The sequence below is a fragment of the Streptomyces shinuiensis genome, from assembly GCF_043660855.1.
GTDB lineage: Bacteria > Actinomycetota > Actinomycetes > Streptomycetales > Streptomycetaceae > Streptomyces.
The window spans coordinates 3618973-3676643 of sequence record NZ_JBIHML010000001.1; the positions used below are offsets into that span (position 1 = coordinate 3618973).

Here is a 57671-nt window from a genome sequence, read left to right on the forward strand (position 1 = left end):
CCAACTTCCGGCTGGGCAGGACCGTCTTCGACCTGGAGGACGTGGCCGTACAGGCCGGGCCCAAGGTGCTGCTCAAGCACCTGACCTGGCAGCTCGGCCCCGGCGACCGGATCGGCCTGGTCGGCGTCAACGGTGCCGGCAAGACCTCGCTGCTGCGGGCGCTGGCGGACGCGGCCTCCAGCGGAGGCGAGAAGCAGCCGGCCGCCGGCCGGATCAGGGTCGGCCGGACGGTGCGGCTGGCGTACCTCTCCCAGGAGGTCGCCGAACTCGACCCGGCCTGGCGCGTGCTGGAGGCCGTGGAGCGGGTGCGCTCGCGCGTGGACCTGGGCAAGGGGCGCGAGATGAGCGCCTCCCAGCTGTGCGACCGCTTCGGCTTCGGCAAGGAGAAGCAGTGGACGCCCGTCGGAGACCTCTCCGGTGGCGAGCGCCGCAGGCTCCAGATCCTGAGGCTGCTGATGGACGAGCCGAACGTGCTGTTCCTGGACGAGCCGACCAACGACCTCGACATCGAGACCCTGACCCAGTTGGAGGACCTGCTCGACGGCTGGCCCGGCTCGCTGGTCGTCATCTCCCACGACCGCTACTTCGTCGAGCGGACCACGGACCGGGTGCACGCGCTGCTGGGCGACGGCACGCTGCGGATGCTGCCGCGCGGACTGGACGAGTACCTGGAGCGCCGCGAGCGGCTGCGGCAGGCGACCACCGCGCCCGGCGCCCCGGCCCGGGGGACGGCCGCCGCGACCGCCGGCGTCCCGGCGCAGCAGGCCGGTTCCGCCGGTCCCGCCAAGCCCGCGGCCCTCTCGCGGGCGGCGCAGAAGGAGTTGCAGCGCATCGAGCGCAGGCTGGAGCGGATCGAGGAGCGCCAGGCGGCGCTGCACACCGAGATGGCCGAGCACGCCACCGACTTCGAGAAGGTCGCCGGGCTCGATGCCGAGCTGCGTCAACTCACCGGTGAGCGGGACGAGTTGGAGACGCGCTGGCTGGAACTGGCCGAGGAGGGCTGACCGGCAGCGGCGGAGGCCGGCGAGGACCGGTGGGGCGTGGCCTCGCCGGACGGGCGAGGACCAGGTCGCGGGCCGGTCTCACCTGATGGCCCGGAGCGGGAACCGGAGGCGGCTTCCCGGGTGTCCGGTGATAGAAAGAATTCCCTTCCGACCGCCGGCGCCAAGGGCCGGCAACAGCCGAGAAGTGGCGGGCCATGTCCGATTCGCTCTGCCCCACGGGGGGCGAGGGGCTGGGCAGCCGGTCCGCGCGTGAATGAGGAAACCCATGTCGCAGCCGCCTCCGCCACCAAGTCAGCCGCCGTCCGGCGGCTTCGGCCCGCCTCCGGAGCAGCCGGACGACCGACCGGAGCAGCCGGAGGGAGCGGAGCAGCAGGAGAAGCAGGCGCAGCCGGAGGAGCCGGAGCAGGAACAGGAACAGCCTCCGCGGGTTCCGCTGTCCAAGTCGCCGCAGCCCCCGGCGGATCAGCCGGATCAGTCGCCGCAGACACCTCCGGGCCCGCCGTCGTACGGCTATCCGCAGCAGCCCGGTCAGCCCGGTCAGCCCGGTCAGTTCGGTCAGTTCGGTCAGGCGCCGCAGTTCCCGCACACCCAGCCTCCGCCGTACGGCTATCCGCAGCAGCCCGGTCAGATGCCCCAGGCGCCGTACGGCCAGGCCCCCGCGTACGGGCAGCCTCCGGCGTACGGGCAGCAGCCCGGATACGGCCCGTACCCGACGCAGCCCATGTACGGCGGCGGCGTGCAGCCGCCCGGCGGTGGCAACAAGAACGCCAAGATCCTGGCCGTCGTCGCCGCGGTCGTCGTGGTCCTGCTCGTCGCGGGCGGCTGTGTCTGGTTCCTGACCGGGGACGACGGCGGCGCCGAGGCGAAGAAGGGCGACAAGGGCACCGCCCAGGGCGCCGACGGAGGCTCCGGCGACTCCGGTGGTTCCGGCGGCGAGAAGGGCCTGATCGACGCCGAACTCGCCTGGACGGTCGACCCGCCCAAGGTGGACAAGCAGGACATCATCGCGGAAGCGCCCGGCACATGGTTCGTGGGCGACAACATCGTCAAGGCCACGACGAGTTCCACCACGGCCTACGACATGAAGACCGGCAAGGTGGCGTGGTCCATCGACATGCCCCGCCCCAAGGACTGCACCGCCGCCTTCGAGATGTCCGAGAACAGGACCGTGGTCCAGTACGGCCGGCGCTGCGAGTTCGTCATGGGCATCGACCTGGTCGCGGGCAAGGAGCTGTGGAGCAAGGAACTGCCCTCCAAGCGCGACAGCTCCTCGGAGTTCAGCTACACGGAGATGGCCGTCAGCGGTGACATCGCCGCGGCGGCCTGGATCGGCAACGCGGTCGGTTACGACCTGTCGACCGGCAAGGAGCTGTGGCAGCAGGAGGAGGGGGCCGAATGCAAGGACCGCGGCTACTCCGGCGGCAGCCAGCTCGTCGCCAAGCTGGAGTGCGGCTTCGGCGGCTCGCAGAAGGTCCAGGGGGTGGGCCCGGGCGGCAAGAAGGAGTGGCAGTGGGACGTCCCCGACGGCATCGAGGTCCTCAAGGTCCTGTCCACCGATCCGCTGGTCCTCGGGGTCAACGCCGGCGGTGAGTCGAGCATCGACATCACGGACCTGATGATCCTCTCGGACAGCGGCAAGCTCCGGGAGAAGATCTCCGTCAACAAGGACCGCCACGAGCTGGGCTGCCGGGGCATCACGCTCAGCAACTGCCCCGGCACGGTGGTGGAGGGCGACACCCTCTATACCTCCTCGAAGCCCCACCAGGGCGGCGGGTACGGGCAGACCAGCGAGATCATCGCCTTCGACCTCACCACGGGGAAGTCGAAGTGGCTGGGGGAGCCGACCACGGGCGGCAGGATCGTCCCGGTCACCGTGGAGAACGGCGCGCTGCTCGCCTACGAACTGCCCGGCTACGACAAGCCGGGGCAGGTCGTCACGCTCGCCCCGAAGACCGGCAAGCCGTCCCCGCGGATGAAGCTGCCGGCCGGCGGTGTGAAGAAGGAGTACGACATGGCCACCGGCTCCGATGTGCACCCGTTCTGGAAGGACGGCCACTTCTTCCTGGTGAACCACAGATTCTACGCCTCCGCCGGTCTGAGCGACCTGGCGATAGCCGCCTACAACTGAGGTTCCGCGGACGCCGCCGGTCTCCCGCGGCGGTCCGCCGCCACCGCCCCGCGGCCCCGCGCCCCTTCCTGTGGAGGGACGCGGGGCCGCTCGCTTGGGCCCGGGGGAGTTCCCGCCGGTTCTTGCCGGAAGGGACGCGGGATGCCGGGGGAGCGTGTAGCTTCCGGGGGCAAGACGGAGCCGGGCGGCTCGGAGGGCCGTACGGGGGCACGGCCCGGCCCCGGAGACCGGGGCCGACGGAACGACAGGGGTGTGGATGACCGTGCGGCTCATGGTGGTCGACGACCACCGTCTGCACGCCGAGGCGCTCGCCTCGGCGCTGAAGTTGCGCGGGCACCGGGTGCTCGCCGCCGCCGCGCCGGCCGCGGGGGCGGCGGAACTGGTGGTCAGCAGGGCCCCCGAGGTGTGTCTGTGGGGCACGGCGTCGCCCGCCGAACCCGGGGCGTTCGACCCCGTGGCGAGGATCAGGCGGGAGCGGCCGCAGACCGCCGTGGTGGTGCTGGGACCGGTGCCCAGCTCGCGGGGGATCGCGGCGGCGTTCGCGGCGGGGGCGTCGGGTTACATACGGCACGACGAGCGGATCGAGGGCGTCGAGCGCGGCATGGTCAGGGCGCGGGCGGGGGAGGCGGCGGTGACCCCGCAACTGCTGCGGGGCGCCTTCGCGGAACTGCTCAACCCGAGGGCCGAGCCGGACGACGAGGGCGTCAGGCTGCTGCGGATGCTCACCCCGCGCGAGGCCGAGGTGCTGGTGCGGGTGGCGGAGGGGGAGGACACCCGGGCGGTCGCGGTGGGCATGGGGATCGCGCCCAGCACGGCCCGTACCCATGTGCAGCGGGTGCTGATGAAGCTCGGGGTCGGCTCGCGGCTGGAGGCGGCGGCGCTGGCGGCCCGCACCGGGCTGCTGGAACGGGTGGCCGGCGGGCACGGCGGCGCGGACCGGGGCGCGGGGCCGGGCTGACGCGCCGGCCCGCGCCCGTACCCGTCGCGTGCTCCGGCCCGCACGGCGGCGGAGTGCGCGCGGGTCACTCCCCGGCGGGCGGCGCGGCACCGGCGCCACCGTCGCCGGCCTCCCGCCGGGACGGCGGTGGAACCGTCGGGCTCAGCCGCAGCCAGAGCAGGAACAGCAGTCCCAGCACCAGCATCGACAGCCCGGCCCAGAGGTTGATGTTGACGTCCTGGGCCTTGGCCAGGTCGGCGTCGGAGACGAAGAACCCGGCGGCGGTGACCAGGAGGCCGTAGATCACGAACAGCACGCCGATGACACGGCGGATGTCGAACAGCCGGGCGGCACTGGCCGGCCGCCCCTCCAGGTCGCGCTCCTCCTCCCGCCAGTCCGGCTCCGGACCGCCCTTGCCGGCTCCGGGGTCTGCGGGGTCGGAGGGGTCGGAAGGGTCGGAAGGGGTGTGGGAGTCGGAGGAGCCGCGGTACTCGTGGGCGCCGTGCGGACCGCCCGCACCGTTGCCGCGGTCGCCGTCGTCGCCGCTGTTGCCGTCGTTCGTCACGGTGGAACACATCCTTCGCAGTGCGGTGCGCGGGGCGCTCAGAAGGAGAAGGGGATGTAGCAGAGGGCTGCGAGGACGATCGCGCCCCAGCCCAGCAGCGCGGGCCTGCGGTACCAGGCCTCGTCGCCCGCGGCCGGGGGCTCGGCCAGACCGGGGGACCGGGTGCCGTACACCAGGCCGGCCAGCCGCTCGACGGGCCTGGGCCTGGTGAGGGGGGTGAGAACCACGACGACGAGTGTGCCCACGACGAAGGCGACGATGGCGGAGACGAAGTTGGCGCCCAGCGGGTTGTCCGAACCGATGCCGGTCCCGCCCCAGGCGGAGACGAAGTTCTCGCCCTGTGAGGCGGTGAGCGAGTCGCTCAGCCCGCTCCAGCCGCCCACGCGGACCAGGGCGAGGACGGTCAGCGGGATCAGCCCGGCCAGGATCACGAAGAACTGCACGACCTCGTTGTAGATGGCCGAGGACAGGCCGCCCAGGGTGATGTAGAGCAGCACGAACAGGCCCGAGACCACGATGGACACCCACTGCGGCCAGCCCAGCAGCGCCTCCAGCACGATGGCCAGCGCGTAGAGGTTGACGCCCGCGATCAGCACCGAGGCGGCCGAGAAGAGGACGCCGCTGAGCAGGTGGGACGAGGGCCCGAAGCGGTGCAGCAGGAACTCGGGGACCGATCGCACCCGGGACCCGTAGTAGAAGGGCATCATCACCAGGCCGAGGAAGACCATCGCCGGGATGGCGCCCACCCAGTACCAGTGCACGGTGTAGACGCCGTACTGCGCGCCGTTGGCCGCCATGCCCAGGATCTCCAGCGCGCCGAGGTTCGCCGCGATGAAGGCGAGGCCGGTGACCCAGGCGGGCAGCGAGCGGCCGGAGAGGAAGAAGTCCAGGCTGGTCTTGATGCTGCGCCGGGCGGCGAACCCGACTCCGAGGACGACGAGGAAGTAGATGGCCAGGATCATGTAGTCCAGGGCGTTCGTGGGGAGCCGGAGATCCTGGGCCAACCGGTACGACGGCACGAGCAGGTCGCCTCCGTGGCGTGACGGGGCCGCTGCCGGGGGGAGACCCCTTGACGTCAATGTTCGCTCATGGTTTTTTATGTTCGATTGTGTTTGGGTCGCAGTATAGGGAGACCCCAGGTGAAAAAGACCCCGACCCGCCTCGCCGACGGCCGTGAACTCGTGTACTACGACGTTCGCGGCGGCCACGGCGCGACGGAACGCGAGGCCGTGGACCGGCGCCCCCTGGACGCCGTCGCCACGGCCTCGGAGATCCGCCACGACCCCCTGCTCGGCGAGTGGGTCGCGGTCACGGCGCACCGCCAGGCCCGCACGTACCACCCGCCGGCCGACGAGTGCCCGCTCTGCCCGTCCCGCGACGGCCGTCCGACGGAGATTCCGGCCGGGGACTACGAGGTGGCCGTCTTCGAGAACCGCTTCCCCTCCCTGACCGGCCCCCCGGGTCCGGCGGAGGCCGAGGACGGGAGCGGCCTCTCCCTGCGGGCCCCGGGCGCCGGGCGCTGCGAGGTGGTGTGCTTCACCTCCGACCACGACGCCTCCTTCGCCGACCTCACCGAGGAGCGGGCCGCTCTGGTCCTGGACGTCTGGACCGACCGCACCGCGGAGCTGTCGGCGCTGCCGGGCGTGCGCCAGGTGTTCTGCTTCGAGAACAGGGGCCGGGAGATCGGCGTCACCCTCGGCCACCCCCACGGCCAGATCTACGCCTATCCCTTCGTCACCCCGCGTACCGGGCGGATGCTGCGCTCGGCCGCCGCCCACCGGGAGCGCACCGGCGGCAACCTCTTCGACGACGTCGTGGCCGCCGAGCGCGCCGACGGACGGCGCGTGGTGCTGGAGACCGGCCACTGGACCGCCTTCGTGCCGCACGCCGCGCGCTGGCCTTACGAGGTGCACCTGTACCCCGGGCGGCGGGCGGCGGACCTGACGGAGCTCGGTGAGGACGCCCGCGCCGAGTTCCCGGGCGTCTACCTGGAGCTGCTGCGGCGCTTCGACCGGATCTTCGGCCCCGGCGAGCCGCCCACGCCCTACATCTCCGGCTGGCACCAGGCGCCGCTGGGCCCGGACGGGGGGAAGGACTGGGCCGGACGGGCGGACTTCGCCCTCCACCTGGAACTCTTCACGATCCGCCGCACGTCCGGGAAGCTGAAGTACCTGGCGGGCTCGGAGTCCGGCATGGGGGTCTTCATCAACGACGTGCCGCCCGAGACCGCGGCGCAGCGACTGCGGGAGGTGGCGAGCCGGTGAGCGGCACGTATCTGGTGACCGGCGGGGCCGGCTACGTCGGGAGCGTCGTCGCGGCGCACCTGCTGGAGGCGGGGCACCGGGTGACGGTGGTGGACGACCTGTCCACCGGTTTCCGCGCGGGTGTGCCGGCGGGAGCGGACTTCTTCCAGGGGCGCCTCCAGGACGCCGCCGACTGGCTGGTCCCTTCCCCCGCCTCCGGCAGGGACAGCCCTCCGTACGACGCGGTGCTGCACTTCGCGGCCAGCTCCCAGGTCGGCGAGTCCGTCGTCCACCCCGAGAAGTACTGGCACAACAACGTCGGCGGCACGATGGCGCTGCTGGACGCGATGCGCGGGGCCGGTGTGCGCACCCTGGTCTTCTCCTCCACCGCCGCCACCTACGGCGAGCCCGAGGAGATCCCCGTCCGCGAGGACGCCCCCACCGCCCCCACCAACCCCTACGGCGCCTCCAAGCTCGCCGTCGACCACATGATCGCCGGCGAGTGCGCCGCCCACGGCCTGGCCGCCGTCTCGCTGCGCTACTTCAACGTGGCCGGCGCGTACCGCAGCGTGCACGGCGCCCTCGGCGAGCGGCACGACCCCGAGTCGCACCTCATCCCGCTGGTGCTCCAGGTCGCGCTCGGGCAGCGGGAGGCGATCTCGGTCTACGGCGACGACTACCCCACCCCGGACGGCACCTGCGTACGCGACTACATCCACGTCGCCGACCTCGCCGAGGCCCATCTGCTGGCGCTGGACGCCGCGGTGTCCGGGGAGCACCTGGTGTGCAACCTGGGCAACGGCAGCGGCTTCTCCGTCCGGGAGGTGATCCGCACGGTCCGCGAGGTCACCGGCCACCCCGTCCCCGAGAAGACGGCGCCGCGCCGCGGCGGCGACCCGGCGTTCCTGGTCGCCTCGGCGGAGCGGGCCAGGCGGCGGCTGGGCTGGCGGCCCTCGCGCACCGACCTGAAGGACATCGTCGCCGACGCCTGGGCCTTCGCCCGGGGCAGGGCGCTGGACGCCGCCGCCGTCGGCGGCGAGGGGAGCGGAACGTGAACGGGCCCCTGGACCCCGAGGCCGGGACCGAGGCGGAGGCGGAGGCGCTGAACGCGGCGCAGACGGCGGAGGCCGCCGACGGCTTCCGCGCGGTCCACGGCGGCGAGCCCGCAGGGATCTGGGCCGCGCCGGGCCGCGTCAACCTCATCGGCGAGCACACCGACTACAACGACGGCTTCGTCATGCCGTTCGCCCTGCCGCACACCATCCGGGTGGCGGCGGCCCGCCGCGACGACGGCGCGCTCGGCCTCCACTCGGCCGACGTGTCGGGCGGCACGGTGCGCCTGCGGGCCGAGAAGCTCGCCCCCGGTACGGCCGACGGCTGGGCCGCGTACCCGGCCGGCGTGGTGTGGGCGCTGCGCGAGGCCGGTCTGCTGTCCGGCCGGGAGGGGGGCGCCGACCTCTACATCCGCAGCGATGTGCCCACCGGCGCGGGCCTGTCCTCCTCGGCCGCCCTGGAGGTCGCCACGGCGGTGGCCCTGAACGACCTGTACGGCCTGGAACTGGCCCCCGGGCGGATCGCCCGGCTCTGCCGGCGGGCCGAGAACGAGTTCGTCGGCGTCCCCTGCGGGATCATGGACCAGATGGCGTCGGCCTGCTGCACGGCCGGGCACGCCCTCCACCTCGACACCCGTGACCTGGCCGCCCGCCAGGTCCCCTTCGACCCGGCCGTCGCGGGCCTGCGGCTGCTGGTGGTGGACACCCGCGTCGAGCACGCGCTGGGCGACGGCGAGTACGCCCGGCGCCGGGCGGGCTGCGAGGAGGCCGCGGCGGCCCTGGGGGTCGCGGCCCTGCGCGACGTTCCGTACGGGGAACTGGACGCGGCGCTGTCCGGGCTGGCCGATCCGGCGCTGCGGCCCCTGGTGCGCCATGTGGTCACCGAGAACCGGCGGGTGGAGGAGGTCGTCGGCCTCCTCGACACGGGCGACCCCCGTGCGATCGGCCCGGTCCTGACCGCCGGGCACGCCTCGCTGCGCGACGACTTCGCCGTCTCCTGCCCCGAGCTGGATCTGGTGGTGGAGACGGCGAACGCGGCGGGCGCACTGGGCGCCCGGATGACCGGCGGCGGCTTCGGCGGCTCCGCGGTCGTCCTGGTGGAGGCGGCGGGGGCGGAGGAGGTCGGCGCGGCGGTCGCCGACGCCTTCGACGCCGCGGGCCACCCGGCCCCGCGGCTGTTCGAGGCGGTGCCCTCGGCGGGAGCGCGCCGGCTGGACGGCTGAGGCGCCGGCCCGCGCCCGGCTCCGCGCCCGGGCGTGTGCGGTGGGGTGTGCCGTGCGGCGGCCGGTGCGGTGGTCGCAATGCGTCGGAAGCGGTCGGACCGCGCGGCGCCGGCCGCCGCCGACCGTGCACGTCCGGCCGCCGCGGACCGTGTGGGCGGTCGGTTTTCGCCAATCGGCCTCTTCGGCCCTGCCCCGGCCGTACGCTGATGGACGGCACCGGCCGCCGGGGGCCGGTGCGCATCAGGGGGCGGCACACGCTGGATGCGGCGCACGGGGGCCGGGTACGAGCGGGGCACGGCGGCGGGCGTGCGGCCCGTCCGGCCCCCGCACCGGGCGCCGCGCCCGAACGCGGGTGGGCCTTTCGGCGGCAGGGGGTGTGCGTGCAACGTATCCGGGTTCTCGTGGTGGACGACCACCGCATATTCGCCGAGTCCCTCGCCGCGGCGCTCGCGGTGGAGCAGGACGTGGAGGTGGCCGCGGCCGGCAGCGGTCCCGCGGCGCTGCGCACCCTGGAACGGGCCGCGGCCGACGGCCGCCGCTTCGACATCCTGCTGATCGACGCCGATCTGGGGGGTGCTCCGCCGGAGGCCGGCGAGGTGCCGACGCCCGGCCCGGCCGCCGCCGACGCGCCGGCCGCGGCCGGCGGCATCGCCCTGGTCCCACGGGTCCACACCGGTCACCCCGAGGTCCGCACCGTGGTGCTCGCCGAGCGCGACGACCCGCGCCGCGCGGCCGCCGCACTCCAGGCGGGGGCGTCGGGCTGGGTCGCCAAGGACTGTTCGCTCTCCCGGCTGCTCCAGGTGGTCCGGGGGGTGCTGCGCGGTGAGACGCATCTGCCGCCCGCCCTGCTGACCGGGGTGCTGCGTGAGCTGACCGCGACGCGCAGGCACCGTACCGAGAGCGAGCGGCTGGTGGAGTCGCTGACCCCGCGCGAGCACGAGGTGCTGCGCTGCATGGTGGCCGGGCTGGGCCGCAAGGCGGTCGCCGAACGGCTGTACCTCTCCCCGCACACCGTCCGCACCCATATGCAGAACGTGCTGGGCAAGCTGGGGGTGCACTCCACCCTGGCCGCGGTGGCGCTGGCCCGCAAGGCCGGTATCGGCCCGGTGGACCTGGAGCATCTGACGTCCTCCTCCTGAAGGACGGGGTTCCCGGCTCACGCCGGCGGGGACCGGCGGTCCACCGGCGCTTGCACGATCAGCACCGGCCGGGCCGGGACCAGCCGCGCAAGCCTCGTCGGGGCGGCCCGTACCGACCGGCGGTCCCCCGACTCCGGGACCGCCCGCCTGCCCGGGGTCGCGCTCGGCCCGCGGCGGCACGCGTACGGCCGCCCGCCCGTGTCACGGACCCGTCAGGGGACGTTGTCGAACGGTGCGGTGAGCTGCCGCAGCAGCCCGGCCAGCTCCGCCCGCCGGCTCGACGGGAGCTCGGCGAGGATGGCCCGCTCCTGCTCCAGCAGCCCGGCCAGGGCCCGGTCGGCCCGGTCGCGTCCGGCCTCGGTCAGCCGGACCAGGACGCCGCGCCGGTCGCTGGGGTCGGGCAGTCGCTCCACCAGCCCCTTCTTCGCCAGCCGGTCGATGCGGTTGGTCATGGTGCCGGAGGTGACCAGGGTCTGGGTCAGGAGCTGGCCGGGGGAGAGCTGGTAGGGGGCGCCCGCCCGGCGCAGCGCGGTCAGCACGTCGAACTCCCAGGGCTCCAGCCCGTGCTCGGCGAAGGCGATGCGGCGGGCCCGGTCGAGATGGCGGGCGAGCCTGCTGACCCGGCTGAGCACCTCCAGGGGCTCCACATCGAGATCGGGGCGCTCGCGGCGCCACGCTGCCACCAGTCGGTCGACCTCGTCCTCCATATGGACAGTGTAGTAGTTCTGTCGACATGAAGTCTCTTGACATCGAGATATATCCGGCGGACCCTGCTGCCATGGAATCCGCCGACCCGCTCCGGCGTACCGGCGTCCCGGTGTGGGATCCCGCGCAGTACCGCCGCCATGCCGGCCACCGCCTGCGTCCGCTCCGCGACCTGCTGGCCCGCCTCCCCCCTCTGCCCTCGCCCCGGCCCCGCATCGCAGACCTGGGCTGCGGCCCCGGCGAGCCGACCGCTGTGCTGGCCGAACGCTGGCCCACGGCCGAGATCACCGGCTACGACCTGTCGGAGGCCATGCTCGCCGAGGCCCGCGCGCACGCCGGGCCCACACCCGGGGGCGGCACCGTGGACTTCGCCCGCGCAGACCTGGCCGCCTGGCGCCCCGGGAGGCCGCACGACCTGATCATCTCCAACGCGGCGCTGCACTGGTGCCCCGGGCACATCGCCCGTCTCCCCGTCTGGACCGCGGCGCTGCGCCCCGGAGGCGTCCTGGCCTTCCAGGTCCCCGGCAACTTCGCCGCCCCCGCGCACACCCTGCTGGCGGACCTGTGCGCCTCCCCGCGCTGGCGCGACCGACTCGGCGCCGCGCCCCGCCGTGCCCCCGTGGCCGAGCCAGTCGAGTACACCGGGGCGCTGGCGGCCCTCGGCTGCGGGACGGACGTGTGGGAGACGACGTACGTGCACGTCCTCACCGGCGAGGACCCGGTGCTGGAGTGGGCCAAGGGCACCGCCCTGCGTCCCGTCCTCACCGCACTCGACTCCGACCCGGCCGCACGTGAGGCGTTCCTCGCCGAGTACCGCGACCTGCTGCGCGAGGCCTACCCGCCGGGCCCGCACGGCACCCTCTTCCCGTTCCGCCGGATCTTCGCCGTCGCACGCGGGCACACCTGACGGCGCGAGCACCCCGCGAACCCGGCCGGGCGGCCACCGGACAGGCCGCCCGGGACGGAACGCCCGGCACGCCCGGCACACCCGGTACGCACAAGCAACGCTCCGCCGCGGCCGCTCAGCTGCGGCGGTGGCCTATCAGACGCGGCTTGGGCTCCAGGCCGTCCAGCCCGTGCCAGGCGAGGTTCACCAGATGGGCGGCCACCTCGGGCTTGTCGGGCCTGCGGGCGTTCAGCCACCACTGGCCCGTCAGGGCCACCATGCCCACCAGGGCCTGCGCGTACAGCGGGGCCAGCTTCGGGTCGAAGCCGCGCGCCTTGAACTCCAGGCCCAGGATGTCCTCCACCTGGGTGGCGATGTCGCTGATCAGCGAGGCGAAGTTGCCCGTCGACTGGGCCACCGGCGAGTCCCGCACCAGGATGCGGAACCCGTCGGTGTACTGCTCGATGTAGTCCAGCAGCGCGAACGCCGCCTGCTCCAGCAGCTCACGCGGATGACCGCCGGTCAGAGCCCCCGTCACCATGTCCAGCAGCCGCCGCATCTCCCGGTCGACCACGACCGCGTACAGCCCCTCCTTGCCGCCGAAGTGCTCGTAGACCACCGGCTTGGAGACCGCGGCCTTCGCCGCGATCTCCTCCACCGACGTGCCCTCGAAGCCGCGTTCGGCGAAGAGCGCGCGACCGATGTCCAGCAGTTGCTCGCGGCGCTCCTCCCCCGTCATCCGGCGGCGGGTCCGCCGGGTGGAGCCTGAGGGCCTGCCCTTGGTGCTGCTGTCGTCGGTCGCCACTCCTCCATCATGCCGCTTCGGCGGCCTCCTCCCGGCGGCGGGCGTCGATCCGCTTCCTCGACGGCCAGCGAACGTCGTACGCCCAGCCGGCCTTCTCGAACCAGCGGATCAGCCGGGCGCTGGAGTCGATCTGACCCTTCAGGACGCCGTGCCGGGCGCAGGTCGGGTCCGCGTGGTGCAGGTTGTGCCAGGACTCCCCGCAGGACAGCACCGCCAGCCACCACACGTTGCCCGAGCGGTCACGCGACTTGAACGGGCGCTTGCCCACCGCGTGGCAGATGGAGTTGATCGACCAGGTGACGTGGTGCAGCAGCGCCACCCGCACCAGCGAGCCCCAGAAGAACGCGGTCAGCGCGCCCTGCCAGCTCATCGTGACCAGCCCGCCGACCACCGGCGGAACGCCCAGTGACACGGCCGTCCACAGCGCGAACTGGCGGGAGACGCGGCGGATGACCGGGTCCTTGACCAGATCCGGGGCGTACTTGTGCTGCGGCGTCTGCTCCTCGTCGAACATCCAGCCCACATGGGCCCACCACAGGCCCTTGAGCAGGGCGGGGACGGTCTCGCCGTAGCGCCACGGGGAGTGCGGGTCGCCCTCGGCGTCGGAGTACTTGTGGTGCTTGCGGTGGTCGGCGACCCACCGCACCAGTGGACCCTCCACGGCCATCGACCCGGCGATCGCCAGCGCGACACGCAGGGGCTTGTTCGCCTTGAAGGCGCCGTGGGTGAAGTAGCGGTGGAAACCGATGGTGATGCCGTGGCAGCCCAGGAAGTACATGCCGACCAGCAGCCCGAGGTCCAGCCAGCTCACCCCCCAGCCCCAGGCGAGCGGAACTGCGGCCACCATGGCGACGAAGGGGACGGTGATGAACAGCAGAAGGGTGATCTGCTCGACGGAACGGCGCTGTTCGCCGCCGAGCGTGGCCGAGGGGAGCGGTTCCCCGGACGCCGCGGCGGATTTCGCTGTGTCTGCCGTGTCTTGGGGGTGCGTGCGAAGCACGTCCGGACTGATCGTCATAGATCGCTCTCGTTTGAAGCTGGGGGACGGGGGGTGCGTTACTTACGGTCCCGTAACCTACGCAATCGTAAGTATGGCAGCCGTGGGTGTGGGGGCAAGAGGGCCGCATGGTGGACTGGATGATCCAGCCACTCCGGGGGCGGCCTATCCTGGGGGTCGTCGGACAACGCGGTCCGTGACCTGCCAGAAGCATCGCCGCAAGGAGCCGCACCTGTGAGCAGTGCCGACACCTCCCCGAACCCGGTTGGCAAGAACCCTTCCCCGGCCGGAGAGGTCCCCACGCCGGGCCGTCCGGGTACCCCGGACGCCCGAAACGAACCCAGCGCACCCGAAGCCCCACTGGAGGCCACCCCCGAAGCCCGTGCCGAGACCAGCGCGGCCCTGCGGGCCGACATCCGCCGGCTGGGCGATCTCCTCGGCGAGACGCTCGTCCGCCAGGAGGGCGCCGAGCTGCTGGAGCTCGTCGAGCGCGTACGCGCCCTGACCAGGACCGACGGCGAGGCCGCCGCCGCCCTGCTCAGCCGTACCGACCTCGCGACGGCCACCAAGCTCGTGAGGGCCTTCTCGACCTACTTCCACCTCGCCAACATCACCGAGCAGGTCCACCGCGGCCGTGAACTGCGCGTCCGGCGGGCCGCCGAGGGCGGAAACCTCGCCCGCACGGCGGACATGCTCAAGGACGCCGACCCCGCTCACCTGCGGGACACCGCGCGGAACCTCGGCGTGCGCCCGGTCTTCACCGCCCACCCCACCGAGGCCGCCCGCCGGTCGGTGCTCACCAAGCTCCGCAAGGTCGCCGAGCTGCTGGAGAACACCGACCCCAACGAGCGCCGCCGCACCGACCTGCGGCTCGCCGAGAACATCGATCTGATCTGGCAGACCGACGAGCTGCGCGTGGCCCGCCCCGAGCCGGCCGACGAGGCGCGCAACGCCGTCTACTACCTCGATGAACTGCACCGCGACGCCGTCGGCGACGTCCTGGAGGACCTCGCCGCCGAGCTGGAGCGCGCCGGAGCCCCGCTCCCGCCCGCCACCCGCCCGCTGACCTTCGGCACCTGGATCGGCGGCGACCGCGACGGCAACCCCAACGTCACCCCCGCCGTCACCTGGGAGGTGCTGCTGCTCCAGCACGAGCACGGCATCACCGACGCCCTGGAGCACGTCGACGAGCTGCGCGCGGCCCTGTCCAACTCCATCCGCATCAGCGGTGCCACCGAGGAGCTGCGGGATTCCCTGGAGCGCGACCTCGAACTCCTGCCGGAGATCAGCCCCCGCTACAAGCGGCTCAACGCCGAGGAGCCCTACCGGCTCAAGGTCACCTGCATCCGGCAGAAGCTGCTCAACACCCGCGAGCGCCTGGCCGAGGGCGACCCGCACGTGCCCGGCCGCGACTACCTGGGCACCGGCGAACTCCTGGCCGACCTGGAGCTGGTCCAGAACTCCCTGCGCGAGCACCGCGGCTCGCTGGTCGCCGACGGCCACCTGGAGCGCGTGATGCGCACCCTGGGCGCCTTCGGCCTCCAGCTCGCCACCATGGACGTGCGCGAGCACGCCGACGCGCACCACCACGCCCTCGGGCAGCTCTTCGACCGGCTCGGCGAGGAGTCCTGGCGCTACGCCGACATGCCGCGCGACTACCGGCGGCGGCTGCTCGCCAAGGAACTGCGCTCCCGCCGCCCGCTGGCCCCGCAGCCCGCGCCGCTGGACGCCGCCGGAGCCAAGACCTTCGGCGTCTTCGAGACCGTCCGCAGGGCGCTGGACACCTTCGGCCCCGAGGTCATCGAGTCCTACATCATCTCCATGTGCCAGGGCGCCGACGACGTCTTCGCCGTCGCCGTCCTCGCGCGCGAGGCGGGCCTGGTCGACCTGCACGCCGGCTGGGCCCGCATCGGCGTCGTGCCGCTGCTGGAGACCACCGACGAGCTGCGCATCGCCGACGAGCTGCTGGACTCGATGCTGTCCGACCCCTCCTACCGGCGCCTGGTCGCCCTGCGCGGCGATGTCCAGGAGGTCATGCTCGGCTACTCCGACTCCTCGAAGTTCGGCGGCATCACCACCTCCCAGTGGGAGATCCACCGGGCCCAGCGGCGGCTGCGCGACGTCGCCCACCGCCACGGGGTGCGGCTGCGCCTGTTCCACGGCCGCGGCGGAACCGTCGGCCGCGGCGGCGGCCCCACCCACGACGCGATCCTCGCCCAGCCCTGGGGCACCCTGGAGGGCGAGATCAAGGTCACCGAGCAGGGCGAGGTCATCTCCGACAAGTACCTCATCCCCTCCCTGGCCCGGGAGAACCTGGAGCAGACGGTGGCCGCCACCCTCCAGGCGTCCGCCCTGCACACCGCGCCCCGCCAGTCCGACGAGGCGCTGGCCCGCTGGGACGCGGCGATGGACACCGTCTCCGAGGCCGCCCACAGCGCCTACCGCGCGCTGGTGGAGGACCCGGACCTGCCCGCGTACTTCTTCGCCTCCACCCCCGTGGACCAGCTCGCCGACCTCTACCTCGGCTCCCGCCCCTCGCGCCGCCCCGACTCCGGCGCCGGCCTGGACGGGCTGCGGGCGATCCCGTGGGTGTTCGGCTGGACCCAGTCGCGGCAGATCGTGCCCGGCTGGTTCGGCGTCGGCACCGGCCTGAAGGCGGCGCGCGAGGCCGGACTCGACAGCGTGCTGGACGAGGCATACGGGCGCTGGCACTTCTTCCGCAACTTCCTGTCCAACGTCGAGATGACGCTGGCCAAGACGGATCTGCGGACCGCCCGGCACTACGTGGAGACGCTGGTGCCGCAGGAGCTGCGGCACATCTTCGCCACCATCGAGGCCGAGCACGAGCTGACGGTGCGCGAGGTGCTGCGGGTCACCGGCGAGCGGGAACTGCTGGACGCCCAGCCGGTGCTCAAGCAGACCTTCGCCATCCGCGACGCCTACCTGGACCCGATCTCCTACCTCCAGGTCACGCTGCTGGCGCGGCAGCGCGAGGCCGCCGAGCGCGGCGAGGAGCCGGACCCGCTGCTGGGCCGCGCCCTGCTGCTGACGGTCAACGGCGTCGCGGCGGGCCTGCGCAACACCGGCTGAGGCGCGCCGCGTCCGGGGGACGCGGACGGGCAGGCGAACGGCGAGGGGTCCCTCTCCCGGATGGGAGAGGGACCCCTCGTCTGGTCCGCGGCCGTACGTCGCGCCCCCGGGGATCAGCTCTGGGTGGCCTTGCGGCGGCGCATCACCAGGTACGAGCCGGCGCCCAGCAGCGCCGCGGCGGCCGCCGCGAGCGCGGCGACGGGGGCCTCGGAACCGGTCTCGGCCAGGTTGCCGCCCTCGCCGGCCGACTCGCCCGGCTCCTCGCCGCCGGCAGCGCCCTCGGTGGCCTCGCCGGTCGAGCCCTCGGCGGTGGTGCCCTCCGTGCTGCCGCCGGTGCTCTCCTCGCCGCCCGCGGCGCCCTCGGTGGTGCCCTCCGTGCTGCCGCCGGTGGTGCCCTCGGTGGTCTCACCGGTGGTGCCCTCGGTGGTCTCGCCCGTGGAGCCACCGGTGCCACCGGTGCCACCGCCGGTGGTGTCGGTGGCGGGGCAGGTGTGGGACAGGTTGAACTTGTCGTCCCTGACGCTGCCCTTGATCTCGGCCTCGATGTCGACGAGCTTCGCCCCGGGCTCGGACGCCACGTAGGCGTGCTTGTCGGACGGCGGGCCGAACTCGGTGATCGTCTGGGTGCCACCGGGCTCGAAGGTGACCGTGAGCTTGACGAACCCGGGCTTCTCCTTGCCGCCGCCCGGCAGGACGAAGTGCCAGCCGTCCTTGTCGGCCGGGACGGTGGGGCAGTCGCCCTCCTGCGGCGCCGCTCCGTCGCCCTCGGTGGCGGTGCGGGGCAGTGGCTGACGCAGCTCGGGGGAAGAGGACCCCGTCGCGAAAGCGGGGGCGGCCGGGGCCAGCGCCATGCAGGCCGCCGCGGCCACGGCTGCCGCACGCTTGGAAGTGAGAATGCGCATGAACTACCACCTTTGGTGGCGGGGGACATCTGGGACGTGTGGGGGAAGAGAGAGGGGGGTGGGCGTAGCCTTTCCCGCCGCACGGAACCGGTCAAGCGCGATACGCCGTATCTGTCCCCATGCGCCACCTCTGCCCCAGAGGGTGTCGTGTAACAATCAGATCAATATCAAGATCGAAGTGCTTGGGATCGGGAGTCCCGGGAAAGCGCAGCTCACAGCAGTGCGAACGCCGCCCCCATCAGCGCGACCCCCAGCAGTCCGGTCCCCCACGCGGTGCGCCGCATACCCAGGCCACCCCCGATCACCGGCGAGGCCAGCACCAGCGCGCCCGCCAGCGGCAGCCACGCGTACAGCGCACCGGCGGTGCCGGTGCGCACCACCTCGGCCCTGTCCGACCTGTCCGAGCCCTCCCGTCCGGGCCACAGCGCCACCGGGAGCCGCTCGCCGGCCTCGTACGACACCGGCGCCTCGACGGCGACATCCGGGCGCGCGTCCTTGTCGCCGCCCGCCGGCGCGAACGACCCCGTGCACGTCCACCCGTCGCACTCGGCGACGGTCAACGTGCCGCGCACCGCGCCGCGTTCGGCCACCGCCTGCCGTGTGCCGTCGAGGGAGGTCCACACGCCGGCCATCAGCAGCACAGCCGCGACCACGCCCATCAGCGCCGCCCTCGCCAGCAGCAGCAGGCCGTACGCGCTCTCACCGGCCCGGCGCACGGGGCCGCGCCTGGCGGAGGTGCCCAGGAACCCGGAAGACATGGCGGGATCCTGGGCCACAGGGAAGCGGACGGTCAACCTCCGCGCACCCCGGCGTGCGCCCCGGGGCCCCGCGATCCAGGCGCGGCTCAGGCGCGGCTCACGAGTTGTACGTGCCCTGCGCCCGCTCCAGGCCGTCCACCAGCAGGCACTCCACGGCGTCCGCGGCCCGGTCCACGAAATAGCCCAGTTCCTTGCGCTCGGCGGAGGAGAAGTCCTTCAGCACGAAGTCGGCCACCGGCATCCGGCCCGGAGGGCGGCCGATGCCGAAGCGCACCCGGTGGTAGCCGGGGCCGAGCGACCTGGTGAGCGACTTCAGCCCGTTGTGGCCGTTGTCGCCGCCGCCCTTCTTCAGCCGCAGCACCCCGTAGTCGATGTCCAGCTCGTCGTGGACCACGACCAGATGCTCCAGGGGCACCTTGTAGAAGTCGCGCAGTGCGGTGACGGGGCCGCCCGAGAGGTTCATGTACGACATCGGCTTGGCCAGCACCACCCGGCGGCCCCCGGTGCCCGGAGCGCCCAGCCGGCCCTCCAGCACCTGCGCCCGCGACCGGTGCGCCCTGAACTTCCCCCCGATCCGCCCGGCCAGCAGATCGGCGACCACGAACCCCACGTTGTGCCGGTTCGCCGCGTACTCCGGACCGGGGTTGCCCAGGCCCACCACCAGCCAGGGGGCGTCGGCGTCGCTCATCGTCGTCTCTCTCCTACAGCGGACCTACAGGGGAAGCGCCACGGCCGCCGGCCCGCGCCCACGGCGCGGGCCGGCGGCCGGAGAAAAGAGGGGGCGAGCCCCGCGGATCACTCCGCGGCGCCCTCACCCCCGGTGCCTTCGCCCTCAGCGGCCTCGGAGGCCTGCGCGGCCAGCACGTTGAGGACGACGGTGTCCTCCTCGACGGCCAGCGAGGAGCCCTTGGGCAGCGGGATGTCCTTGGCCAGGACGGAGTCGCCGGCGGCCAGACCCTTGATGGAGACGGTCACGGACTCCGGGATGTGGGTGGCCTCGGCCTCCACCGGCAGCGTGTTCAGCACGTGCTCCAGCAGGTACTGGCCCGGGGCCAGCTCGCCCTCGGTGTGGACCGGGATCTCTACGGTGACCTGCTCGCCCCGCTTGACGACCAGCAGGTCGATGTGGACCAGGAAGCCGCGGATGGCCTCGCGCTGCACGGCCTTGGGGATCACCAGCTCCTGGCGGCCCTCGACGTCCAGCGTGATCAGCACGTTCGAGGTCTTCAGGGCCATCATCAGGTCGTAGCCGGGAAGGGCCACGTGGACCGGCTCGGTGCCGTGCCCGTAGATGACACCGGGAACCTTGTCCTCGCGGCGGAGCCTGCGGGACGCGCCCTTGCCGAACTCCTTGCGGACCTCGGCGGAGATCTTGACGTCAGCCATGACGCACTCCTCGTCTCTCAAGTCGGTTCTGTGGCGGTTGCCAGAGCTACTCGGCCACGACTGACCTGCTGCGAAGAGCGCGTCGATAACGGATCACCGTGCCACCGCGGGCACGGCTCCCTCGCCGAGCAACTCCACGAGTCTACCGCCCCGGGAAAGCGGGGGCGGACACGGCGGGGGCGCCGCACCGGGCATCCCCCGGTGCGGCGACCCCGCCGAACCGTTACGCCTGCTCGTCGAAGAGGCTCGTCACCGAACCGTCCTCGAACACCTCGCGCACCGCGCGGGCGATCGTCGGCGCCATCGACAGCACCTTGATCTTGTCGACGTCCACCTCGCTCGGCGTCGGCAGGGTGTTGGTGAAGATGAACTCGCTCACCTTGGAGTTCTTCAGCCGGTCCGCCGCCGGACCGGACAGCACACCGTGCGTGGCCGCCACGATCACGTCCTCGGCGCCGTTGGCGAACAGCGCGTCGGCGGCCGCGCAGATCGTGCCGCCGGTGTCGACCATGTCGTCCACCAGCACACACACCCGGCCCCGCACGTCGCCGACGACCTCGTGGACGGTCACCTGGTTCGCCACGTCCGGGTCGCGGCGCTTGTGCACGATCGCCAGCGGTGCGCCCAGCCGGTCGCACCAGCGGTCGGCGACCCGCACCCGGCCCGCGTCCGGCGAGACCACTGTCAGTTTGGAACGGTCCACCTTGCCGCCCACGTAGTCCGTCAGCACCGGCAGTGCGAACAGGTGGTCGACGGGACCGTCGAAGAAGCCCTGGATCTGGTCGGTGTGCAGATCGATGGTGAGGATCCGGTCGGCGCCGGCCGTCTTGAGCAGATCGGCGATCAGCCGCGCGGAGATCGGCTCACGACCGCGGTGCTTCTTGTCCTGCCGCGCGTAGCCGTAGAACGGCACGATCACGGTGATGCTCCGGGCCGAGGCCCGCTTGAGCGCGTCCACCATGATCAGCTGCTCCATGATCCACTTGTTGATCGGAGCGGTGTGGCTCTGCATCAGGAAGCAGTCGGCGCCACGGGCGGACTCCTGGAAGCGCACGTAGATCTCGCCGTTGGCGAAGTCGAACGCCTTCGTCGGGACCACGCCGACACCGAGCTGCCCCGCGACCTCCTCCGCCAGACTGGGGTGGGCGCGGCCGGAGAAGAACATCATCTTCTTCTGGCCGGTCGTCTTGATCCCGGTCACAACACAATCTCCTTGCGAGCATCGATTCGTCGGGGCGCACCACGGTGTGCGCTTCTCACGGTACGCCCTGCCCAGCGCACTTCCGCCAGGTCATCCCTGGTTCACGGGGCCGTCGCCGCTCTCCCGGGCGGCGGCCTGGGCCGCCCGCGCGGCCGCGCTCCCGGGACGCTTGCGGGCCACCCAACCGGCGATGTTGCGCTGCTGGCCGCGTGCGACGGCCAGCGAACCGGGCGGCACGTCCTTGGTGATCACGGACCCGGCGGCGGTGTACGCCCCGTCCCCGACCGTGACAGGAGCCACAAACATGTTGTCCGACCCCGTCCGGCAGTGCGAGCCGATCGTGGTGTGGTGCTTGTTCACCCCGTCGTAGTTCACGAACACACTCGCGGCGCCGATGTTCGAGTGCTCGCCGATCGTCGCGTCGCCCACGTACGACAGATGCGGCACCTTCGTGCCCTCACCCACCTCGGCGTTCTTCATCTCCACATACGTGCCCGCCTTCGACCGCGGCCCCAGACGCGTCCCGGGCCGCAGATACGCGTACGGGCCCACCGACGCGCCGGGGCCGATCTCCGCCGAATCCGTCACCGCGTTGGACACCACCGCGCCCTCGCCGACGACGGTGTCCGTCAGCCGGCAGTTCGGCCCGACCTCGCAGCTCGCGCCCAGCCGCGTGGACCCCAGCAACTGCGTACCCGGATGCACCAGCGCGTCCGGCTCGTACGTCACCGTCACGTCCAGCCACGTCGACGCCGGATCCACCACCGTCACACCGGCCAGCATCGCCCGCCGGAGCAGCCGCTCGTTCAGCAGCCCGCGCGCCTCGGCGAGCTGCACCCGGTTGTTGATCCCGACGATCTCCCGGTGGTCGCCCGCCACGCACGCGCCCACCCGGTGCCCCTGGGCGCGCAGAATGCCCAGCACATCGGTCAGGTACTCCTCGCCCTGGCTGTTGTCCGTGCCGATCCGGCCCAGCGCCTCGGCCAGCAGCCGCCCGTCGAACGCGAAGACCCCCGAGTTGATCTCCCGGACCGCCCGCTGCTCCTCGGTGGCGTCCTTGTGCTCCACGATCGCCGTCACCGTGCCGTCCTCGGAGCGCACGATCCGCCCGTAACCGGTCGCGTCCGGCACCTCGGCCGACAGCACCGTCACCGCGTTGCCCTGCCCGGCGTGCGCCTCGGTCAGGTTCGACAGCGTCTCGCCGGTCAGCAGCGGGGTGTCGCCGCAGACGACCACCACCGTCCCCGACGGGCGCACCCCGTCGGCCGCCAGAGCCTCGAGCGCCGTGCGCACCGCGTGCCCGGTGCCCCGCCGCTCGGCCTGCACCGCCGTACGCGCCTTCGCGTCCAGCGCCGCCAGATGCCCGGTGACCTGCTCGCGGCCGTGGCCGACGACCACCACCAGCTCCTCGGGATCCAGCTCACGGGAGGCCGCCACCACATGACCCACGAGCGACCGCCCGCAGATGTCGTGCAGGACCTTGGGCCTGGCGGACTTCATGCGGGTGCCCTCACCCGCTGCGAGGACGACGACGGCTGCCGGGCGGTTGGCGCTCACGGGTGTGCCCTTCGGCTTCGGGACGGAACTTCGGACGTCTTGTGGACGGATGGCGGGACGGGCCGCCGCACCGACACGGAACCCGCCCGGAGGACCACTCCCGCACACCCGGCGGCCACCGCCGGTTCACGGGACGGACCGCGGCGAAACCGCGCGGGAAGGTGCGGTGTCATCCGCAGGATACCCGGGGGGACCCGGTCATTCCGCCGGTGCCCCCTGGCCCGGCACCGTCGCACCACCCGTGCCGCCGGGGCCGCCGGAGCCGCCCCTGGCCTCCGCGTCTTCCGTGTCTTCCGCGTCTTCCGTGACTTCCGCACCGTCCGCGGCCCCCGGGCCGCCCGGGCCGCGCCCGGTGATCGCCGCCAGACTCGCGCGCACATGCGCCATGTGCTGCCGCACCGCCTCCCGCCGCTGTTCGTGCGCCCGCACGATCCGCTCCGTCTCCCGCTCCACACGCTCCTGCCGCAGCCGTGCCCGCCCCAGCAGCTCCGCCGCCCGCTCCTCGGCCTCCGCCTGGAGCCGCCGCGCGTCCTCCTCCGCCCCGGCGGCCTCCCGCCGCGCCCGCTCCAGGGCCGCCTCGCCCCGCCCGGACAACCCGGCGACCCGCTCCGCCACCGCCGACTCGTGCGCGGCCAGCTCCGCCGCCCGCTCCTCGGCCTCCTCCGTCTGCTTCCTCTCCTGCGCCAGCAGCAGCGCCTCACAGCGCTCGGCCATCTCCCGCAGCTCGCGCCCGCCGGCCCCCCGCAACTCCTCGGCCTCCGCACGCGCCGCCGCCCGAAGCCGTCCGGCCCGCTCCCGAGCCCGCCCGAGCAGCGCCTCCGCCGCCTCGTCCGCCTCCGCACGCACCCGGGCCGCGCCCTCGCACGCCGCCTCCCGCCGCGCCCGGCCCTCCCCCTGCGCCCGCTCCAGCACCCGGCGCGCCTCCCCGTGCGCCGTCTCCCGCAGCTCCCCGGCCTCGGCCTCCGCCTCGGACAGGATCAGCCGGGCCCGCTCACCCAGCGCCTCGTACGTCTGCGGAGGCAGCGCGGCGACCACCCCCCGCAGCCGGTCCGCCTCCGCCTCCAGCTCCCCGGCCAGCACCCCCAGCCGGGTCAGGCGCTCCCGTGCCTCCTCCAGATCCCCGTAGAGCCCGCCGGTGAAGCGGTCGACCTGCTCGGGCCGGTAACCGCGGCCCCGTACGACGGCGAAGCCGTGAGGCGACCTGGACGCATACGACGCAGACATCGTGAACCCCAACCTCCACACAATCCGGCGGACATCCCACCCAGCATGCGCCATGAGACCCCATGTGCCGCAACCGACACAAACCGCGCGAACACCCACGGAAGCGTGATCCTCCCGGTACGCCCCCCGACCGGAGGAACAGCACGGGAACGGCACGGGAGCAGGGCTGGAACAGCCGTGCCCGGCCTCCGCTCAGCGGAGGCCGGGCACGCACACACCGGCAAAGGCCGGGACGCGACGGCTAAAGCAGCCCGTCCCACATCTGCTCGAGCAGCACCGACCACCAGTTCTCCGGACCGGCCGGCGCCGCCGGATCCAGACACGCCAGCATTCCCTGGAAATCCACCGTCCAGCGGCCCGCCTGCTCCGGCGTCAGCCCGTACCGCAGCCGCCACATCCGGCCCAGCAGCGCCAGACACCGCACGAACTCCGGCAGACCGCTGTTGACGAACTGCACCGCCGCCGGCCCGCCGCCCGCCGGAGCCTCCAGCGGCACCGCCACGATGTGCGCCGTGCCGTACTGCACACACAGCTGCCGCCCGTAGTCGTTGCCCATCACCAGATACGAGGCCGCGTCCGCCGCGGGCAGTACCCCGCGCTCCTGTGCCAGCTCCGCCAGCGTCGGCACCGGACGCCCCGGCTGCGCCTGCGCCCAGAAGAACGGACCGAACTCCACCGGCAGACCCGCCCACATCAGCGTCTGCGCCACCACATCCGGCACACCCTGCCGGGAGACCGCACGCTGATCGAAACGGAACACCGCCTGCGGACCGAACGCCTGCACCAGCTCCTGCGCCACACCGTCCGGCCCGACCGGCGGCGCCGGCCGGAGCAGATGCGGCGGCGGCAGCGGCACCCGCACCGGCGCCGGACGCGCCGGACCGTCGGCCACCTGGTGCAACTCGCCCTGATGCACTATCAGATGACGCACACCCTGCCGACGGGAGGCCACATCACGCCCGTACGGCGCGGTATGGCTGATCCGCACCTGCGGCCAGGACTCCCGCACCATCCGCGCGCAGTAACCACCGGGAACGTCGCAGCACTCCAGCTCCGTGTGCAGCTCCAGCACCTGCTGCGGCGGAACGTTCATCGCCCGCAGCTCGTGCAGGATCTGCCACTCCGGGTGCGGAGTGCCCGGCGCCGAACGGCGGATCAACTGCTGCTCGGAACCGTCCGGCGCGCGGTAGCGCAGCACCGCCATATAGCCGGGACCGACCATCGGCACACCGGACGGCTGCTGCGGATAGCCGTACGACGGCGCACCGGGAGGAACCCCGGGCGCACCCGGCGGCGCGGTCCCCGGACCGCCGGGGCCCGCCAGCACCGTCGCCGCGTGGTGCACCCCGCCGCCCGGGGCGGCCGGCACACCCGGCGGGGGAGTCCCGGCGTCCCCCCGGGACGCCACCTCGTCCGCGGACACCAACTGCGTCGGCGCATAGGCCGCACCACCGGACGAACCCCCCGGCGAAGCCGCCCCCGCACCCCCCGGCACACCCGGCTCACCGGGCGGCGGCGGCACGGACGACCCACCGCCGCGCCTCGGCGCACGGCCGGTGGCGACATCAACCGGCACTCCCGGAGCGCCGGGCGGCTGCGGAGCACCCGGCGGCGGCGGAGCACCCGGAGCGGCCGGCGGGGGAGTACCGGGGCCGCCGGGAGCTCCGGGGCCGACCGCCGCCGGGTCGGCCAGCACCGTCGCCGCGTGGTGCACCCCGCCCGGCGGAGCCTGCGGCGGCCGCATGTCCTGCGCCCGCGGCCGCTCGTCCCGGGCCCGCGGGGCGTCCTGCGGACCACCGACCGCCGGAGCCACCGCCGTCCTCGGCGGCGCACCGCCCTGCGGCAGCAGCGCCGTCTTCGCCTCCGCGCTCGCCCCCGGCGCCGGATCCGGCCCGCCGTCCTCGTCGTCACTCCCGCTGATCGGCGGCGCGAACACCGTCGCCGGCGGCCGCACCGACGCCACATCGCCCCCGCTGCCGCTGGTGTCCGCCGCATCCCACGGCGAACCGGAGCCGGAACCGGAAACCGGTGCCGGAGGAGGCGTGGGCGCGGAAGCGGAGGAGGAAGCGGGCGCAGGCGCCGGCGACACGGAACCCCCCGACGCCCCGTCCGAACCGGCGGCCTCACGGCCACCCGGAATCCCCAACCGGTCCGCCGCCTCCTGCAACCACTCCGGAGGCGTCAGCAGAAACGACGTCGCCTCCAGATCCACCCGCCGCGGCGCAGCCGCCGACACCGGCGCCGCCGAAGCCCCGTACTCCTCCTCGTACCGCCGGATCACCTCACCCACCGGCAACGCCGGCCACAGCGTCGACTCACCGCTGTCCCGCGCGATCACCAGCCGCTGCCGGCCACCCCCCGGCGACGGACCGTCCGCACCGGGGGTACCACCCGGGCCGCCGGGCCCAGGGGGAGCCTCGGCCCACGCCACGAAACCCAGATCGAACTCCCGCACCCGCACCTCACGGTGCTGATACGCCGGAACACCGCCGTTGACCCAGCGCTCCGCACGCTCCTGCGCCTGTGCGAACGTCACCATCGAGTCTCACCCCTCCACCGGAACGGCACGCGCGAACCCGCCGTCCACCATCAGGCCGGCCACGGTCTCCAACTCCGGCGGATTACCCGCCAGCCGCAGCAGGAAGTCGTCGAAATCAGCACCGCACGGCAGCAGAAGCCCCGCCACCCGCTCCTGCACCGTCAACCCGTCCCGGTCCCGCGCATCGTCGTACGCGCAGAACCACACCGACCCCAGCGCCTCACCGCGCACCTTCACCGCGACGATCCCGCCCTGCACGAAGGCCACACCCAGATAGTCCTTCGTCAGATGATCCCGGAGGCACTTGTTCACGTACACCAGATCATTGACCGCCGCCTCCTCACGCACCGTGAAGAACGGCTGATCCACCAGCAGCCCCGACTCCGCGTCCAGCGCCACCCCCGCCGGCGCACAACCACCCGCCGCCTTCAGGAACGACCGGTACGCCTCCGGCAGCCGGTACCCCAGGGCCTCCTCCACATCCAGCACCTGCTCCTCGGACACCGCCACACCGTGCGGCACCTCGAAGTGCACCGGACGCGTCTCCTGCAACGGCCGCGTCCCCCGCTTCCCGTGATCCACCACAGCCGTCGCCAGACCGCCGTGATGCCGCAGCAGCGCCTTCACCTCCGCCGGCACCAACTCCAGCCGGCGGCCCCCCGCCACGTGATGCCACGTCCAGCCGTGCGGAGTCGCCACCGACGGCAACTCCGCCCACAACTCATGGCCCTCCGCATGCATCGCCGCGTTCGCCGACACATGGTCCGTCAACCGCAACTCATCCGCGCCGAAACCCTCCGGCGGCTCCGCGATCTCCACCGCCGCGCGCGCGAACGACGAGAAATCCGGATAACCCCGATCATCCACCCGCACACCGTCCGGATGCCGGGCAGCCCGCACCGGATCCGGAAAACGAACGATCTGTCCGGCATAGGCCGCATTCGGCGGCGCGGACCCCTCCCCGGGACGTGAACCGGGAGAAACCCCCAACCCAGGCCTACCTGTCGTCATGGCGGTGCCCCCTGCTGGCAACTGGCTTACGGGCGCCGATGGGCGCTGACGCGCACAGCCTATGCGCTCCCCCGCCACCGGTCCCGCCCCGCCCACACCCCTCGCCGCCCGCCCCGACGACCAACCCGCCACCCCGGCGCGCCACGCTCGCAACACGGCCCCACCGGGCCGGGACACGCCCCACGACATGCCCCGAAACCGACCCCGCTTTCCCAAAAGCCCAGGCGTTTGGCACCCTGAACCAACGCCATCGGGGGGATGCGCGGGGAGGAAACCCAGCCATGCACGCCACACAACACAACACCGCCGAACACCCCTCAGACCCCCGCATCGGCTGGGGCGCGCCCGACACCACCCCCGTCCCGCGCCACCGCCGCGACGGCATCATGCCCACCGTCGCAGCCGCCCTCTCCGTACGCGGCCGGACCCTCACCTGCACCGCGGGGAAAGCCGGCAACCCCCCGGCCCTCCACCCCCTGGTCCAGGACTACCTCGACACCCTCACCACCCCCCAACGCGAACGCCACACCGGACGCTGCCCCGAAGCCGTCCTCATCTCCCGCCACCTCACCACCGCCGAAGCAGCCCGCGGCAAACGCGCCGGCCGCAAACCACTCGGCACCGGCGAAGCCCGCAAAGCCCTCAAAGGTGCGAAGATCACCACCCGCCGCATCCGCGAGGACGGCGACCCCGCACACGGCACCTACGCACCCCCCTGCCGCTCCTGCACAGCCCTCCTCGCACACTTCGGCGTACGCCCCGTCGACCCCGCAGGAGAACGGTGAACACCCCCGTCCCCCACCCCCGCGACACCACCACCCGCTTCCCCGTCCCCGTCGACGCCGCCCTCCGCGCCGCCGGCTGGACCCCCGGACGCCACCACATCGCACAGGCCGAGATCTGGGCCGACACCCTCCGGGCGCACCGCTCACCCACCGGACACCGGCACGCCGTCTTCCCCGCCGCCGTCGAGGCCTGGGCCGAATTCGGCGGACTCCACATCACCGGCACCGAAACCGGCCGCCACATCGCCCCCACCGTCGTCCGAATCGACCCCCTGCACGGCCTCCACTGGCCCCGCACCCTCAATGACCTCGGCCGCGCCCTCGACACCGCCATCGCACCCCTCGGCGAGGAGGACCACGGCAACGCCCTCCTCGCCATCGACGAACAGGGCCGCGTCTACAGCATCGACCACACCGGCGACTGGTACCTCGGCCCCACCCTCGACGACGCCCTCACCACCCTCGTCACCGGCACCAACCCCAAACGCCTCACCCCCGGTCCGGTATGACCGCCGACACCCGGAAACCCCCCGACTCCGTCGGCCCCGACACGAACCCCCCGCCCAGCGCCGCCACCCGCTCACGCATCCCCACCAGGCCGTTGCCGCCACTGGGCAGCCCCGCACCCCGCACACCCTCCGCCGGCGCCTCGTTCTCCACCAGCACCGCCACCTCACCCACACGACACGCCAACCGCACCCGCGTACGCGCACCCGCCGCATGCTTGTGCACGTTCGTCAGCGCCTCCTGAACCACCCGGTACGCCGTCCGCTCCACCCGCCGCGCATACGAACGCACCTCCCCCTCCACCGACAGCTCCACCGACATCCCCGCCGCCCGCGACTGCCCCACCAGCGCCTCCAGCTCACGCAGACACGGCCCACCGGACTCCCCCGAGCCCTCCGAGCCCTCGGCCAGGCCCTCCGCGCCCTCCACCGGGCCCCGGCCCCCGGCCGCCGCGGCCACCTCCGCGACCCGCGCCAACGGCCGCCCCGCGTCCACCGGCCCCGGCGCCACGGCCTCCGCCGAAACCTCCCCCGACGCCCGCACGGACTCCGGCACCCGCGCGGACCCCGACGGCTTCGCCTCGTGCGACCGCAGCACACCCAGCATCGTCCGCAACTCCGTCAGCGCCTGCCGCCCCATGTCCCCGATCAGCACCGCGTTCCGCGACGCCTTCTCCGGATCCTTCCGCGCCACCGCCTGCAACGCCGCCGCATGCACCACCATCAGACTCACCCGGTGCGCCACCACGTCGTGCATCTCCCGCGCGATCCGCGTCCGCTCCTCGTTGCGCGCCCACTCCGCACGCTCCTCCGCGCGATCCGCCAGCAGCGACAACTCCCGCTCCAGGCCGTCCGCACGCTCCCGCAGACTCTCCACCAGCCGCCGCCGCGCCCCCACGTACAGCCCCAGCAGCACCGGCGGCGCCGTCACCCCGACCGACATCAGCACCGACACCAGCGGAACGAACCAAACCGGCGGGTCGTAGCCGTAGTCGTCCCGCCCCACGTTCCGCCGAAGCTCCACAGTCGCGACGATCAGCGACCCCAGCCCCTGCATACCGGCCAGCAGGGCGATGATCCGCCGCGGCACATCCGACGCCGCCAGCGTGTACAGCCCCACCGTCCCCAGCACAACACCCATCTGCGCCGGCGTGACCGCGATCGCCACCAGTACCACCGCGATCGGCCACCGCCGCCGCAACACCAGAGCAAGTCCCGCCAGCGCACCCAGCACCACCGACAAGCCCACCGGAATGCCGGCCTCGCGCGCGAACGGAACCCCCTGCGCCGCGCACTCCGCACCCGACACCAGCGCGAGCCCCACATCCAGCACCGCACTCCGACGCCGCGTCCACCACAGCGGCCCCCGAGGCGCGTCACCCTGGTCACGGGCTTTGACACTTTCCCCCGTCTCGGTCATACCGCCCAGCCTACGACCGCCCGCCGGCGATTTTCGGGGCGGCTCCGCCCGCGGAAAACCGCACGTGCGCCGGTGCGGGTACCGGTGTGCGCGGTGATGAAAAACTACTTTTCACCTGAACCACTGAATCATCCGGATTTTCGAACCACACACGTTTTTGCGGGTCCAGGATGACGTCATGGTTCAAGCCAAGACGGAGACGAGGGAACGCGCCCGAGCCCTGCGCCGCGCGGGTCGCACATACGACGAGATCGTGGCGGAGCTGGGGGTGTCGAAGAACTCGGTGTCGCTTGGGTTCGGGACCTTCCGAAGCCGGCGACGCCGCCGGAGCGGCTGCACCGCATGCGGGAGGCGCGCTGGGCACCGCACCGCCGCGAGCAGGCGATCAAGCGTCAGCAGACGAAGTTGACGGCGGCCAACGAGATCCATCCCATGACGAGCCGGGAGCTGTTCATGGTCGGAGTGGGGCTCTGCTGGTCGGAGGGAGCGAAGGGCAAGCCGCACAGGCCGAAAGAGGACGTGGTGTTCGTCAACAGTGACCCCGGGATGATCAAGGTCTACCTGGCCTGGCTCTCCCTGCTCGGGGTCGAGGCGGACAGACGGCAGTTCCGGCTGATGATCCACGAGTCGGCGGACGTGGAAGCCGCCGAGCGGTTCTGGGCCGACCTTGTAGGGGTGGATGTGTCGTCATTCGACAAGACGACGTTGAAGAAGCACAACCCGAAAACTTCCCGCAAGAGCGTGGGGGAAGAGTACCGGGGGTGCCTGGTCATCCGTGTCCGGCGCGGTGCTGACCTGTACCGTCGCATCGAGGGCTGGTGGTACGGCATAGTGGTGTCCAGCGCCGAGAGGAGCGGCACCAATGAGCCCTCTTGACGAACTTTCCGCCGTAGTGTAATTGGCAGCACGGGAGCTTTTGGTGCTCTTCGGTCCGGGTTCGAGTCCTGGCGGCGGAGCTCAAAGTTCGAATGAAGGGCCCCGACCCACCGGTCGGGGCCCTTCGTCGTACCCGCAGGCGGCCCGGCGGCCCGGCGGCCCCGCGCCGGGTTGAGGTTGACGTAAGGGGAAAGGGCATCCTCGGGGTCGAGTCCCCTAGGGGGCGGTACACCCTTCCACCTACCCGCGGCTCGTCCCCTGGCAGGACGAGGGCGGGCGGATCGCTCCCTAGGCTGCTTGGTGCAGGGTGCCGCACCGGCGGGGTGGTGCCGGCCCCCGTACGGATACGGCACCGCGCACCATCGCGGTGCCGGACCCGGCGCGGCAGGCTCTTCGCGTAATCAAGACCCAGATCAGACCCAGATCAAGATCCAGTCAGTTCAGTGCCGGCCGGCGCCGAGGCTTCGGGGGAGGCCCCGGTCCGGTGCGGCCGATGACAGTCGATACAGGAGACATACCGTGACAACGGCTGTAGTGAATCCCAGGACCGGGGGCAGTGGAGGAAGTACGGCCGTTGCCGCGCGGGCGCGGCAGGTCGTCAAGGCGTACGGCACCGGTGAGACGCGGGTGGTGGCGCTGGACCGGGTGGACGTGGACATCGCGCGGGGCGCGTTCACGGCGATCATGGGCCCGTCGGGTTCGGGCAAGTCGACGCTGATGCACTGCCTTGCGGGGCTGGACGCGGTGTCGTCGGGGCAGGCGTGGATCGGGGAGACCGAGATCACGGGGTTGAAGGAGAAGAAGCTCACCCAACTGCGCCGGGACAAGATCGGTTTCATCTTCCAGGCGTTCAACCTGCTGCCGACGCTGACGGCGCTGGAGAACATCACGCTGCCGATGGACATCGCCGGCCGCAAGCCCGACCGGGAGTGGCTGGACCGGGTCGTGGAGACGGTCGGCCTGTCGGGCCGCCTGAGGCACCGCCCCAACCAGCTCTCCGGCGGCCAGCAGCAGCGCGTGGCGGTCGCCCGCGCCCTGGCCGCCCGGCCCGAGATCATCTTCGGTGACGAGCCGACCGGCAACCTCGACTCGCGTGCGGGTGCCGAGGTGCTGGGCTTCCTGCGGCGTTCGGTGGACGATCTGGGTCAGACGATCGTGATGGTGACCCACGACCCGGTGGCGGCGGGGTACGCGGATCGGGTGCTGTATCTGGCGGACGGGCGCATCGTGGACGAGATGCTGCGGCCGTCGGCGGAGGCTGTGCTGGACCGGATGAAGGCGTTCGACACGTTCGGGCGGGTGTCATGACCGTTCTGAGGACTTCGCTGCGGAATTTCGTGGCGCACAAGGGCCGGATGCTGCTGAGCGGTGTCGCGGTGGTGCTGTCGGTGGCGTTCGTGTGCGGCACGCTGGTGTTCACGGACACGATGAACACGACGTTCGACCGTCTGTTCTCGCAGACGGCGGCGGATGTGACGGTCTCGTCGAAGGACGCGGGGAGCGGCGGGAATCCGGCGACGGGGCGGCCGGCGACGGTGCCGGGTTCGCTGGTGGAGGAGCTTCGGGGGGTCGAGGGGGTCTCCTCGGCCTCGGGCAGCGCGTTCAGCACGAGTGTGACGGTGGTGGACGCCGACAACGAGAACATGGGGTCGTCGACGGGGGCGCCGACGATAGCGAGCAACTGGACCTCCATGGACGAGAGGTCGATGGAGATCACCGAGGGCCGGCTGCCGCGTGGTCCGGGTGAGGTGATGGTTGACGCGGACACGGCCGACAAGCACGGTCTGGAGCTGGGGGAGGAACTGCGGACGATCTCGGCGCTGGGTGACTTCCGGTCGCAGATCGTGGGTGTGGCGGCGTTCAGGACGACGAATCCGGGCGCGACGGTGGTGTACTTCGACACCGACACGGTGCAGGAGAGGCTGCTGGGGGACTCGGACGCCTACACGGATGTGTATGTGACGGCGGCCGGGGGTGTGAGCGACGAAGAGCTGAAGGAGCGTGTCGTCGCGGCGCTGGGTTCGGGGGAGTACAAGGTCCGGACCCAGGAGGAGTACGCGGCGGAGGGCCAGAACGAGATCGGGTCCTTCCTCGATGTGATCAAGTACGCCCTGCTCGGTTTCGCGGGGATCGCGTTGCTGGTGGGTGTGTTCCTGATCGTGAACACGTTCTCGATGCTGGTGGCGCAGCGGACGCGTGAGATCGGTCTGATGCGGGCGATCGGTTCGAGCCGTCGGCAGGTGAACCGTTCGGTGCTGGTGGAGGCCGTGCTGCTGGGCGTGCTGGGCTCGGTGGTGGGTGTGGCCGCCGGTGTGGGTCTGGCCGTGGGGCTGATGGAGCTCATGGGCCTGGTGGGCATGAATCTGAGCACGGACGATCTGACGCTGCGGTGGGTCACGCCGGTGGTCGGTGTGGTGCTGGGTGTCGTGGTGACGGTGCTGGCGGCGTATCTTCCGGCGCGGCGCGCGGGCCGGGTGTCGCCGATGGCGGCGTTGCGGGACGACGGTCTGCCGGCGGCGGGGAGCCGGGCGGGCCGGGTCCGTTCGGGTGCGGGTCTGGTGCTGACGCTGGCCGGTGCGGGTGCGCTGGTGGTGGCGGCGGGGTCGGACGACGCGGCGCGCGGGGCGTCGTTCCTGGCCGTGGGTGTGCTGCTGACGCTGGTGGGTTTCGTGCTGATCGGCCCGCTGCTGGCGGGTGGCGTGGTGCGGGCGCTGGGTGCGGTGGTGCTGCGGGTGTTCGGTCCGGTGGGGCGGATGGCGGAGCGGAACGCGCTGCGCAATCCGCGCCGTACGGGGGCGACGGGCGCGGCGCTGATGATCGGGCTGGCGCTGGTGGCGTCGTTGTCGGTGGTGGGCGCGTCGCTGGTGGCGTCGGCCAGTGATGAGCTGGACCGCTCGGTGGGCGCGGACTTCATCATGATGTCGAGCGCGGGGCAGCCGGTGGTGCCGGAGGTCGTGGAGCGGATGCGCGGTGCCGAGGGTGTGGAGCATGTCACCGAGTACCGGTGGCTGGAGGCGCGGCTGACGGGGCCGGACGGGGAGACGGTGAAGGAGTCGGTGACGGCGGCTTCCGCGACGTATGCCGAGGATCTGCGGGTGGAGACGGTGGCGGGTGAGCTGTCGGCGGCGTACGGGCCGGATTCGATGTCGGTGCCGGAGGATTTCGCGCGGGCGCACGGTGTGGAGGTCGGCGACCGGGTCGAGGTGGATTTCGCGGCCGGTGGTACGGCGGAGCTGACGGTGCGGGCGGTCACGGCGGCGGACACGAGTGTGGACCGGGGTGCGATGTATCTGAGCATCGCGACGGCCGGGCGGTATGTGCCGGAGGACCGGATGCCGTTGAACATGATGCTGTTCGCGAAGGCGGAGGAGGGGCAGGAGGACGCGGCGTACGCGGCTCTGAAGAGGGAGCTGGAGCCGTTTCCGCAGTACGAGGTCCGTGACCAGTCGGATTACAAGGAGCTGCTGGAGGACCAGGTGGGGCAGTTGCTCAACATGGTCTACGGGCTGCTGGCGCTGGCGATCGTGGTGGCGGTGCTGGGTGTGGTGAACACGCTGGCGCTGTCGGTGGTGGAGCGGACACGTGAGATCGGTCTGATGCGGGCGATCGGTCTGTCGCGGCGGCAGTTGCGGCGGATGATCCGGCTGGAGTCGGTGGTGATCGCGTTGTTCGGTGCGCTGCTGGGTCTGGGGCTGGGCCTGGGCTGGGGCGTGGCGGCGCAGCGGTTGCTGGCGCTGGAGGGGCTGAAGGTGCTCGAGGTGCCGTGGCCGACGATCGTGGGGGTGTTCTTCGGAGCCGCGGTGGTGGGTCTGGTGGCCGCTTTGGTGCCGGCGTTCCGGGCGGGCCGGATGAATGTGCTGAACGCGATCGCCACGGAGTAGTCCGCGGGGTTCGCGGGTGCTGTGGTGCGGCCCGGTCGCGGTGGGTGCGGTGTCGCGCTCGCCGGGGCCGGGCCGCGGTGCTGTGCGGGTGGCCCAGGGGCGGCTCGGGGTTGCTGGGCGGTGGTGGAAGGGCGACGGGCGGAGGTGTGGTCGTCGTAGGCTGGGGCCCCCGGCCCGCTCGGCGTGTCGGGTTGTTCGTGTTGTCCGGGGCGCCGGTGCGGGTGCCTTTGTTGTCCAGCCTCTGGGATGGAACGTCTCGATGAGTCTCACCGGTCTTCTTGATGCGGTCGTGGTGGATCCGGCGCTGGCGGAGGCGGTGCGGGCCGCTGCCGAGGGGCGTCGGCGCGAGGTGGATCTGGTGGGTCCGCCGGCTGCTCGGCCGTTCGTGGTGGCGGCGCTGGCGCGGTCGTCGGGGCGGCCTGTGCTGGCGGTGACGGCGACGGGGCGTGAGGCGGAGGATCTGGCGTCGGCGCTGCGGTCGTTGATGCCGCCCGGCCGTGAGAACGCGGTGGTGGAGTATCCGGCGTGGGAGACGCTGCCGCATGAGCGGCTCTCGCCGCGGTCGGACACGGTGGGGCGCAGGCTGGCGGTGCTGCGCCGGCTGGCGCATCCGAGTGCGGAGGATCCGGCCGCGGGGCCGGTGAGTGTGGTGGTGGCTCCGGTGCGGTCGGTGCTGCAGCCGCAGGTGAAGGGTCTTGGGGATCTGGAGCCGGTGGGTCTGCGTGCGGGGCAGCGGGTGGAGCTGGATGTCGTGGTGGACGCGCTGGGGGCGGCGGCGTACGCGCGGGTGGAGTTGGTGGAGAAGCGGGGGGAGTTCGCGGTCCGGGGCGGGATCCTGGATGTGTTCCCGCCGACGGAGGAGCATCCGCTGCGGGTGGAGTTCTGGGGGGACGAGGTCGAGGAGGTCCGTTACTTCAAGGTGGCCGATCAGCGGTCGCTGGAGGTGGCGGAGCACGGGTTGTGGGCGCCGCCGTGCCGTGAGCTTCTGCTGACGGATCAGGTGCGGGCGCGGGCGGCGGAGCTGGCCGAGGCGCATCCGGAGCTGGGCGAGCTGCTGGGGAAGATCGCCGAGGGCATCGCGGTGGAGGGGATGGAGTCGCTGGCGCCGGTGCTGGTGGACGACATGGAGCTGCTGCTGGACGTGATGCCGTCGGGGAGCATGGCGGTGGTGTGCGATCCGGAGCGGGTGCGCACCCGGGCGGCGGATCTGGTGGCGACCAGCCAGGAGTTCCTGCAGGCGTCGTGGGCGGCGTCGGCGGGCGGGGGCGAGGCGCCGATCGATGTGGGTGCGGCGTCTTTGTGGGGGATCGCGGATGTCCGGGATCGGGCGCGTGAGCTGGGGATGCCGTGGTGGTCGGTGAGTCCGTTCGCCATGGGTGCGGCGGACGGGGCGGACGCGGAGTCGGATTCGCCGGTGCTGGGAATGCGGGCTCCGGAGAGTTACCGGGGGGACACGGCGCGGGCGCTGGCGGACACCAAGGGGTGGCTGGCGGACGGCTGGCGGTGTGTGTTCCTGACGGAGGGGCACGGTCCGGCGGCGCGCACGGTGGAGGTGCTGGGGGGTGAGGGGATCGCGGCGCGGCTGGAGCCGGAGCTGGGGGAGATCGCCCCGTCGGTGGTGCATGTCTCGTGCGGGACGCTGGAGACCGGTTTCGTCGATCCGGGTCTGAGGCTGGCGGTGCTGACGGAGACGGATCTGTCGGGCCAGAAGGCGGCGAGCCGGGATCTGGGGCGGATGCCGGCGCGGCGGCGCAAGACGATCGATCCGCTGACGCTGCGGCCGGGTGACTACATCGTGCACGAGCAGCACGGTGTGGGCCGGTATGTGGAGATGGTGCAGCGCACGGTGCAGGGGGCGACGCGCGAGTACCTGCTGGTGGAATACGCGCCGGCGAAGCGGGGGCAGCCGGGGGACCGGTTGTTCGTGCCGACGGACCAGCTTGAGCAGATCACCAAGTACGTGGGTGGTGAGCAGCCGTCGCTGCACCGGCTGGGGGGTGCGGACTGGACGAAGACGAAGGCGCGGGCGAAGAAGGCGGTCAAGGAGATCGCCGCGGACCTGATCAGGCTGTACTCGGCGCGGATGGCCGCTCCGGGGCATGCTTTCGGCGCGGACAGCCCGTGGCAGCGGGAGCTGGAGGACGCGTTTCCGTACATGGAGACGCCGGATCAGCTCACCACGATCGCCGAGGTGAAGGAGGACATGGAGAAGTCGGTTCCGATGGACCGGCTGATCTGCGGCGACGTGGGCTACGGCAAGACGGAGATCGCGGTGCGGGCGGCGTTCAAGGCGGTGCATGACGGCAAGCAGGTGGCCGTGCTGGTGCCGACGACGCTGCTGGTGCAGCAGCACTTCGGAACGTTCTCGGAGCGGTACTCGCAGTTCCCGGTGAAGGTGCGGGCGCTGTCGCGGTTCCAGTCGGACGCGGAGGCGAAGGCGGTTCTGGAGGGGCTGCGGGACGGCTCGGTGGATGTGGTGATCGGCACGCACCGGCTGTTCTCGTCGGAGACGAAGTTCAAGGACCTGGGCCTGGTGATCGTCGACGAGGAGCAGCGTTTCGGTGTGGAGCACAAGGAGCAGCTGAAGAAGCTGCGGGCGAACGTGGATGTGCTGACGATGTCGGCGACGCCGATTCCGCGGACGCTGGAGATGGCGGTCACGGGCATCCGGGAGATGTCGACGATCACCACGCCGCCGGAGGAGCGGCATCCGGTGCTGACGTTCGTCGGCCCGTACGAGGAGCGGCAGATCGGTGCGGCGATCCGGCGTGAGCTGCTGCGTGAGGGCCAGGTGTTCTACATCCACAACCGGGTGGAGTCGATCGACCGGGCGGCGGCGCGGCTGCGGCAGATCGTCCCGGAGGCGCGGATCGCCACGGCGCACGGGCAGATGTCGGAGGCGGCGCTGGAGAGGGTGGTGGTGGACTTCTGGGAGAAGAGGTTCGATGTGCTGGTCTCCACGACGATCGTGGAGTCGGGTATCGACATCTCCAACGCCAACACGCTGATCGTGGAGCGGGGCGACATGTTCGGCCTGTCCCAGTTGCACCAGTTGCGGGGCCGGGTGGGGCGCGGCCGGGAGCGCGGGTACGCGTATTTCCTGTACCCGCCGGAGAGGCCGCTGACGGAGACGGCGCACGAGCGGCTGGCGACGATCGCGCAGCACACGGAGATGGGCGCGGGCATGTACGTGGCGATGAAGGATCTGGAGATCCGCGGGGCGGGCAACCTGCTGGGCGGGGAGCAGTCGGGGCACATCGCGGGGGTCGGTTTCGACCTGTATGTGCGGATGGTGGGGGAGGCGGTGGCCGACTACCGGGCGGCGCTGGAGTCCGGGAGCGAGGTGGAGGAGGCGCCGCTGGAGGTGAAGATCGAGCTTCCGGTGGACGCGCATGTGCCGCACGACTACGCGCCGGGTGAGCGGCTGCGGCTGCAGGCGTACCGGGCGATCGCGTCGGCGAACTCGGAGGAGGACGTCGCGGCGGTGCGCGAGGAGCTCGCCGACCGCTACGGTCCGCTGCCGGAGCCGGTGGAGAACCTGCTGCTGGTGGCGGGGCTGCGGATGCTGGCGCGTTCCTTCGGGGTCACCGACATCACGCTGCAGGGTTCGAACGTGCGGTTCGCTCCGGTGGAGCTGCGGGAGTCGCAGGAACTGCGGCTGAAGCGGCTGTATCCGCGGTCGGTGGTGAGGGCCGCGGCCGGGCAGGTGCTGGTGCCGCGTCCGGCGACGGCGCGGATCGGGGGCAGGCCGGTGGTGGGGCGCGAACTGCTGGCGTGGACGGGGGAGTTCCTGACCACCGTGCTGGGCTGATCCGGAAGCCGGTCATGGGAGCGTTCCCGTAGCCGGTGACCTGCGAGGACCGGCCCGGTTCGCCGGGTCGGCCGGAACGTAGGATCGGATGCCATGGAGCAGCGAGTACTGGGCAGGACGGGCCGCGAGGTGTCCGTCGTGGGACTGGGTACCTGGCAGCTGGGTGCCGACTGGGGGCAGGTGCGCGAGGAGGACGCGCTGGCGGTGCTGGACGCCGCGGTGGAGTCCGGGGTGACGTTCTTCGACACCGCCGACGTGTACGGCGACGGCCGCAGCGAGCGGCTGATCGGCCGCTTCCTGGCGGAGCGGCCGGGTGCGGACGTGTTCGTGGCGACGAAGGCGGGCCGCCGGGCGGAGCAGCTGCCCGGCAACTACAACCTGGCCAACTTCCGGGCCTGGACGGACCGGTCCCGCACGAATCTGGGTGTGGAGACCCTGGACCTGCTCCAGCTGCACTGCCCGCCCCGGGAGGTGTACTCCTCGGACGAGGTGTTCGACGCGCTGGACACCCTGGTTGCGGAGAAGCGGATCGCGGCGTACGCGGTGAGCGTGGAGACGTGCGCGCAGGCGCTGGAGGCGATCGCGCGGCCGGGCACGGCGAGTGTGCAGATCATCCTCAACCCGTTCCGGCTCAAGCCCTTGGAGGAGGTCCTTCCGGCGGCGGCCGAGGCGGGGGTGGGCGTCATCGCGCGGGTGCCGCTGGCCTCGGGGCTGCTGTCGGGCCGCTACACCCGCGAGACGGTGTTCGCGCCGGACGACCACCGCAGTTTCAACCGGCACGGCGAGGCGTTCGACCAGGGCGAGACGTTCTCGGGCGTGGACTACGAGACGGGCCTCGCGGCCGCGGCGGAGTTCGCCGAACTGGCGCCGGAGGGGATGACCCCGGCGCAGACGGCGCTGCGGTGGGTGATCCAGCAGCCGGGGGTGACCTCGGTGATCCCCGGTGCGCGCGGTGTCGGCCAGGCGCGGGCGAACGCGGCAGCGGCGGCGCTGCCGCCGCTGCCGCGGCGGACGCTGGATGCGATCGCCGGCCTGTACGACCGCAGGATCCGTGCGCAGGTGCACCACCGCTGGTAGGGGCCCGTGCCGCGGGCGGGCGGCGGGGCGGGCCGGAGTGGACGGCGGCCGGCCCCGCCGTCTTTTTCTTCGCCTCCACTCCATCCACACCTTGTCTCCCCTTTCACACCCGATGACCCCGTGTGGGTGAATGCTCACCGTTGCCCCGGGTAGCCGGAAGGACTCGTGAGGAACCCGGCACGAGGGAGTCATTCCAGTGAGTCAGGCGAACGTCTTCGTCATCGGACTGGACGAGGAGAACATAAAGACGCTGCGTGCGGTGCCGCACGCGGTGGAGTACCGCTTCCACCCCCTGCTGAGTGTCGAGGAGCTCCAGCACGGCGAGATCCCGGTGGCCGAGCTGCTGGAGAAGGCCCGCAAGGAGCTGGACGCGTTCGACGGCGGCATCGACGCCATCGTCGGCTACTGGGACTTCCCCGTCAGCACGCTGGTGCCGATCCCGGCGGAGCGCTACGGGACGCGCGCCACCAGCCTGGAGTCGGTGGTCAAGTGCGAGCACAAGTACTGGAGCCGGCTGGAGCAGCAGAAGGTCATCGACGAGCATCCGCGTTTCGCGCTGGTGGACCTGGAGGGCTAGCCCCGCCCGCCCGAGGGCCTGCGCTTCCCGATGTGGCTGAAGCCGGTGAAGTCCTACTCCTCGGAGCTGGCCTTCGGAGTGGGGGACGAGAAGGAGTTCGCGGCGGCGGTGACCGAGATCCGTGAGGGCATCACCCGCGTCGGCCGGCCCTTCGAGTACGTGATGCGGCGTCTGCAACTGCCGCCGGAGGTCGCCGAGGCCGGCGGGCAGGCCTGCCTGGCCGAGGAGTCGATCAAGGGCGTCCAGGCCGCCGTCGAGGGCTATGTGCACGACGGCGAGGTCACCGTCTACGGTGTGCTGGACTCGATCAACTACCCCGGGACCTCCAGCTTCCTGCGCCACCAGTACCCCGCCTCCCTGCCCGAGCCGGTGCAGCTTCGGCTGCGGGACGTCTCCAGGCGGGTGATCGAGCAGATCGGCATGGACTGGGCCACGTTCAGCATCGAGTACTTCTACGACGCGGCCACCGACGAGATCAGCCTGCTGGAGATCAACCCGCGGCACTCGCAGTCCCACGCCGAGCTGTTCGAGTACGTCGACGGCGTACCCAACCACCACGCCATGCTCAGCCTGGCGATGGGCCGCGACCCCGACCTGCCCTACCGCGCGGGTCCCTGCGCGGTGGCAGCCAAGTGGTACCACCGCCAGTTCGCCGACGGGCTGGTGACGCGCGTGCCGACGGCCGAGGAGGTCGAACGCGTGGAGCGCGAGGTGCCCGGTGTGCGGATCACCGTCAAGCCCGAGGAGGGGCAGCGGCTGTCGGACATGCCCGGCCAGGACAGCTACAGCTTCGAGCTGGCGCACGTCTTCGTCGGTGCCGACAGCGAGGAGGAGATGCGGGCCAAGTACGACCGCTGCCTGGCGATGCTGCCGTTCGAGTTCGCCGAGGAGAGCGGCCGCGAGTCCGAGCAGGCCGCCTGAGCCGGGCGGGGAGAGGAGGTGGTCCTGCCGTGCGTCATGTGACCAGCCTGCCGTACGCGATCAGGGAGGAGGAGCACGTGTGGATCCCGGTCTCCGACGGGACCCGCCTGGCGGCCCGGATCTGGCGGCCGGTCTCCTCCGACGGCGAGCCGGTGCCCGCGGTGCTGGAGTACATCCCGTACCGCAGGCGCGATCTGACCTCGGTGCGCGATTCGATCCACCACCCCTACATCGCGGGTCACGGCTACGCCTGTGTGCGGGTGGACATCCGCGGCACCGGTGAGTCCGGGGGGTGCTGCGCGACGAGTACCTGGAGGTGGAGCAACGGGACGCCGAGGACGTGCTGGCCTGGCTCGCCGGGCAGCCCTGGTGCGACGGGCGGACGGGGATGATGGGCATCTCCTGGGGCGCCTTCGCCGCCCGCCGAGCCTGAGGGCGATCGTCATCTCCTCCTTCACCGACGACCGGTACGCCGACGACATGCACTACATGGGCGGCTGCCTGCTGTCGGACAACCTGGCCGAGGCGGGCACGATGTTCGCCTACGGCACCTGCCCGCCGGACCCGTCGCTGGTGGGCGAGCGGTGGCGCGGGATGTGGCTGGAGCGGCTGGAGAACACCAGGCCGTGGGCGCTGGAGTGGCTGCGCCACCAGCGGCGCGACGACTACTGGCGGCACGCCTAGGTCTGCGAGGACTACTCGGCGGTCAACGTGCCGGTGCTGGCCTCCAGCGGCTGGGCGGACGGCTACTCCAACGCCGTCACGCGCCTGCTGGAGAACCTGGACGTGCCCCGCAGGGGCCTGATCGGGCCGTGGTCGCACAAGTACCCGCACCTGGGGCAGCCGGGCCCGGCCGTCGGCTACCTCCAGGAGGTGGTGCGCTGGTGGGACCACTGGCTCAAAGGCGCCGACAACGGTGTGATGGAAGGGCCGGTGCTGTGTGCCTGGATGCAGGAGAGCGTGCCGCCGTCGACCTCGTACGAGGAGCGGCCCGGCCGCTGGGTGGGCGAGCCGTCCTGGCCCTCGCCGCACATCACCCCCACCGCACTGCCGCTGGGCGCTCACCGTGTCCACCGGCCGGGGGAGGAGTCGCGGGAGGCGGAGCTGACGGTGCAGTCGCCTCTGTCGGTGGGCCGGTTCGCCGGTAAGTGGGCCTCCTGCAACGCGCCGCCGGACCTTCCCTACGACCAGCGCGAGGAGGACGGCGGGTCGATGGTCTTCGACACCGAGCCGCTGGCCGAGCGGGTGGAGGTCCTGGGCGCGCCGGGCGTGGAGCTGGAGCTGTCGGTGAGCGAGCCGGTGGCGATGGTCGCCGCGCGCCTGTCGGACGTGGCCCCCGACGGCCGCGCCACCCGCGTCACCTACGGGCTGCTCAACCTCACCCGGCTGGGCGGCCACGAGGCGGAGCCCGCGCCGCTCCGGCCCGGCCGCCGCTACCGGGCGACGGTGCAGCTCAACGGTGTGGCGCAGGTCTTCCCGCCGGGCCACCGCATCCGGCTGTCGCTGTCGACGTCGTACTGGCCGCTGGCCTGGCCGCCGCCGCGCCCGGCGCTGCTGAGCGTGTACGTGCCCGGCAGCACCCTGACGCTGCCGGTGCGCCCGGCCGCGGAGTCCGACGAGGTGGCCGGGGAACCGTTCGGCGAGCCCGAGGGCGCCGAGCCGGTCCGCACCCGCCAGGTCGAGCCGCCCGAGCAGCGCTGGGAGGTCTCCCGGAACCTGGTGGACTACGGGTCGGCGCTGGAGATCGTCAAGGACGGCGGGACGGTCCACTTCGAGGACATCGACCTGGACGTGCACCGCCGTGCCTACGAGCGCTACGGCTCGGTGGCCGACGACTTCACCTCGGTCCGCGGCGAGTCGGAGTGGACGATGGAGTTCTCGCGCGGTGACTGGAACGTGCGGACGGTGACCCGCACGGTGCTGAGCTGCACCGAGAGGGAGTTCGTGGTCAACGCCACCCTCGACGGGTACGAGGGGGAGCACCGGGTGTTCTCCCGCACCTGGAACGAGACGCTGCCCCGCGACCACATCTGACCGCGCCGCCCTCCTGCCGGGCCGGGTTTCCCGCCGGGCCGGCGGGAGGGGCGGGGGCGCCGGAGCCGGACCCGCCGTCGAGGATCTGCCCGGTCCCCGCGCCGTTCTCGCCGGCACGGGCGGAGAGGGCGACCAGGCCGCCGGAGGGCCATCCACCGGGCGTACGTCCAGAGTTCACCCGGGCGTCCCCTCTGCGGCACCCGGAGTGACCGGCGCGTCACTAGCCTGCGCCTGCGGGGCCGGCAGCCGTGGACTGCGGGCGTCCGGCCCGCCGCCCTGTCCGCAGCGTCTGGAAACCACGTGCCGAAGCTCTCAGTGATCGTCCCCTTCCACAACGTCCAGGAGTACGCGCAGGACACCCTGCGCAGCCTCGCGGCCAACGCGCGGCCGGGTACGGAGTTCGTCCTGGTCGACGACTGCTCCACGGACGCCACCGCGGAGATCCTCGACCGGGCCGTGAACGATCTGCCGCGCGCCCGGCTGGTGCGGCACGAGGAGAACCGGGGGATCGCCCAGGCCCGCAACACCGGCATCGAGGCCGCCGAGGGCGAGTACCTGACCTTCCTCGACGGCGACGACTGGTACGCGCCCGGCTATCTGCGGGACCTGCTCCGCGCCGCCGGGGAGCTGGACTGCGACTTCGTGCGCACCGACCACGTGCAGTCCACCGGCCGCGACCGCACCGTCAAGCGGGCTCCGGCGCGGCGGCGGGACGCGGTGCTGAGCACGCGGGACGCCATCGCGCCGGCCGAGATGGAGACGATGGTGGACTACCCCTTCGTCTGGGCCGGGATCTACCGGCGCGGTCTGTTCGACACCGGCGGTGACGGCCTGGGCATGCGGTTCACCACCCACCTGCGCACCGCCGAGGACCGCGTCTTCATGTGGCAGCTCCACCTGCGGGCGAAGACGTTCGCGACGGCCGGCCTGCTCGGCGTCTTCTACCGGCGCGGGGTCACCACCTCGCTGACCCAGATCCGCGACGCCCGGCAACTGGACTTCATACCGGCCCACGACCTGATCCTGGCCGAGGTCGCGGCCGACCGCGAGGCCGAGCGCTTCCTGCCCAAGATCGTGCGGACCTACTGCGCCATGATCGCCTTCCACGCGGCGAACGCCCACCGCTACGAGCCCGCCGCCGCGCGGCGGCTGAAGCACGAGTCGGCGGCGGCGCTGCGCCGGATGCCGCACGAGGCGCTGGAGCGGACCCTGACGTCGATGGACCACGGGCGCGCCAGAACGCTGCGGCGGCTGCTGGGCGGCACGGCACGGAAGGCGGCCTGACATGGCCGGCACCACGGGCGTCACCGGTACCGCGGGCACCGGCGGGAGCGGCGCCGACGCGCACACCCGCGTCCAGATCTTCGAGGTCTCCACCCTCTACGGCGCCGCCACGCTGGCCGCCGCCCTGGACGCTGGCACGTTCGGGCCGTGGCACCGGACGCTGCGGGTCCTGCTGGTCTCCAACAACGCCGAGGTGCCCGAGACCGCCTCCCGGCTGGACGGCATGCGCGGCTGGCACCGGCTGGCCGCCCGCTTCGACCGGGTGATCGACTGGAACGACGCCATCCGCCCCCACCACCCCGGCACCTGGAGCCCGGCGGGCAACGACTGTCCGCTGTGGGAGCGGATGTTCCGCGCGAGCTGGGACCTGGGCGACGGTCCGGTCGACCTCGTCGTGGAGTCCGTGCACGTCAGCCCGGCGAAGGCGCTGGCCGCGATCTTCGCGAGTGCCTCCGTCCACGTCTACGCCGACGGCCTGATGAGCTACGGCCCCACCCGCGAGAAGCTGCCGCAGGCCCTGGCCTGCCGCGTCCAGCGGCTGCTCCACCTCGATCTGGTGCCCGGTCTGACGCCGCTGCTGCTGACCGAGTACGGGGTGCCGTCCGAACTGGTGCCGAACGAGGTCTTCCGCTCGGTCCTGGACGAACTCGACGACGCGGCCGGGGACGACGGCCTGGCCGCCGAACTCGACCCGGACGGCGAGGGCCTGCCCACCGCCGTACTGCTGGGCCAGTACCTGGCGGCGCTGGGCATCCTCACCGTGGACGAGGAGGAGGCGCTGCACGAGCGGATGCTGCGCGGCGCCGCCGCGGCCGGGCACCGCGCGGTCCTCTTCAAGCCCCACCCCACCGCGCCCGCCCGCTACTCCAGGGTGCTGGACAAGGCCGCCGCGGACACCGGCGTACGGCTGGTCGTGCCGGAGCGGCCGATGCTGGCCGAGACCGTCTTCCGGCGGTGCCGCCCGGAGCTGGTCGTGGGCTGCTTCTCCACCGCGCTGCTCACCGCCTCCGCCCTGTACGGCGTGCCCGTCGCCCGGGTGGGCACCGGGCCGCTGCTGGACCGGCTGACGCCGTACCAGAACAGCAACCGCGTCCCGCTGACCCTCGTCGACGCGCTCGTACCCGATCTGGAGGCCCCGGGAGAGGGGGAGCGCCCGCGCGGCGAGGTGGTCACCGAGTCCGCGGAGGCGGTGCGGCGGGCCGAGCCGCTGGTGCGGGCCGTCGGGTACTGCATGCAGGCCGAGCGCCACCCCGCCCTGCGGGCCGGGGCCGAGGCGTGGCTGGCCGCCCGTCTGGACGACACCACGGCGCGCTACTTCAAGCGGCGCCGGCTGACGGCGCTCGGCCTGCCCGGAGGGCTCGCGCCCGGCCTGGTGCGCCGCTTGCCGGGAAGTGACCACGCGCTGCGCGCCGCGCGCCGGGTCAGGCGGGCGGCTGCCGCCCGCGCCCCCGGGAAGTGAACCCGGCCCGTGCCGGAGCCCGCCGCGGCTCCGGCACGGCCGCCGGCCGGCACAGCTAGCCCAGATACCTGCGGAGCCCCAGCCGCCCCCACAGCAGGCTCGCGCCGAACGACACCACGACCGTGGCGGCCAGCAGCACCACGAACAGCGGCCCCGCCACCGCCCCCGGCACATCCGCGGAGACCAGCGGCTCCACGATCGCCGAGATCACCATCACATGCACCATGTAGGCGCCCAGCGCCGCCCCCGCCAGCTTCGACAGCGACGGGACCCAGCGCTCCGGCACCCGCGCCCGGGTGACCATGAGCAGCACACAGCCGGTCATCACGGCGACCAGGAGATGCGCGTTGGGGATCACGTAGTGGACGCGGGTGTGGTACCAGAGCACCCCGGCCGCCGTCAGCGCCATCGGCACCGCCCACACCCACCGTCGGCCCGCCAGGCGGCCCAGGGCCCCGGCCGGCAGGGCGAACAGCATCGCGCCGCCCAGCGCGTACGCCACCTGGTAGACGCCGAAGCCCCAGCCGAAGCGCGGCAGGTCCCAGCCGGTCCACCGCTCCAGGTCGCCCGTCAGGGAGGGCGCCGACGCGAGCACCAGCAGCACCGCGCCCAGGCCCCACGGCCGCTTCCCGGCCCGCACGAGCACCACGAAGGCCAGGGCGGCGATCAGCGGGATGTAGGCGTACATGAACCACAGGTGGTACGCGGGCCGCACCGACCCGAACAGGGCTTCCACCGCCAGCCGTGACACCGGCCCGTCGTTGGTGCCCCACGCCCGGCCCCACAGCAGGTAGAGGGCCGTCCAGACGAACAGCGGCACCGAGTTGCGCACGATCCGCCGCCACATGCGGCGGCTGTCGCGCGGCGGCGCGCCGACCAGCACCGCCCACCCCGCGATGGCGAAGTACATCGGCACCGCGAACGGGTTGAGCGCCTCCACGACGTGCCCGGTCCAGTAGGCGCCGGGCCCGCCCGCCTCCTCGCGCCCGACCGCGGCGATGAACACCCCGCCGACGTGGCCCAGCATCACCGCGACCGAGCAGATCAGCCGCATCAGGTCGATGTCGTTCCGGTGCTCGCGCGGTGCGGGCCCGGGTGCGGACGCGGGCCCGGGGGCGGGGGAGGACGAGTGGACGGCGGGCGCCGGAACCCCGGGGAGGGCCGCTTCCCGCGCGAGGTCGCTCTGCCCGGAGCCCGCGCCGGCGTCGGGGCCGCGCTCCGGGGTCTGCACGGCTGTTTCGTTGGACACGGAGGCCACTCTCGGGCACCCGGGTGTACGGAGCGGTAACGACCGGCGAACACTGCCCGAGCCGCCCCCGCTCCGCCCCCCGCCCCGGGACGGACGGCGGAGCCGGACCGCGGGGCGGGGGCGGCGCATCCCTCCGGCCGCCGGCTCGTTTGCCGAAACAGTGCCGAAACGGTGGTGGGAGTCACGCCGACTGCCTAGCATCGATCATCGCCGGGACGGTATTGCACAGGTGTTCCCCAGCACCGTCCACACCATCCGTTCCACAGCCGCACTCAGGAGGCTCAATGTTCCGCCGCAGGACCTCGCTCTCCCTCTCAGCCGCGGCGGCGGTGCTCGTCGCGGCGCCGCTGCTGACCGCGTGCGGCAGCGAAGCCCACCCGGGCGCGGCGGCCGTCGTCGGCGGCGAGCGGATCACCATGGAGCAGGTGCAGTCGCAGGTGCGGGCCGTACGGGCCGCGCAGGGCGAGTCGGACCGCAGTGCCGAGCTGATCGGCAACACCGAGCAGCTCACCCGAGGCACGGTCAGCTCCCTGGTCTTCGAGCGGGTGCTGGAGCGGGCCGCCGAGGACGCCGGGGTGACGGTGAACCGCGGCGAGGTCCAGCGGGCGCGCGAGGAGGCCGAGCGCAACGTGGGCGGCCCCGGGCAGCTCGAGGCGATGATGCTCCAGCAGCGGGCCGTGGCACCCGACGAGATCGACCAGGCGGTGCGCTCCCAGCTGCTGGTCCAGAAACTGGCCGGGAAGCTGGGCGCCGACCTCCAGACGCCGCAGGGCCAGCAGGAGATCACACGGGCGCTGAAGGAGGCCTCCGAGAAGCTGGACGTGACCGTCAACCCGCGCTTCGGCGCCTGGGACGACGAGCAGATCACCCTGACCGACACCAAGGAGCCGTGGATCAGGAACGTCTCCAGCCCCGAGCCGCAGCAGCCCGCCTGACGGCCGCGCGCTCCCGGCGGGGGCCGGTCCCGCACGGGGACCGGCCCCCATCGGTTACGTTCGGGGCGTGAACCCCTCCAGCCCCGCACCAGCCCCCGCCACCGGCCGCATCGTCCTGCTCACCACCAGCCACCGCGTCGCGCCCGGACTGCTGTCCTGGCCCGCCTGGCAGGCACTGCGCACGGCCGACCGCGTCCTGTGCCCGGACCCCGGCCACCCGCAGCTCCCGTACGTCCGGGACGCGGGCGTCGAGGTGGAGGTCGCCCGGCCCACCGCCCGCGAGCTGGTGGACGCCTGCACGGGCGCGGACGGCGCCCGCGGGGCCGGCGGCGACGGCGCGGCGGGCGGCGGCCCGACGGTGGTGGTCCTCGCCGGCGCCGAGGGCGAACCGGACCTGACCGACGGGCTGGCCCGCCTGGCCGGCTCCGGCCGCGAGGCGATGCCCGAGCTGGAGCTGCTGCCCGGCTCCTACGACCTGCCCGGCGCCCGCCTGCTGGACCTGGTGCAGGTCATGGACCGCATCCGCGCCGAGTGCCCGTGGAGCGGCACCCGCACCGGCGAGGACCTGGTCAAGTACGGCATCGAGGAGGCGTACGAGCTGGTCGAGGCCATCGAGGAGGGTGACCGCGAAGCCCTGCGCGAGGAGCTGGGCGACGTGCTGCTCCAGGTGGTCTTCCACGCCCGCATCGCCCAGGACGACCCCGACGAGCCGTTCTCCGTCGACGACGTGGCGGCCACGATCGTGGAGAAGCTGGTCCACCGCCACCCCCACGTCTTCGGCGACGAGACCGCCGAGACGCCGGAGGAGGTCAAGGCCCACTGGCTGCGCACCAAGGCGGTCGAGAAGCGGCGCGAGTCGGTCACCGAGGGCATCCCGCTGGGCCAGCCCGCCCTCGCCCTGGCCGCGAAGCTGGCCGGCCGGGCCCGCACCGCGGGCATCGAGGCCCTCCCGGCCGGCGAGGGCGTCGGCTACGAGCTGCTGACCCTGGCCGCCCGCGCCGAGGCCCGGGGCACCGACCCCGAGACGGCCCTGCGGGCGGCGGCCCGTACCTACCGGGACGCCATACGGGCGGCGGAGAGCGCGCCCGGGGCGGGCACGGCCGCCCCGGGCGCCGGAGACCGGCAGGAGCCGCCCCGGGTCGAGTGACCGGGCCGCGCGGGGGTACCCGATGGCCATGAACGGCATCTACGCAGCGGATCACGTCCCACTGGCCGCTTCCGATCTGACGATCGGCATCGGCCCCTTGGTCGCGGGAATCGTGGTGGTGGGCCTGCTGGTCCTGGCCGTGGGGTACGGGCTGCGCATCCTCAAGCGCGGCGACGAGGGGATCTCCACCCCGACCGAGTGCCCGGACGAGCCGATCGTCTACGAGGACGGCGTCCGGGACGACGAGGCGCTGCCCCGCGACGGCAGGCGCCGGCTCCCGTACGAGCTCCAGGAGCACGAGGACACCCACCCCGTCGACCCCGACAAGCGCCCCACCTGGAGTCCCGGCAGCAGCGGCGGCTTCGGCTCCGGCGGCCCCGGCCACACCTGATCCGGCCGCGCCGTTGAGGCGCGCCACGGGGGCCGCCAGACTGTGCCCCCATGACCACCCCCGTGACGATCTTCGCGACGGCTCTGGAGCGCGGCACGCGCCGCACCCGCCGGGCAGCGGCCCGGCTCACCCGCCCCGACGGGCACGGCCGGGGCGCGCTGGTCGCCTTCGGCGCGCTCGCGGCGGCCGACCTGCTGGCCACCGCCCGCCGTCCGCGCGGCGCCGCCCGTGCCGGCAAGCCGCTGCTGATGCCCGCCCTCGCCGCCCACGCGCTGCGCCGACGCGAGACGGCGGACGCCCCCGTCCCCAAGGCCCTACTGGCCGCACTGGCCTGTGCCACGGCCGGTGACACCGCCCTCCTCGCCGACGGGTACGAGCCCGCCTTCCTCCTGGGCATGGCCGCCTTCCTGGGCACCCAGGTCAGCTACACGGCCGGCTACGTACGCCAGGGCGCGCTGAAGGACCTGGGACGCCGCCCCTGGATCGCGGCGGCCGGCCTGGCCGGCTGGGCCGCGGCCAACGCCGCCATCGCCCCGGGCCTGGACAAGCGGCTGCGCCTGCCGGTGGCCGGCTACAGCCTCGCCCTGACGGCCATGGTCGTCACCGCCCTGGGCACCGGTGCCCGCGCGGGCACGGGCGCGCTGGCCTTCCTCGGCTCGGACCTGCTCATCGGCCTCCGGGCCGCCGGGCACGCCTTCCCCGGCCAGGAGGTGGCGATCATGGCGGGCTACCTCTTCGGCCAGTACCTGATCACCACCGGCTGGCCCGTCACGCCGGTGTGATTCGTGGTCGTCCACGATCTCCTGTGCCCCCGGCAGGGCCGGCCGGTGTTCCGCGGGAACTCCTCCGGGGTGCCGGACTCCCGGGGTCCGGGAAGGAGATCCGGGCGGCGATGACGCCCGGCACGATGGCCGCGATGCCCAGCCCGTCGCGGGGCCGCCGCTTGTGGACGGAGTGCCCGCACGGGCGGCGCGCAGGGGGCCGGTTCAGGACAATCCCGCGCGGTGCCGGCGGAGAGTTGATCAGCGACGGAGTGCCGTACACGGGACGCGCGCACGGCCGAAACCGTCCCCGGAACCCCGCGTTCCGTCGCCTTCCGCCCACAGCTGTGGAAAAACTGCTTCCGGTGGGTCGTCACCGGGGACGATGACAGCGGGGGACCGGGCCGGAGGGGGAGTGGATGACGGCGACGGCGGGCGCTCTGCTGCGGACCGCGCTGGCCCTTGTACTGGTGGGGGGCTTCTACGCGGTGTCGTGGGCGCTGGTGCTGGGCTACGCGGCCCTGTCGGCCTTTGTGCTGTGGATACTCCTGGTCGACGGCACGCGCATGACCACACCGGCGCCCCTGTACCTGGTCGCCTTCGGCCTGCCTGCCGTACTGGCGGTGCTGCGCGGGCTGTTCTCCGGCGGTCGCGCCCCGGCCGCCCGCGAGGGCCGGGCGGTCACCCGTCGGCAGGCCCCGCAACTGTGGGAGACGGTCACCGGCCTGGCGCGTGCGGTCGGCGCGCCCGAGCCGACCGAGATCCGGCTGACGCTGGAGGCCAACGCCTCCGTCAGCGAGGACACCCGTTTCGGCGCGGGAGCGGCCGCCCGGCGCATGGAGATCGGCGTACCGCTGCTGGCGGGGCTGAGCGGGGACGAACTGCGGGCGGTCCTCTGCCACGAGCTGGGCCACTACGCGCGCCGGCACACCCGGTTCGCGGCCACCGCCCACCGGGGCTCGGCCGCCCTGCACACGGCGCGCACCGGCATCGCCAAGGCGGCGGGGGGCAACATCGTGGTGGCGTCCTACACGGATTACCAGCGCTGGGCGCTGGGGATGTACGCGTGGCTGTTCGACGCCGTCACCTTCGGTGTGCGGCGGCGCCAGGAGTTCCAGGCGGACGCGGCCGCGGCGGCCGTCGTGGGACGGGCGGCCACGGCGTCCGCCCTGACCGCCGTCCACGCCGTCGGCGCGGCCTGGGCCGACTACCGGGCCCGGCTGCTGGACCCCATGGCCGGGCGCGGGCTGACGCCCGACGACCCGCTGTGCCCCTTCACCGAGATGCTGGCCGACCCCGAGTACGCCGAGGCGCTTCAGGAGTGGCGGCGCAGGATGCCGGAGCCGCCCCGCTCCCGGCTGGACTCCCACCCGCCGCTGAGCCGCCGTCTGGCCGCCCTCGCCCGTGTCCGGGACGCGCCGGGTCCCCCGGCCTCCTCGGCGGCGGGGCGGGTGGCGGACGCGTACGTCCGGCTCCCCGACGGTGTGTGGGGCTCCCTGCTGCGCCCGCTCCTGCCGCCGTCGGGGCCGCGCAGGCTCGGGCAGCCGTGGCAGGAGTGGCTGGACGACGCGGCCGAGGCGCAGATGGTCCAGGCCGTCGAGGACCTGCGCGGGCCCCTGGCCCGGCTCTCCGGGCCTGACGTCTCGCCGGAGCCCACCGTGGACGCCGTCCTGGGGCTGCTGGAGGCCGGGCGCGGCGCGGAACTGGCCGAGGCGCTGCACGAGGCGGGCTGGGGCACGGGCCAGTGGGGTCTGCCGGGATCGCCGGAGCAGGCTCTGGAGACCCTGGTGGGCCAGGGGCTGACGGGCGCCGGGCGGGCGGGGTGGAGCCTGCGCTGGACGGCGCCCAGCGCCCTGGTCGTCTACGACGACGAGGCCCGGGAGGCGGTGGAACTGGCGCGGGCGGCGGCGGCCGACCCCGAGGCCGCGTCCCCGCTGCGCACCCGCCTCGTCCTGTGCGGCGTCAACACCGCGGCTCCGCTGGACCGCACCGGCCCGATGGCCCGACCGCCCGGCGGGGCCGCCCCCGCCGCCGGGACCGGCACCGGCGGGTCCCGCCGGCTGAACGGCGGACCGGGGATGCTGGTGGCCGCGGTGGTGGTCATGGCGGTGTTCACCTGGAACCTGTTCACCGGGGACGACGCGACGGAGCGGCCCTCCGTCCCGGGCACACCGGTCGCCCCCCTCTTCCCGCGCCCCTCCTCGCACCTGCCGTACCCGCCGCTTCCGGGCGGCCCGCCGACCCTCGCGCCCCTCCCGACCGGCCCGGCGGCGGAGTGCGGCCCGGGGGAGATCCGTCTGGCGGGCGACTGCGTGTCGATCGGCGACCTCGTCGCCACACCGAACCCCGCCGTCACACCGGACCCCGGCGCCGCGCTCCGGTCGCCGGAGTGAGCGGGCCGCGCGGGGGCGGGGGCCGGACGGGAAGAACCGGGGCCGGGCGGCCGGTGGCGGCTCCTTAGCATGGGTGCCATGGACAAGTGTCCGGACGAGGCCGAGGAGACCCAGGCGGCACCGGTGCCCGGTCCGGCCCGGGCACCGTGGCTGATCGTGCTCGCCGCGTGTGCGGGCCAGTTCCTGGTCGTCCTCGACGTCTCCGTCGTCAATGTGGCCCTGCCGTCCATGCGCGCCGGGCTGCGGATGGACGCCGAGCAGCTCCAGTGGGTGGTCAACACCTACACGCTGACCTTCGCCGGGTTCATGCTGCTCGGTGGTCGGGCCGGCGACATCTTCGGGCGCAAACGCGTGTTCCTGGCCGGGCTCGGCCTGTTCACCGCCGCCAGCCTCGCCGGCGGCCTCGTACAGGAGCCCTGGCAGCTTCTGGCCGCGCGGGCCGTGCAGGGGACGGGGGCCGCCGTCCTCGCCCCGTCCACCCTGACCCTGCTCACCACCTCCGTCCCGGAGGGCCCGGCCCGCGCCCGGGCCATCGGCACCTGGACGGCGGTGGGCGCCGGGGGTGGCGCGGCGGGCGGGTTCGTCGGCGGTGTGCTCACCGACGCGCTGTCCTGGCGCTGGGTGCTGCTGGTCAACGTGCCCATCGGCGTGCTCGTGCTGCTCGCGGTGGCGCTCCGGCTGTCGGCGGACCATCCGGCCGGTGGTGCCCGCCGACTCGACGTGCCCGGCGCGGTGCTGGTCACCGGTGGTCTCGGCGCGGTGGCTTACGGCATCGTGCAGACGGAGGCGGCCGGCTGGGCGGAGTCGGTCACGCTCGTGCCCCTGCTGGGCGGGCTGGCGCTGCTGGGGGTTTTCGTCGTGGTGGAGTCCCGGGCCGGGGCGCCGCTGATGCCGCTGGGCCTGTTCCGGCTGCCGTCGGTCTCGGCGGCCAACGCCGCGATGTTCGTCTGCGGCGCGGCGCTGGTCTCCTCCTGGTACTTCATGTCGCTGTACATGCAGAACGTGCTGCTCTACACACCTCTCCAGGCGGGTCTGGGGTTCCTGCCGCACTCGCTCAGCGTCGTCGCCGGGTCCAAGCTCGCGCCCCGGCTGATGCACTGGATCGGGGCCCGGAACACCGCGCTGACGGGTGTGGCGCTGGCGGCGTGCGGTTTCCTGTGGTTCAGCTCGGTCATGGCCGCCGACGGCGGCTACGCGGCCACGGTGATGGGACCCGGGATAACCGCGATGCTCGGCACCGGACTGCTGGCCACCCCGCTGGCCTCCCTGGCCACCTCCGGCGCCCCGCAACGGGACGCGGGCGTGGTCTCGGCGATGGTGAACACCTCCCGCACCATGGGCGGCTCCCTGGGCCTGGCGGTGCTCTCCACCGTCGCGGCCTCCCGGATCACCGGCGAAGCCCCGGACGCCCTCGCTCCCGGTTACGCCCTGGCGTTCCGCACCGGCGCGGCGGTCCTGGGGTGCTGCCTGCTGCTGGTCGCGCTGACGCTGCCGGGTGAGGGCCGCCAGGTCCGGTGAGTCTGCGGGCGGTGCGGCCCGCGCACGTCGCGCGCCCTCACCAGTACCGGTCGCGCAGGTCGTCCACGCACTCCTGGCTTTCGGAGGAGGTGTCGGCGTTCCGCATGCAGTCGCGGAAGTCGTCGACCTCGTCGGAGTTGAGGAAGGCCACCGTGGCGGCGATGACGGCGGTGGAGAGCGCCAGACCGATGAAGCCCGTGATCGCGCCGGTGAGGGCCATCCACCCGTTGGTCGCCTCGCCCCGCCTGACGCGGCGGTAGCCGACGACACCGAACACGACCGCCAGCACCCCCAGGACCACACCGAGGAGAGCGGTCCAGAACATCACCAGGGCGATCAGCCCGAGCACGAGGGCTGCGACCCCCATCCCGTCGCGGGGCCGTGCCGGGGGCTCTGGAGGCGGCGGTCCGGGCTCCGGCTCCCCGTAGTGGCCCCAGTCCTGCGGAGGAGGGTAGGAGTGCGAGGGCACTGTGTCCCCTTTCGGAGATTTTGCCGTATCCGTCCTTCCGCTGTACCCGCCCTCCGGGCCGCCATGCCGCCGCCGGTCCGGTCCGGTGCGCCGGGAGCCCGGACCCCCTCCGCCGGGCGTGCGGAGGCCGCGTTAGCGTCGGGGGCGTGGACCACGAGAACGCCGGCGACGACCGCACCCCGCCCCCGCCCGCCGCCGCTGCCTCTCCTCGCCCACCCGCTGCTGCTTCTCCTCGCCCACCCGCTGCTGCTTCTCCTCGCCCACCCGCCCTGTTCTCACAGGAATTCGCCACCGACCCCTACCCCGCGTACGCCCGGCTGCGCGAGCACGCGCCCGTGCACCGCACCGTGCTGCCCAGCGGGGTGGAGGCGTGGCTGGTGACGCGGTACGCGGACGCGCGCGAGACGCTGGCCGACCCGCGGCTGAGCAAGAACCCCGCCCACCACAGCGAGGCCGCGCACGGCAAGGGGAAGGTGGGGATTCCGGGGGAGCGCGGCGCCAACCTGATGACGCACCTGCTCAACATCGACCCGCCCGACCACACCCGGCTGCGGCGGCTGGTGTCCAAGGCGTTCACCCCGCGCCGGGTGGCGGCCTTCGAGCCGCGCGTACGGGAGCTGGCCGACCGGCTCGTCGACGGCTTCGCGGAGCGCGGGAGCGCCGACCTCATCCACGAGTTCGCGTTCCCGCTGCCGATCTACGCCATCTGCGACATGCTCGGCGTTCCGGCCGAGGACCAGGACGACTTCCGCGACTGGGCCGGCATGATGCTGCGTCACTCCGGGGGGCGGCCCGCGGGCCCCCGGGGGAGCCACGGCGGCGGCCCACGCGGCGGGGTGGGCCGGGCCGTGAAGCGGATGCGCGCATACCTGGCCGACCTGATCCACCGCAAGCGCGGCGACCTGGGCGACGACCTGATCTCCGGTCTGATCCGGGCGAGCGACCACGGTGAGCACCTGACGGAGAACGAGGCCGCGGCGATGGCGTTCATCCTGCTGTTCGCCGGCTTCGAGACCACCGTCAACCTCATCGGCAACGGCACCTACGCGCTGCTGCGCCACCCGGAGCAGCGGCGCCGGCTCCAGGGCGCGCTGGCGGCCGGCGACACCGCGCTGCTGCACACGGCGGTGGAGGAACTGCTGCGCTACGACGGGCCGGTGGAGCTGGCGACCTGGCGGTTCGCCACCGAGTCGCTGGAGATCGGCGGGCAGCGGATCGGCGCCGGCGACCCGGTGCTGGTGGTGCTGGCCGCCGCCGACCGAGACCCGGCGCGGTTCGCGGACCCGGACACCCTGGACCTCACGCGCGGTGACAATCCCCACCTCGGATACGGCCACGGCATCCACTACTGCCTGGGCGCACCGCTGGCGCGGCTGGAGGGGCGGATCGCGCTCACGGCCCTGCTGGGACGCCTTCCCGACCTGCGGCTCGCGGCGGAACCCGCCGATCTGCGCTGGCGGGGCGGCCTCATCATGCGAGGACTGCGCGAACTGCCGGTCGAGTTCGAGCCGGTGCGCGGGTGACGCACAGTCATGTATGTGATCCGTGCGTGATCTGCGAGACACTGACTTGTGATGATCGGCCCGGTGACGCTACGTTCAGCCGTCAACCGCTCAACCTTGTCGGCTGTCCACGCACGAGAGGCTCCACACATGCTTTCCGGGAACGGTAGACACCGCCGCCCCCGCCAGGCTCCCGCCATCTTCGTCACGGCCGGAGCGACCGGCGCGGGATTCGCCATCCCCCTGCTCGGGGCGACGGGCGCGCAGGCGGCAGACCTCGGCACCTGGGACCGGGTCGCGCAGTGCGAGAGCGGCGGCCTGTGGAGCGCCGACACCGGCAACGGCTACTACGGCGGCCTCCAGCTCACCCAGGAGATCTGGGAGCGGTACGGCGGTACGGCGTACGCCGGGCGCCCCGACCTCGCCAGCCGCAGCCAGCAGATCGCGGTGGCCGAGAAGATCCTCGCCGACCGGGGGCCGGACGCCTGGCCCTCCTGCGGCGTCAACGCCGGGCTGCGCCACGACACCACCGGCGAGGCCCCGGCCATCGACCCGGACAACCTCCTGCCGGAGCCGGAGGAGGGCGCGCGGGACGGCGGGAGCGGAAAGGGCGGCGGGGGCCTGCCGGACGGCCTCCTGCCGGGCGGCGACGCGGAGGAGGGAGCCCCGGCCGCCGGCGGGGGCGGGACAGGAGGCGGCGGCGCGGAGGACACCGGCGCCCAGGACGAGCGGAACGCCCCGGAGGCCGACGGCGCCGAGGGTGACGAGGCCGGTGCCGGGGACGACGCCCGCGCCGAGGCCGGGAAGGGTACCGGAAAGCACCGCGGCGAGCGCGACCCGCGCGAACTGGAGCGGGAGGCGGAGGGCCGGGCCGCGGACGGCCGGACGCCGGAGGGCCGGGAGGCTGCCGGAGACGAGCGTTCCGGGGAGGCCGCCGACCGCTCCGCCCGCGCCGAGCGACCCGCGCTGGCGGGCACCGTGAGCGGTCTGGGAGCCCTCGGGAGGGACGAGGGCTATCTGGTGCGTCCCGGGGACTCGCTGGTGACGATCGCGCAGGAGCAGGACGTTCCGGGAGGCTGGAGCGGGCTGTACGAGAGCAACAAGGACGTCGTGGGTGAGGATCCGGACCTGATCCTGCCGGGACAGGAACTCACTCTCGGGTGAGTGCGGACGGCCCTGCGGGATGACCCTCCCGGGCGATTGCGGCGTGTCGTTCCTGTCCGGCCTAACGCTCCTCACCTGACCTGCGGGTTCCAGCCGCGAGGGCGTCAGAAAGGGTGAATCGGCGGTTTCTGACATGCTTTGAGACATATGCCCCGGTGT

At 73.1% G+C, this 57671-nt stretch carries 42 protein-coding genes, 1 tRNA gene and 3 pseudogenes (1 of these 46 running past the window's edge); 29 read left to right on the forward strand and 17 right to left on the reverse strand.

What is annotated here, in order from left to right; genetic code table 11:
- The 3 genes from ACGRHY_RS16585 to ACGRHY_RS16595 all read left to right on the forward strand — a co-directional run.
- Window positions 1-1004 carry the 3' portion of an ABC-F family ATP-binding cassette domain-containing protein gene (locus ACGRHY_RS16585; protein ID WP_394636113.1) on the forward strand. It extends 844 nt beyond the left edge of the window, so the window shows 1004 of its 1848 coding nt (coding positions 845-1848); its start codon lies beyond the left edge, outside the window; its stop codon occupies window positions 1002-1004.
- Window positions 1005-1269: 265 nt separating this feature from the next.
- On the forward strand, window positions 1270-3132 hold the full coding sequence (locus ACGRHY_RS16590; protein ID WP_394636114.1) for an outer membrane protein assembly factor BamB family protein: 1863 nt from the start codon (window positions 1270-1272) through the stop codon (window positions 3130-3132).
- A 256-nt stretch (window positions 3133-3388) separates the two neighbouring features.
- On the forward strand, window positions 3389-4090 hold the full coding sequence (locus ACGRHY_RS16595; RefSeq protein WP_394636115.1) for a response regulator transcription factor: 702 nt from the start codon (window positions 3389-3391) through the stop codon (window positions 4088-4090).
- Between the two features lie 64 nt (window positions 4091-4154).
- Here ACGRHY_RS16595 and ACGRHY_RS16600 read toward each other — a convergent pair whose 3' ends face one another.
- Window positions 4155-4442, reverse strand: a complete 288-nt coding sequence (locus ACGRHY_RS16600) for a hypothetical protein (RefSeq protein ID WP_394638083.1) — start codon at window positions 4440-4442, stop codon at window positions 4155-4157.
- Window positions 4443-4672: 230 nt separating this feature from the next.
- On the reverse strand, window positions 4673-5596 hold the full coding sequence (locus ACGRHY_RS16605) for a sodium:solute symporter family transporter (RefSeq protein ID WP_394638084.1): 924 nt from the start codon (window positions 5594-5596) through the stop codon (window positions 4673-4675).
- A gap of 177 nt (window positions 5597-5773) precedes the next feature.
- Between ACGRHY_RS16605 and galT the strand changes: the two genes are divergently transcribed.
- The 4 genes from galT to ACGRHY_RS16625 all read left to right on the forward strand — a co-directional run bounded on the left by galT (window position 5774) and on the right by ACGRHY_RS16625 (window position 10291).
- On the forward strand, window positions 5774-6898 hold the full coding sequence (gene galT / locus ACGRHY_RS16610; RefSeq protein ID WP_394636116.1) for a galactose-1-phosphate uridylyltransferase: 1125 nt from the start codon (window positions 5774-5776) through the stop codon (window positions 6896-6898).
- Window positions 6895-7932 carry a UDP-glucose 4-epimerase GalE gene (galE, locus tag ACGRHY_RS16615; protein WP_394636117.1) on the forward strand — a complete coding sequence of 346 codons (1038 nt, stop codon included), beginning with the start codon at window positions 6895-6897 and terminating at the stop codon, window positions 7930-7932. Before galT ends, galE begins: the two co-directional genes overlap by 4 nt.
- Window positions 7933-7979: 47 nt before the next feature.
- Complete coding sequence (gene galK / locus ACGRHY_RS16620) at window positions 7980-9152, forward strand: galactokinase (RefSeq protein WP_394638085.1); 1173 nt, start codon at window positions 7980-7982, stop codon at window positions 9150-9152.
- 380 nt (window positions 9153-9532) lie between these two features.
- Entirely contained in the window at window positions 9533-10291 is a 759-nt protein-coding gene (locus tag ACGRHY_RS16625) for a LuxR C-terminal-related transcriptional regulator (RefSeq protein ID WP_394636118.1), read from the forward strand.
- Between the two features lie 212 nt (window positions 10292-10503).
- On the opposite strand, the gene ACGRHY_RS16630 is transcribed toward ACGRHY_RS16625, so the two are convergent.
- Window positions 10504-10998 carry a MarR family winged helix-turn-helix transcriptional regulator gene (locus tag ACGRHY_RS16630; RefSeq protein ID WP_101258685.1) on the reverse strand — a complete coding sequence of 165 codons (495 nt, stop codon included), beginning with the start codon at window positions 10996-10998 and terminating at the stop codon, window positions 10504-10506.
- A gap of 71 nt (window positions 10999-11069) precedes the next feature.
- Here ACGRHY_RS16630 and ACGRHY_RS16635 point away from each other — a divergent pair, with 71 nt between their 5' ends.
- Complete coding sequence (locus tag ACGRHY_RS16635; protein ID WP_394636119.1) at window positions 11070-11903, forward strand: trans-aconitate 2-methyltransferase; 834 nt, start codon at window positions 11070-11072, stop codon at window positions 11901-11903.
- A gap of 115 nt (window positions 11904-12018) precedes the next feature.
- Here the strand turns inward: ACGRHY_RS16635 and ACGRHY_RS16640 are convergent, their stop codons facing one another.
- Complete coding sequence (locus tag ACGRHY_RS16640; protein WP_394636120.1) at window positions 12019-12687, reverse strand: TetR family transcriptional regulator; 669 nt, start codon at window positions 12685-12687, stop codon at window positions 12019-12021.
- A 7-nt stretch (window positions 12688-12694) separates the two neighbouring features.
- A complete protein-coding gene (locus ACGRHY_RS16645; protein ID WP_394636121.1) occupies window positions 12695-13705 on the reverse strand; it encodes an acyl-CoA desaturase in 1011 nt (336 codons plus the stop codon).
- A 339-nt stretch (window positions 13706-14044) separates the two neighbouring features.
- On the opposite strand from ACGRHY_RS16645, the gene ppc reads away from it, so the two are divergent.
- A complete protein-coding gene (gene ppc / locus ACGRHY_RS16650) occupies window positions 14045-16774 on the forward strand; it encodes a phosphoenolpyruvate carboxylase (protein ID WP_394638086.1) in 2730 nt (909 codons plus the stop codon).
- A gap of 113 nt (window positions 16775-16887) precedes the next feature.
- Here ppc and ACGRHY_RS16655 read toward each other — a convergent pair whose 3' ends face one another.
- From ACGRHY_RS16655 to ACGRHY_RS16695, 9 genes are all read right to left on the reverse strand, one after another.
- Window positions 16888-17676, reverse strand: a complete 789-nt coding sequence (locus tag ACGRHY_RS16655) for an LAVTG motif-containing sortase-dependent surface protein (RefSeq protein WP_394636122.1) — start codon at window positions 17674-17676, stop codon at window positions 16888-16890.
- Between the two features lie 212 nt (window positions 17677-17888).
- Window positions 17889-18434: a hypothetical protein gene (locus tag ACGRHY_RS16660; protein ID WP_394636123.1), complete on the reverse strand. Its 546-nt coding sequence runs from the start codon at window positions 18432-18434 to the stop codon at window positions 17889-17891.
- Window positions 18435-18531: 97 nt separating this feature from the next.
- Window positions 18532-19122: an aminoacyl-tRNA hydrolase gene (gene pth / locus ACGRHY_RS16665; protein WP_394636124.1), complete on the reverse strand. Its 591-nt coding sequence runs from the start codon at window positions 19120-19122 to the stop codon at window positions 18532-18534.
- Window positions 19123-19229: 107 nt separating this feature from the next.
- Window positions 19230-19820: a 50S ribosomal protein L25/general stress protein Ctc gene (locus ACGRHY_RS16670; protein ID WP_394636125.1), complete on the reverse strand. Its 591-nt coding sequence runs from the start codon at window positions 19818-19820 to the stop codon at window positions 19230-19232.
- Window positions 19821-20043: 223 nt separating this feature from the next.
- Window positions 20044-21021 (reverse strand): ribose-phosphate diphosphokinase, encoded by a 978-nt coding sequence (locus ACGRHY_RS16675; RefSeq protein ID WP_394636126.1) that lies wholly within the window; start codon window positions 21019-21021, stop codon window positions 20044-20046.
- Between the two features lie 90 nt (window positions 21022-21111).
- Window positions 21112-22578, reverse strand: a complete 1467-nt coding sequence (gene glmU / locus ACGRHY_RS16680) for a bifunctional UDP-N-acetylglucosamine diphosphorylase/glucosamine-1-phosphate N-acetyltransferase GlmU (protein WP_394636127.1) — start codon at window positions 22576-22578, stop codon at window positions 21112-21114.
- 198 nt (window positions 22579-22776) lie between these two features.
- A complete protein-coding gene (locus ACGRHY_RS16685) occupies window positions 22777-23802 on the reverse strand; it encodes a coiled-coil domain-containing protein (protein WP_394636128.1) in 1026 nt (341 codons plus the stop codon).
- A gap of 241 nt (window positions 23803-24043) precedes the next feature.
- Entirely contained in the window at window positions 24044-26341 is a 2298-nt protein-coding gene (locus ACGRHY_RS16690) for an SUKH-4 family immunity protein (RefSeq protein WP_394636129.1), read from the reverse strand.
- Window positions 26342-26347: 6 nt separating this feature from the next.
- Window positions 26348-27352 carry an SMI1/KNR4 family protein gene (locus tag ACGRHY_RS16695; protein WP_394636130.1) on the reverse strand — a complete coding sequence of 335 codons (1005 nt, stop codon included), beginning with the start codon at window positions 27350-27352 and terminating at the stop codon, window positions 26348-26350.
- Window positions 27353-27633: 281 nt separating this feature from the next.
- On the opposite strand from ACGRHY_RS16695, the gene ACGRHY_RS16700 reads away from it, so the two are divergent.
- Window positions 27634-28137 carry a YwqJ-related putative deaminase gene (locus tag ACGRHY_RS16700; protein ID WP_394636131.1) on the forward strand — a complete coding sequence of 168 codons (504 nt, stop codon included), beginning with the start codon at window positions 27634-27636 and terminating at the stop codon, window positions 28135-28137.
- Entirely contained in the window at window positions 28134-28646 is a 513-nt protein-coding gene (locus ACGRHY_RS16705; RefSeq protein ID WP_394636132.1) for an SUKH-3 domain-containing protein, read from the forward strand. The genes ACGRHY_RS16700 and ACGRHY_RS16705 overlap by 4 nt, the downstream gene beginning before the upstream one ends.
- Here ACGRHY_RS16705 and ACGRHY_RS16710 read toward each other — a convergent pair.
- Window positions 28627-30063: a sensor histidine kinase gene (locus ACGRHY_RS16710; RefSeq protein ID WP_394636133.1), complete on the reverse strand. Its 1437-nt coding sequence runs from the start codon at window positions 30061-30063 to the stop codon at window positions 28627-28629. The genes ACGRHY_RS16705 and ACGRHY_RS16710 overlap by 20 nt on opposite strands.
- Before the next feature lie 187 nt (window positions 30064-30250).
- On the opposite strand from ACGRHY_RS16710, the pseudogene ACGRHY_RS16715 reads away from it, so the two are divergent.
- From ACGRHY_RS16715 to ACGRHY_RS16760, 10 genes and pseudogenes are all read left to right on the forward strand, one after another.
- A pseudogene (locus tag ACGRHY_RS16715) lies at window positions 30251-30939 on the forward strand (hypothetical protein); the annotation flags it as partial.
- 7 nt (window positions 30940-30946) lie between these two features.
- Window positions 30947-31019: transfer RNA gene (locus ACGRHY_RS16720), tRNA-Gln, on the forward strand.
- 439 nt (window positions 31020-31458) lie between these two features.
- The gene (locus ACGRHY_RS16725; protein ID WP_394636134.1) at window positions 31459-32247 is read left to right on the forward strand and encodes an ABC transporter ATP-binding protein; all 789 of its coding nucleotides are present in this window, start codon (window positions 31459-31461) and stop codon (window positions 32245-32247) included.
- Complete coding sequence (locus ACGRHY_RS16730; RefSeq protein WP_394636135.1) at window positions 32244-34820, forward strand: ABC transporter permease; 2577 nt, start codon at window positions 32244-32246, stop codon at window positions 34818-34820. Before ACGRHY_RS16725 ends, ACGRHY_RS16730 begins: the two co-directional genes overlap by 4 nt.
- A gap of 259 nt (window positions 34821-35079) precedes the next feature.
- A complete protein-coding gene (gene mfd, locus ACGRHY_RS16735; RefSeq protein ID WP_394636136.1) occupies window positions 35080-38631 on the forward strand; it encodes a transcription-repair coupling factor in 3552 nt (1183 codons plus the stop codon).
- 93 nt (window positions 38632-38724) lie between these two features.
- Window positions 38725-39708: an aldo/keto reductase gene (locus ACGRHY_RS16740; RefSeq protein WP_394636137.1), complete on the forward strand. Its 984-nt coding sequence runs from the start codon at window positions 38725-38727 to the stop codon at window positions 39706-39708.
- Between the two features lie 190 nt (window positions 39709-39898).
- Window positions 39899-41206, forward strand: a pseudogene (locus ACGRHY_RS16745) (ATP-grasp domain-containing protein).
- A gap of 29 nt (window positions 41207-41235) precedes the next feature.
- Window positions 41236-43240 (forward strand): annotated as a pseudogene (locus tag ACGRHY_RS16750) (CocE/NonD family hydrolase).
- A 300-nt stretch (window positions 43241-43540) separates the two neighbouring features.
- On the forward strand, window positions 43541-44524 hold the full coding sequence (locus ACGRHY_RS16755; protein ID WP_394636138.1) for a glycosyltransferase family 2 protein: 984 nt from the start codon (window positions 43541-43543) through the stop codon (window positions 44522-44524).
- Between the two features lies 1 nt (window position 44525).
- Window positions 44526-45983, forward strand: coding sequence for a polysialyltransferase family glycosyltransferase (locus ACGRHY_RS16760; RefSeq protein ID WP_394636139.1), 1458 nt, complete (start codon window positions 44526-44528; stop codon window positions 45981-45983).
- Window positions 45984-46038: 55 nt separating this feature from the next.
- On the opposite strand, the gene ACGRHY_RS16765 is transcribed toward ACGRHY_RS16760, so the two are convergent.
- Window positions 46039-47232 carry an acyltransferase gene (locus ACGRHY_RS16765; RefSeq protein ID WP_394636140.1) on the reverse strand — a complete coding sequence of 398 codons (1194 nt, stop codon included), beginning with the start codon at window positions 47230-47232 and terminating at the stop codon, window positions 46039-46041.
- Between the two features lie 284 nt (window positions 47233-47516).
- Between ACGRHY_RS16765 and ACGRHY_RS16770 the strand changes: the two genes are divergently transcribed.
- The 6 genes from ACGRHY_RS16770 to ACGRHY_RS16795 all read left to right on the forward strand — a co-directional run bounded on the left by ACGRHY_RS16770 (window position 47517) and on the right by ACGRHY_RS16795 (window position 54377).
- Window positions 47517-48167, forward strand: a complete 651-nt coding sequence (locus ACGRHY_RS16770; protein WP_394636141.1) for a SurA N-terminal domain-containing protein — start codon at window positions 47517-47519, stop codon at window positions 48165-48167.
- Between the two features lie 67 nt (window positions 48168-48234).
- A complete protein-coding gene (locus ACGRHY_RS16775; protein WP_394636142.1) occupies window positions 48235-49314 on the forward strand; it encodes a nucleoside triphosphate pyrophosphohydrolase in 1080 nt (359 codons plus the stop codon).
- Window positions 49315-49342: 28 nt separating this feature from the next.
- Window positions 49343-49705, forward strand: coding sequence for a DUF6479 family protein (locus tag ACGRHY_RS16780; protein ID WP_394636143.1), 363 nt, complete (start codon window positions 49343-49345; stop codon window positions 49703-49705).
- Window positions 49706-49755: 50 nt separating this feature from the next.
- Window positions 49756-50487 carry a lysoplasmalogenase family protein gene (locus ACGRHY_RS16785; protein WP_394636144.1) on the forward strand — a complete coding sequence of 244 codons (732 nt, stop codon included), beginning with the start codon at window positions 49756-49758 and terminating at the stop codon, window positions 50485-50487.
- Between the two features lie 398 nt (window positions 50488-50885).
- Window positions 50886-52859, forward strand: coding sequence for a M48 family metallopeptidase (locus tag ACGRHY_RS16790; RefSeq protein ID WP_394636145.1), 1974 nt, complete (start codon window positions 50886-50888; stop codon window positions 52857-52859).
- Between the two features lie 69 nt (window positions 52860-52928).
- A complete protein-coding gene (locus ACGRHY_RS16795) occupies window positions 52929-54377 on the forward strand; it encodes an MFS transporter (protein ID WP_394636146.1) in 1449 nt (482 codons plus the stop codon).
- A 37-nt stretch (window positions 54378-54414) separates the two neighbouring features.
- Here the strand turns inward: ACGRHY_RS16795 and ACGRHY_RS16800 are convergent, their stop codons facing one another.
- Window positions 54415-54744, reverse strand: coding sequence for a DUF4190 domain-containing protein (locus ACGRHY_RS16800; RefSeq protein WP_394636147.1), 330 nt, complete (start codon window positions 54742-54744; stop codon window positions 54415-54417).
- A 248-nt stretch (window positions 54745-54992) separates the two neighbouring features.
- Between ACGRHY_RS16800 and ACGRHY_RS16805 the strand changes: the two genes are divergently transcribed.
- Window positions 54993-56369, forward strand: a complete 1377-nt coding sequence (locus tag ACGRHY_RS16805) for a cytochrome P450 family protein (RefSeq protein ID WP_394636148.1) — start codon at window positions 54993-54995, stop codon at window positions 56367-56369.
- Between the two features lie 129 nt (window positions 56370-56498).
- Entirely contained in the window at window positions 56499-57512 is a 1014-nt protein-coding gene (locus ACGRHY_RS16810; protein ID WP_394636149.1) for a transglycosylase family protein, read from the forward strand.
- Window positions 57513-57671: the final 159 nt, after the last annotated feature.

Coding starts and splice junctions, on each gene's coding strand:
- ACGRHY_RS16810 (WP_394636149.1), top strand. CDS start 56,499: ATGCTTTCCGGGAACGGTAGACACCGCCGCCCCCGCCAGGCTCCCGCC.
- ACGRHY_RS16730 (WP_394636135.1), top strand. CDS start 32,244: ATGACCGTTCTGAGGACTTCGCTGCGGAATTTCGTGGCGCACAAGGGC.
- ACGRHY_RS16690 (WP_394636129.1), bottom strand. CDS start 26,341: ATGGTGACGTTCGCACAGGCGCAGGAGCGTGCGGAGCGCTGGGTCAAC.
- ACGRHY_RS16780 (WP_394636143.1), top strand. CDS start 49,343: ATGAACGGCATCTACGCAGCGGATCACGTCCCACTGGCCGCTTCCGAT.
- ACGRHY_RS16700 (WP_394636131.1), top strand. CDS start 27,634: ATGCACGCCACACAACACAACACCGCCGAACACCCCTCAGACCCCCGC.
- ACGRHY_RS16670 (WP_394636125.1), bottom strand. CDS start 19,820: ATGGCTGACGTCAAGATCTCCGCCGAGGTCCGCAAGGAGTTCGGCAAG.
- ACGRHY_RS16795 (WP_394636146.1), top strand. CDS start 52,929: ATGGGTGCCATGGACAAGTGTCCGGACGAGGCCGAGGAGACCCAGGCG.
- ACGRHY_RS16645 (WP_394636121.1), bottom strand. CDS start 13,705: ATGACGATCAGTCCGGACGTGCTTCGCACGCACCCCCAAGACACGGCA.
- ACGRHY_RS16800 (WP_394636147.1), bottom strand. CDS start 54,744: ATGGGGGTCGCAGCCCTCGTGCTCGGGCTGATCGCCCTGGTGATGTTC.
- ACGRHY_RS16660 (WP_394636123.1), bottom strand. CDS start 18,434: ATGTCTTCCGGGTTCCTGGGCACCTCCGCCAGGCGCGGCCCCGTGCGC.
- ACGRHY_RS16695 (WP_394636130.1), bottom strand. CDS start 27,352: ATGACGACAGGTAGGCCTGGGTTGGGGGTTTCTCCCGGTTCACGTCCC.
- ACGRHY_RS16635 (WP_394636119.1), top strand. CDS start 11,070: ATGGAATCCGCCGACCCGCTCCGGCGTACCGGCGTCCCGGTGTGGGAT.
- ACGRHY_RS16655 (WP_394636122.1), bottom strand. CDS start 17,676: ATGCGCATTCTCACTTCCAAGCGTGCGGCAGCCGTGGCCGCGGCGGCC.
- mfd (WP_394636136.1), top strand. CDS start 35,080: ATGAGTCTCACCGGTCTTCTTGATGCGGTCGTGGTGGATCCGGCGCTG.
- ACGRHY_RS16740 (WP_394636137.1), top strand. CDS start 38,725: ATGGAGCAGCGAGTACTGGGCAGGACGGGCCGCGAGGTGTCCGTCGTG.
- ACGRHY_RS16790 (WP_394636145.1), top strand. CDS start 50,886: ATGACGGCGACGGCGGGCGCTCTGCTGCGGACCGCGCTGGCCCTTGTA.
- ACGRHY_RS16595 (WP_394636115.1), top strand. CDS start 3,389: ATGACCGTGCGGCTCATGGTGGTCGACGACCACCGTCTGCACGCCGAG.
- ACGRHY_RS16710 (WP_394636133.1), bottom strand. CDS start 30,063: ATGACCGAGACGGGGGAAAGTGTCAAAGCCCGTGACCAGGGTGACGCG.
- ACGRHY_RS16770 (WP_394636141.1), top strand. CDS start 47,517: ATGTTCCGCCGCAGGACCTCGCTCTCCCTCTCAGCCGCGGCGGCGGTG.
- ACGRHY_RS16630 (WP_101258685.1), bottom strand. CDS start 10,998: ATGGAGGACGAGGTCGACCGACTGGTGGCAGCGTGGCGCCGCGAGCGC.
- ACGRHY_RS16785 (WP_394636144.1), top strand. CDS start 49,756: ATGACCACCCCCGTGACGATCTTCGCGACGGCTCTGGAGCGCGGCACG.
- ACGRHY_RS16590 (WP_394636114.1), top strand. CDS start 1,270: ATGTCGCAGCCGCCTCCGCCACCAAGTCAGCCGCCGTCCGGCGGCTTC.
- ACGRHY_RS16685 (WP_394636128.1), bottom strand. CDS start 23,802: ATGTCTGCGTCGTATGCGTCCAGGTCGCCTCACGGCTTCGCCGTCGTA.
- ACGRHY_RS16760 (WP_394636139.1), top strand. CDS start 44,526: ATGGCCGGCACCACGGGCGTCACCGGTACCGCGGGCACCGGCGGGAGC.
- pth (WP_394636124.1), bottom strand. CDS start 19,122: ATGAGCGACGCCGACGCCCCCTGGCTGGTGGTGGGCCTGGGCAACCCC.
- ACGRHY_RS16605 (WP_394638084.1), bottom strand. CDS start 5,596: ATGATCCTGGCCATCTACTTCCTCGTCGTCCTCGGAGTCGGGTTCGCC.